This is a genomic window from Bacillus sp. LB7, assembly GCF_030449715.1.
Classification (GTDB): Bacteria; Bacillota; Bacilli; order Bacillales; family Bacillaceae; genus Bacillus; species Bacillus paralicheniformis.
In genome coordinates this window covers 57375-98262 of record NZ_JASGCA010000014.1, presented here as the reverse complement: position 1 = coordinate 98262, position 40888 = coordinate 57375, and the positions used below count along the sequence as shown (strand labels likewise).

Here is a 40888-nt window from a genome sequence, read left to right as displayed (position 1 = left end):
CCCTTTAGGGTTTGGTCAGTAACAAAGGCTTTCAGCCGCAGAGAAAACCACCCGTTAGCACGGGTGGTTATTATTTGGTCTTGATCCGTTTATGTCCCTCATTCCCCGCAAAATACCTTTTAACCGCGTGTATTTTTTCCTCAGCTGTCAATTCAGCCATAAAAAAACTGCACCATCCAATGCTAACAAAAGGGGGCAGTTCAAATTCCCGGCGGTCTTTTTCGTTAAAAAACAGGAACCGCAGCTATGACCGTTCAGACAACCTGCTTTACTATTTTTTAACAAAATCTTTATCTGAATAAAATAAAAAATAGTTCAAGATTAATATATAGCCTAAACAGATTGCCTTATTTTTAATGTAGGGGACAGTGTCACGACTTCCCGCTGTAAGCCGCTTTCCCCATTCAGAAGGTTTATCATTGCACATACGGCTTTTTGAGCCAGCTCTTCAACAGGAATATCGATTGTCGTGATTTCCGGATCGGTCACCTCACAGATCGATTGATTGTCATATCCAAGCACTGCAAGCTGCTTTGGCACTTCATATTGATAATAGCGGGCCCTTTTAATCAATCCTGCGGCCACTTGGTCATTTCCCGTAAAAATGGCGGTCGGCTTTTCGGACATGTTGTGGATCTGGTCCATAATGCGGAAGCCGTCATGAATGGTAAATGCGTGGCTGAACATCCACTTCTCCTGGAAACGTAAACCCGCATCAGACAATGCTTTCATAAACCCTTCTTTTCTCATAATCTGGGCCTTGCTGTGTATCGTGTCACAGCAAAAGGCCATTAAATGATGCCCTTTTTGAATAAAAAGCTCCGTTCCTTTATATCCGGCTTCGAATTCGTCATAGCAGATCACCGGCACGTCCGCTTCGGCGTGGAATTCATTTGCCAAGACCACGGGACCGTATTTGACGTATTTTTTGATGTCTTCCCACTCATTTTCAAGGCTGCATAACATAAGCCCGTCAACTTCTTTCCTCTTGAGCAGCTCCAGTACTTTCAGTTCATTCTGCTTTTGATAAAACGTCTGAAACACAATGACTTTGTATTGGTGTTTCAGTGCTTCAGCGGACATATGCTTCATGAGCTGCGCGAAGAATGGGTGGTCCGCGTGAGGGACAGACACTGCGAGAAACATCGTTTTGTTGGATCTGAGCTTTCGTGCAGACGTGTTCGGGATGTAATCCAATTTTTCGATGACTTCCAAAACCCGCTTCCTTTTTTCTTCAGATACATAGGGATGGTCGTTCAGTACTCTTGAAACAGTTGTTTTTGACACATTACTTAATTTTGCAATTTCGTCAATCGTAGGCATAAAGTCACTTCCTGAAAAAAAGAGTTGTTATGGTATCGATTCCATCATTTAAGATATGTCATGAAATATGACAATTTCCCAAAATAATAAAAATGGGGTGAAATTGATGAAAACCGCAAGCGAAAACATGACTTGCACAAGCAAACAGCTATTTGTTCTTCTGAATGATTTGAAGGAAGGGAAGCTCGCTGGTGAATGCCGTATAGACGACACACTGGCCAATCAAAAATTAAAAGAGACATTGCAGCAGGACCAATTCGACTTGACCGCCAATTTGTTAAACAGAATGGATTCTCCGCCCTCCAGAGTTGATTTTATGCCGCTTCATCGACTGATCACAGAAGAAGAAGTAGATGATGTGATTCATGCGGTGAAAGGCGTGCTGCCGACCGGGCAATTTACAAGCGGTTCTTATGTCGGTGTATTTGAAGCTGAAATAGCCGCTCTTTTGGGAAAAAAGCATGTCATGGCTTCCTCCAGCGGAACCGATGCCATGATTGTCGCACTGAAAGCTGCGGGTGTTGGACAAGGTGATGAAGTCATTATGCCTGCAAACAGCTTTGCTGCAACGGAAAACGCCGTGCTTGCAGCTGGAGCCACTCCGGTTTTCTGCGATATTGACCCTGTTACATTTTGCATGGATCCTTCTGAAATTGAAGCATGCCTCACTTTGAAAACAAAATGCATTTTGCCTGTACATCTTTATGGAAAGCTGCCTGACATGGAAGCCATTGCAAAAATCGCTGATAAATACGGCATCCCGATTATTGAAGACGCCTGCCAGTCGATCGGCGTCGATCTGGGAAAAAACAGCCTTTGCTCCATATTAAGCTTCAATCCGTATAAAAATCTCGGCACTTGCGGAAAAGCCGGCGCAATTGTGACGGATGATCCATCATTTGCATCCGCATGCATGGAATATATGTATCACGGCTTTGAACTGAACCAAAAAAATAAAAAGGCGGCTGATTACGGCTTTAACGCCAAGATTGATAATCTGCAAGCCGCTATTGGACTGGCAAGGATGAAACATCTTTCATTAAATAATCTGAAGCGTTTATATTTAGCTGATCGTTATATTGCGCATTTGCAACAGTATGAAGACAGAGGTCTGATCCAATTGCCTCAAATGACCGATGATCACGTGTGGCATTTGTTTACAATTAAAATAATAAGCGGAAATCGAGATCAAGTCAAAGATATGATGCTTAAATTTCATAATGTCCAAACAGATATATACTACCCGATTTTATCCCATCATCAAAACACACCACTTGTAAAAGCCGATTATCAGCACACATCGCTGCCGGTCACTGAATCAGTGCATAAACAAATGCTTCAGCTCCCTCTCTATCCGGGACTCACCGTAGAAGAACAAGACAAAGTAATGGAGGCCTTAATTGATGTCGTATCATGAAACACTTTCTTTTCACACCTTGCAGCAAGTAAACAAGCCAAAGTACGCCGTATTTTGTGATTTTGATGAGACATATTTCGCCCACAGCATCACCGATGAATCGAGGAAAGCGCTCATGGACCTTGAAACATTTATTCATTCGCACCATCTTGATCACAAGATTTTGCTCGGCTGGGTGACCGGGAGCGGCCTGTCATCCGTTCTTGCAAAAATGAAGCGGGGAGGCTTTCGATATCTTCCGCATTTTGTCGCCAGTGATCTTGGCACTGAGATCACTTATTTCTCTGAAGAAGGCCAAGTCTCTGATAAAGATTGGGAAGCCCGCTTGCAAGAATCAAATTTCTCCCATGATATGGTCGAAGAAATCAAGCAGACTCTCTCTGAAAAATATGAGATTGCGCTTGTGCCTCAGACTCAGCATGGTTTTTCCCGTTATAAAATCAACTATTACTATAGATCTTCGGATGAGAGCACAGATAAGAGGGCGCTTGAAGCCATCAGGCGGCTTGCAAGAGAGCATGAAATAGGAGTAAATATCAATCGCTGCAATCCTTTGGCAGGCGATCCGGAAAACAGCTATGATGTGGACTTTATCCCCTTGCGGACAGGCAAACCGTACATTGTGGATTTTATATTGGATAAATTCGCGATAGAGAGGGAGAATTCATTTGCTTTCGGCGACAGCGGAAACGATGTGGATATGCTTAAAAAAACCGGACATGGTTATCTGGTGGGGAATGCGACAGCAGAAGCCAAGTCGCTCCATTCCCGTATGACAGAAGGAAGCTATACGGCTGGAATTTTAGAAGTGCTAAAAGCCCATATCAAACGATAAGGAGTGTCCTTAGATGAAAATCGGAATTATTGGAGCCGGAGGAATTGCAAAAGCTCATGCGAAAGCTCTTTCAACAGTCAAAGGTGCCGAGCTTTCAGGGTTTTTTGATGTCAATTCGCTTGCCTCGCGTAAATGTGCGTTTGAATACGGGGGAACTGTATTTAACAGTATGCAGGAGCTGCTGAATCAGTCGACGGCAGTCATCGTTTCATCGCCGAACTTTTGCCATAAAGAACATGTACTTGAAGCGATGGCCGCAGGTAAGTATGTATTGTGTGAAAAACCGATGGCTGTCTCAATGGAAGAAGCGGAGGAGATGAAAAACAGGGCGTCTCAATCTGCTTATATTCCGATCATGGGCTTCAATTACCGCCATCTCACATTTGTTCAGCGCCTAAAAGATATGATATCCGGCAATGAACTTGGAGATATATTGTCCATCAATGTCCATTTTAAGAAAAACAGCGCCTTGAGAAGAAAAAAATATACTTGGCGCGATCATTCGAAAAGCAACAAAACGAGCGGTGCATTAGGAGATTTGGGTGTGCATTTAATCGATCTCATTCTTTATTTGTTCGACAGTCCGTTTAAACTGGACAGTTTAAAAGTCAAAATGATGACGGTCGTCAAAGAAAAAGAACAAAAACAGGTATATGTTGATGATCATTCTGAAGTATACGGCCAGCTTGAAAATCATGTGTTTGTCAATATGATTACGTCAAAATGCACAAAAGCGGATGAGTGCGGCTTTAGCATCGAGGTCAATGGCCAAAACGGCGTATTTTACTATCATTCACGGCAGAAAAATCAGTTTTTGCTGAGGACCGGATTGACGGAGCAGATGATAACAATGCCGGACACGTGGCTGACAGACCCTGAAAATGAATTTTACGGATGGGCCGATTCCTTCAGAGTTCAGCTGATTCAATGGATGAACGGAATTCGGGATCGCAATTTCGCATCGCTTGCCGCTTTTGAAGATGGATACAAGACACAATTCTACTTAAATGAATTTTTCAATAAAGGTCAGCAGCTGTCCCTTTCAAAACAAGCAAACTAGCATTGCGAAAAACCCTTGCCGGCCGTGCCAATAGCCGCAAGGGTTTTATGGTCTGCAACGAAGGAGTGAGTCTAATGAAAAAAATATTTCTATTCGGCTGTTCGTTTTATTTTCTTGTAGGGGTTATCCATATTCTGCTGGGGAGCCTGTCACCGTATATCATTCAAGAATATCACCGGGATGTTCACGATCTATCCTTCCTGATCTTTTTCCAATTCACCGGTTTTCTAATCGGCGTCCTGCTTGCGCCGATATTTGTCAGACGCACCTCTCATACGGCTGTATTGACGTTTGGCCTTCTACTTATTCTCGTAACGCTTTTAGGCGTTTTCCTTTTTGATATGTTCATCTTTTTTGTCATCATGGGGTTTTTGCTCGGCTTTGGCGCCGGTACTTTAGAAACGACGATGGGAGCGTATGTGATTGCACAAGATAAAAATGCGAAGGGGATGAATATTTTAGAGGTTTTTTTCGGATTAGGCGCTTTGCTGTTTCCTTTTCTTATTTATATCCTTACGGAACGATATGCCTGGCATTTCCCCTTGTATGCTTTATTTATCTTCGTTTTTGTGCTTGCGTGTATGTGGGTGGTTTATTTGTGCAGAAAAACCCCTGACACTGCTTCCGGTCAAATGGCTTATCAGGAAAAACCGACTGTGTCAGCCATATTTGAAACCGGAAAGAAAGAAAAAAGCATTTTCCTCTTTCTCATATTCGCTTTTGTATATGCGGGTATCGAGACCAATTTCGCAAACTTTTTGCCGGCGCTGATGCTGGAAAAAGGAGCGGAAGAAATCAGCGTGATCAGCGTTTCGTTTTTTTGGACGGGAATGGTGTGCGGGCGTTTATTGACAAGTATTTTTGGCGGACGCTTAACTTCCGTTGCCTTTCTGATCTTCAGTGCCGGAGCCTTGACTGTTTTGCTTTTGATTATGGCGTGGTTTCCGGTTCATCAAACACAGCTGCTCCTCGTATTTTTCATCGGGCTGTCGGCAGCCGGCATTTTTCCGTGCGCCGTCACTCTGGCCTCGTTGGCTGGAAAGCCTTTTACAGAGGAAATCACCAGTCTCTTCATTTCATCCGCAAGTCTGGGAGGAGCGCTTCTTTCATTCTTGATCGGCTGGGCGATTGATGCAAGCGCAGCGGCTGTCTTCCCGTTTCTGTTGTTCGGCGGATTGGGGGGCTTGCTGCTCGTCATCAGCGCGGTGATTTTTTTATCCGGCCTGCAAAAAAACAAGCAGAGCCATTTGGATATGTAGATTTTAGGAAGAGATTACAAGCTTAGTAGGATTTTTTTCAGCATCCGTTTAAACCGTTCCATCTTTGACCATAATATTGCTAGAAAAGGTTGAAGAACGGAGAGGAACGGTGGGGAAAATGAAGAAATCAAACATTGCCTGTATGTATATTTTTCTTTTATTAATAGGAGCGCTTGCAAATCTCACGACGGAAGAGACGGCCCAATCATCGGGCGGGAAGCCTGCTGTGATTCCAGATGAAGCGATTCGGCTGCGAATTTTGGCAAACAGCGACAGCGGGAGCGACCAAAGCGTCAAACGTAAAATCAGGGATGAGGTCAATAAACAAATTACGAATTGGGTGGAAAACCTGACCTCGGTTGAGGAAGCGAGACAAGTCATCAGGTCGAAGCTGCCTGAAATCAAAGAGGTTGCCAAGGATGTCATGAAGCGCGAAAATGTCCGGCAATCCGTGTCTGTCCGTTTTGATCGAGTTTCATTTCCGACAAAACTATACGGTAATATGGTGTATCCAGCCGGGGAATATGAGGCTGTTTTAATTACATTAGGCAAGGGAGAGGGAGCCAACTGGTGGTGCGTCCTGTTTCCGCCGCTTTGCTTTCTTGATTTTTCCAATGGGGAAGCCGTAAAGTCGCCTGAAGACGAACAAACCGCTGCCGGGGAAAACCGTCGGGAAGAAAAAACAGTCGCGGCGGATGAAGCGAAATCTGGCGAAGATAAAGAAGACAAAGAAGTGAAATTTTTTCTTGTCGAATGGATTACCGGGCTTTTTTCTTAAAGAGACCGCCTTGCTTTCGTGCAGGGCGGTTTTTTATTGTTTGTTTTTTCATGATGGTTATTCACGCTTTTGAATATGATATAATTTTCCAAAACGGTTCGGGGAAAATACTGCTTTTCGGATATACACCTTCTGCCCCTTCCTGATGTGCCAATTACATTGCCCGGCAGAAGAGAAACTGTCTTATCACCAGTACAGAGTTCATTTGCATACTCATTCAAAGCATGAGTTCCTGCTAATCAAAATTGAAAAATCAATAGCCGGCATTCTTCCAAATCAAAAGGTATATTTTACTGTCGCCCTCATAGATTGGATAGAGAAGTTAAAAAACGGGGTGAAAAGATGTTCTACCAATTGAGGTTAGCGGAAATGAAAGACATGAATGCGATTGAAGCGTTTTTAAAAAAGGCGGGGACAAGCCATAAAGGCCTTGAGGAAGCGAAGAGCCAGTTTATCATGATGGAAGACCCTCCCGATGAAATCGTCGCCTGCCTCGGAATGGAGGAATTTGAAAACAAAAAAGGGCTGCTGCGCTCGCTTGTCGTGTCTGACAAGCTCAGCCAGGGCCACATCGTTTCCCTGTTTCAAAGCATGCAGGTATTGTGTGAAAAGCGGGGAATCCAAACCCTGTATTTAGTTGCCAATAAACGAACATCGATGGATTTCCTTGAAGTGCTCGGTTTTAAACAAGCTGCGGCAATTCCGGTAGAGCTTGATGGATCAGAGCATGTTTCAGACTCACTGAGCGTAAACGGAGCCGTTTTGATGGAAAAAACGTCTCATTAGCCGTTAACTTATACACAGAGATATCCACGGATTCAAAAGCGTTATCCACAAAATGTGGACAACGCTTGTTTTCTTTTTCTTCATCTTTTATACTTTCAACAGGATTTACATGAATGATTAACGTTTTTAGTGTTTTGTTAAGGGAGTTTTGATGGTGATGAAAACAAAAGTATGGACTGTGGATGTAAAACGTGATTTGTCCACAAACTGTCCACAAATTGCACAAGCGGCAAGACTGCTCAAGCAAAATGAAACGGTTGCTTTTCCGACAGAGACGGTTTACGGTCTTGGTGCAAACGCCAAACACAGCGAAGCGGTAGCTAAAATATACGAAGCGAAAGGGCGTCCGAGCGACAATCCGCTCATTGTCCACATCGCTGAAATTGAACAGCTCGGAGAATTTGCAGAGGTTGATTCGCCTCAGGCCGAAATGCTGATGAAGCGTTTTTGGCCCGGACCGCTGACCCTTGTGCTGCCGTGCAGGCCCGGGGTGTTGTCCACAAAGGTGACGGCGGGGCTCGATACGGTCGCGGTCAGAATGCCTGATCATCCTGTTGCCCTTGAGCTGATTAGACAGGCCGGCGTTCCGGTGGCCGCCCCGAGCGCCAATCTGTCCGGAAAACCGAGTCCGACGAAGGCCGAGCATGTCGTCCACGATTTAAACGGACGGATTGCAGGTGTCGTTGACGGCGGTCCTACAGGAGTAGGGGTTGAATCAACAGTTGTTTCATGCACCGGTGAAATTCCGGTCATTTTGAGGCCGGGCAGCGTCACAAAAGAGCAGCTCGAAGAAGCGGCCGGCTCTGTCTTGATTGACCAGGGCCTCACCGACGAAAAAAAGGCGCCGATGTCTCCAGGGATGAAATATACGCATTATGCACCGGAAGCGCCGCTTGCCATTGTGAACGGAGGCGTTGAAGATATTCAACGGCTGATCGGCCAATATCAGAAAGACGGCATGAAAGTCGGCGTCCTTACGACAGAGGAACGGGCCGGTGCCTATCAGGCGGATGCCGTCCGCATCTGCGGCAGAAGAGACCGTCTTGAAACGGTTGCCGCCGGTTTGTATGACGTTCTCCGCAGCTTTGACGAAGAACAGCTCGATTTTATTTTTGCGGAGTCTTTCCCTGAGGAAGGGGTGGGCCGGGCGATTATGAACCGGCTCTTGAAAGCGGCAGGCCACCGCGTAATCGAAGCATAGCCTAAGCAGGGTTGTTCTATCCGCCTTTGGACGTGCATAAGCTAGAAAAGCTGGCGTGTCCAAGGGGGAATTGCATGAATGTTGATGTGTTGATAGGCGAAATCCTGACGCTCTCGATCATGGCTTTTGCACTCGGCATGGATGCCTTTTCAGTCGGTCTTGGAATGGGAATGGCCAAGCTGAAAAGGAACCAAATCTTTCAAATCGGCGTCATTATTGGATTGTTCCATGTCATCATGCCGCTGGGCGGAATGATTGCAGGACAGTTTCTTTCGGGCGCGCTTGGTGCGCTTGCAGGGTATCTTGGAGGAGCGCTTTTATTGGTGCTGGGCATTCAGATGATTGCCGCATCTTTTAATAAAAGCGGAGAGCAGATCATCTCTCCGCACGGCTTCGGCTTATTCATTTTTGCCGTCGGCGTCAGCCTCGACAGCTTTTCAGTCGGTCTCAGTCTCGGTCTCTACGGGACGAAACCGTTATTAACGATCTTTTTGTTCGGTTTGTTCAGCATGGTGTTAACCTGGGCGGGTCTGCTGCTTGGAAAAAAGGTTCAAACGTGGCTTGGCGCTTACAGCGAAGCGCTCGGAGGAGCCATCCTGCTGAGCTTCGGTCTGAAGCTTTTGCTGCCCATTTAATTGAAAGAGGAGAAAATCTTCTTCCCGCTTTGCATAACATAATAAAACATAGAAAAAGAGGGGGCGATAACCCCTCTTTTTTGATTTCTGGAGCGGATTTTATTATTTTCCGGCTGAATCCTTTATAATATGAACAAAGGAGTGAACAAGATTGAACATATTATTTGTCTGTACTGGAAATACGTGCCGCAGCCCGATGGCCGAAGCGCTTTTTAAATCTGCGGCCGCCGAAAAAAAACTGAATGTCTCCGTCAAATCTGCCGGGTTGTTTGCTCCTGAAAACGGAAAAGCTTCTTTATATGCAGTCGAAGCGCTTTTTGAAAAAAACATCGCTCTGAATCATACATCTTCACAACTTTCCGGGAAGAAGGTTGAATGGGCGGATCTCGTGTTGACGATGACGGAGCAGCACAAGCAGGTGGCAGTACATGAATTTCCAAAGAGCCGAGATAAAATCTATACGCTGAAAGAGTATGTCAAAGGAGAAAGCGGGGACATTATTGACCCGTTCGGCGGATCTCTCAGCGACTATCAAAAAACGAGAGATGAGCTGGAGCAGCTGCTGAAAAAATTGGCAGAAATGCTGGCGGGGAAATCTCGGGAATAGAAGCTAAGGAGCGTTTGCAAATCGAGCGGCAGTGGGTACAATAGACATGATCAATCAGAAATATATACCGGCTGTATACTGCTTAACGGTCTCCGCGAGACTTTTGGCGGCACATCAAACGAGGAGGAGTCATTCCAATGAAAGTAATCATTGCTTCAGATCACGGCGGAATCAATATCAGAAAAGAAATTATGGCATTGATGGATGAATTGAACATCGAATACGAAGATTACGGCTGCGAATGCGGTTCAGGATCTGTGGATTACCCGGATTATGCGTTTCCGGTCGCGCAAAAAGTGGCGGACGGGGAAGCCGACAGAGGCATTTTAATATGCGGAACAGGAATCGGCATGAGCATTTCCGCCAATAAAGTAAAAGGCATCCGCTGCGCCCTTGTCCACGACGTTTTCAGTGCGAAAATGACAAGAGAGCACAATGATACGAATGTTCTTGCGATGGGTGAACGGGTGATCGGCCCCGGTTTAGCGAGAGAGATTGCAAAGGTTTGGCTTACGACTGAGTTTTCAGCCGGGCGGCACGCCGTCCGTATCGGAAAAATCGCCGATTATGAAGACAAGCATGAATAAAGGGTGTCGTCAATCATGAAGAATCTCGAACAGACATGGCGTTCTATATTAGATGAATTTCATCAGCAGGCAAATTTGCGCGACGGCCAGATCGTCGTCATCGGCTGCAGCACAAGCGAGGTGGCCGGAAGGCGAATCGGCACTTCGGGAAGCGGACAAATCGCTGAAGCGGTCTACAAAGGCTTAGAAGAGCTCAGGGATCAAACAGGAGTCGCCCTTGCTTTTCAATGCTGCGAGCATTTAAACAGGGCGTTGGTCGTCGAGGAAGAAACGGCGAACACATACCGTCTTCCCGTTGTTTTCGCCGTTCCTGTTCCGAAAGCGGGGGGTTCCATGGCTTCATATGCCTATAAACATATGAAGGCTCCTGTCCTTGTTGAACAAATAGAGGCCGAAGCGGGGATCGACATCGGCGACACGTTTATAGGGATGCATTTAAAGCCTGTGGCCGTTCCTGTCCGCGTCTCTGAAAAACAGCTGGGCGAAGCGCATGTGACGCTTGCGCGGACAAGGCCGAAGCTGATTGGAGGCGTCCGCACCGTCTATGAAGCGGAGTAGCGGAAGAAGCGGGGGGAAGAGCCGGACAGGCTTTTTTTCTTTATTAAAATAATTTTTTGAACAAATGATATGTCGAACTATATGATTTGTCTATTCGTTTAATATTCGGTTTTTCCAATAATAAAAAACGATTTTTAAAAATAATCTCTTACATTTGCATGAAAAACCGTGTACAATGAGATGGTATAATTAACGAAATGGAAACAGATAGGAGAGGATCTCGCTGATGAAACATTTACCTGCGCAAGATGAACAAGTTTTTAGCGCCATTCAAGATGAGCGGAAACGTCAACAGTCGAAGATTGAGCTGATCGCTTCTGAAAACTTTGTAAGCGAAGCGGTTATGGAAGCTCAAGGCTCGGTTTTAACAAATAAATATGCGGAAGGATATCCTGGTAAACGCTACTACGGCGGATGTGAGCATGTAGATGTCGCAGAGGATATCGCGCGCGACCGCGCCAAGCAGATTTTCGGCGCCGAGCACGTCAACGTTCAGCCGCATTCCGGCGCACAAGCGAACATGGCGGTATACTTCACGATTTTGGAGCACGGTGACACCGTATTGGGAATGAACCTTGCTCACGGCGGACATTTAACGCACGGCAGCCCTGTCAACTTCAGCGGTGTTCAGTACAATTTCGTTGAATACGGCGTTGATAAAGAGACGCAGTATATTGACTACGAAGATGTACGTGAAAAAGCGCTCAAACATAAGCCTAAGCTGATCGTAGCCGGGGCAAGCGCGTATCCGCGCACCATCGATTTTAAAAAGTTCCGCGAAATCGCTGATGAAGTCGGAGCCTATGTGATGGTAGACATGGCGCATATCGCCGGACTTGTAGCAGCAGGTCTTCACCCGAATCCTGTTCCTTACTCTGACTTTGTGACGACGACAACTCATAAAACGCTTCGCGGACCGCGCGGCGGCATGATTCTTTGCCGTGAAGAGTTTGCAAAGCAAATCGACAAGTCGATCTTCCCTGGAATTCAAGGCGGACCGTTAATGCACGTGATCGCTGCAAAGGCTGTTTCCTTTGGCGAAGCTTTAAAAGACGAATTCAAAACATACGCCCAAAATGTCATCAACAATGCGAAGCACTTGGCTGAAACGTTGAAAAAAGAGGGTATCGAGCTCGTATCAGGCGGAACGGATAACCATCTTGTGCTGGTCGACCTGCGCTCTCTCGGCATGACCGGAAAAGTGGCTGAAAATGTGCTTGATGAAGTCGGCATCACCGTTAACAAAAACGCGATTCCTTATGATCCTGAAAAACCTTTCGTAACGAGCGGAATCCGCGTCGGTACAGCAGCCGTGACAAGCCGCGGCTTTGATCTGGAAGCGATCGAAGAAGTGGGAGCGATCATCGCGCTTGCCCTTAAAAACCATGAAGACGAAGCGAAGCTGGAAGAAGCAAAACAGCGCGTAGAAGCGCTGACAAGCAAATACCCGTTATATACCGGGCTTGATTACTAAGATATTTGTGCCGCTCCCAAAAGGGGCGGCTTTTTTCATAAAATTGTCTCCTGATTTTTGTTGAAACAAGCTGTTTTTTTATGTAGAATCAATAGAAGTGTGTGAAAAAAAGGAGCTGAAAACGGATATGGGAAAGGTATATGTGTTTGACCACCCTCTTATACAGCATAAGCTTACATACATCCGGGATGTAGAGACCGGAACAAAAGAATTCAGAGAGCTTGTTGATGAGGTTGCAACGCTGATGGCATTTGAGATTACGCGGGACCTGCCGCTGGAGGAAGTGAATGTAGAAACTCCTGTGCAAATGGCAAAGTCAAACGTCATCGCCGGAAAAAAACTCGGGGTTGTTCCGATTCTAAGAGCGGGACTGGGAATGGTAGACGGAATTTTGAAGCTGATTCCCGCTGCAAAAGTCGGACATGTCGGGCTTTACCGTGATCCTGAAACATTGAAGCCTGTTGAATATTATGTCAAGCTTCCATCCGATGTTGAAGAACGCGAATTCATCGTCGTCGATCCGATGCTGGCTACCGGAGGTTCGGCGGTAGAGGCACTGAACAGCTTGAAGAAACGCGGCGCAAAAAATATCCGTTTTATGTGTCTGATCGCTGCTCCGGAAGGTGTAGACGAAGTTCAGAAGCATCATCCTGATGTTGACATTTACATTGCCGCTTTGGATGAGAAACTAAATGAAAAAGGATATATCGTTCCCGGATTGGGCGACGCCGGAGACCGCATGTTCGGAACGAAATAATGTAAGAAAATCCTGAAAAAGGGTTTTCTTTTTTTGTGTTTTATACCATAATTAAACATGTGTGCGTCTTAAATGGGGCGAATTTGTGAACATTTTGTGAGAGGCGCTGTGATTATGAATAGTTTTTTAACTTTAAACAGATTGACACCTCAGGGGGGCTATTGTATGCTAAAATAGGCTATTATGATAAGGTTTTCATAGCGGTTATCATAATGACCAGTCCTCTGTTAAAATCCTTTGAAAACCCCATATTTGCAGGCGACAGACAGATCACCGGCCCGAGAATTTTCGGAGTGTGTGAAGTCTTGAACAGAACACTACGTTCTGTAAAATGGTCAGACCGCCTAGTTTACCGTAATCGTAAGATAGATTTAAAATTTTCACATCAGGAGCGTATTTGATGACCGATGCGAGTCTTTCATTCCGTAGGCAACAAAAATATGTCCTATATATTTTAGCAGTCTGCGTGTTAGGCTATGGATTTCTGCCATTTCAGGCGATTTTTTTAGGCCTGATTACCGGCACTGTTTTCAGCTATTTCAATCTCTGGCTGCTGACCAAAAGGATGCAGGCCTTCGATAAAGCAGTGGCAAAAGGCAAAATGATCCGTTCTCTCGGGACTGCTTCCAGATTGTGCAACGCCATTATCGCGGCGGCCATTGCTTATAAATACCCTGAATATATTCATTTGGCAGGCGTCATTGTGGGGTTGATGACAATTTATCCTGTCATTATGATAGATTCCTTTATCCAGCTAAAACGTTCATCAATGGAAGAGAGGTGAAGACCCTTTGCACGAATCAAGAGTTGTTAACTTTTTAGGCCTTAACTTTGATGTATCAAGTATCTTAATGATTACTGTGACAAGCATCATCGTCTTTCTGATAGCGGTGCTGACCACAAGAACACTCGCGATCCGGCCGACGAAAGCCCAGAACTTTATGGAGTGGATTGTCGACTTTGTTCGCAATATTATCGGCAGCACAATGGATCTTAAAGTCGGCAGAGACTTTCTCGCCCTTGGCATAACCCTGCTGATGTACATATTTGTTGCCAACATGCTCGGCCTTCCGTTTTCCATTACAGTAGGCCATGAATTATGGTGGAAATCCCCGACAGCCGATCCGGCGGTTACTTTAACCCTCGCCGTCATGGTAGTAGGCCTCACTCATTACTATGGAGTGAAAAGAAAAGGGTTGGGGGAGTATACCAAAGATTTTTTCAGACCAATTCCGTATTTAGTGCCGCTCAAAATCATTGAAGAATTTGCGAATACATTAACATTGGGATTGCGTCTTTACGGTAATATTTTCGCCGGCGAAATTCTGCTCGGCCTTCTTGCCGGACTGGCAACCAACTTCTATTCTCAAAGCATTTTCATGGGGCTGGTTGGAACCATTGGAGCGGTTGTGCCGATGATCTTATGGCAGGCGTTCAGCTTGTTTGTAGGTACAATCCAGGCATTCATCTTCACGATGTTAACAATGGTTTACATGTCTCACAAAGTAAGTCATGAACACTAAAAACAAGACATATCCGATAAGGATAACAATTTAAAGGAGGAACTTTTTCATGAATTTAATAGCAGCTGCAATCGCAATTGGATTAGGTGCACTTGGTGCAGGTATTGGTAACGGACTTATCGTATCACGTACAGTAGAAGGAATCGCACGTCAGCCTGAGGCTGGTAAAGAATTAAGAACGCTTATGTTCATCGGGGTAGCATTGGTTGAGGCCCTTCCGATTATCGCTGTTGTTATCGCGTTCTTAGCATTCTTCGGCTAAAAACTTATATAACTAGTAAAATGGCGAAGATCACTGCAAGAGGCCTTCGCCATTGCTTTATGGTTGCTTGAACTGTCATAATGGCCGGAAGAAACAACCTCTTGAAAAAAGAGGGAGAACATTTTTTCGATGGCCTCGGAGAGATAATCTGCAAGAAGGGAGTTGCCGTATTCGATGTCTTTTTTACCACAGGTTATGGGTGCAGGAGTAGGGTTTAACGCCGGAACGATGCTGTTCCAGCTTGTTGCCATGCTGATTTTGTTAGCGCTCTTGAAGAAATACGCTTTAGGGCCGCTATTAAATATAATGAAAGAGCGTGAAGACTACATTACCGGAGAGATTTCCTCTGCCGAGAAAAAGAATGAAGAAGCGAAGAAGCTCATTGAAGAGCAGCAGGCGCTTTTGAAAGAAGCGCGCGAAGAATCCCAGTCTCTGATTGAAAACGCGAAAAAACTGGGAGAACAGCAAAAGGATGAAATCATCAAGGCTGCGCGCCAGGAAGCAGAACGCATGAAAGAATCAGCCAGAAGCGAAATCGTCAAAGAAAGAGACCAGGCTGTCAGCGCGCTGCGCGAGCAGGTTGCATCATTGTCTGTAATGATCGCTTCGAAAGTGATCGAAAAAGAGCTTGACGAACAAGCCCAGGAAAAACTGATCCAAGACTATCTTAAAGAAGTAGGAGAAAGCCGATGAGCCAATCAGCTGTCTCCAAACGCTACGCAGCCGCTTTATTTGACATTGCCCTTGAATCCAAGAAGGTCAATGAAATAGAAGAAGAGCTGACCGTCGTTAAGAAGATATTTATTGATCATAAAGACCTCAATGCCGTTCTGAGTCATCCTAAAGTGCCCGCTGAAAAGAAAAAGCAGATTTTAAAAGACTCGTTCGGATCTGTTTCGACTGCAGTCTTACATACGCTTTATCTTCTCGTTGACCGCAGCCGCACGTCAATCGTCCCGGATCTCGCGGACGAATATGTCAAAATGGCGAACCGGTACCGCGGGACGGAAGATGCGATCGTATACTCTGTAAAACCGCTCAGCGAAGAGGAAATTTCCTCTTTTTCTCAAGTGTTTGCGAAAGAAGCAGGCGCCGCTTCACTGCGCGTCAGGAACGAAGTGAATCCGGATCTGATCGGCGGTGTGAAAATCCGCATCGGAAACCGTATTTATGACGGCAGTGTAAGAGGAAAGCTTGACCGGATAGAACGTCAATTAGCAGGCGAAAATCGAAAGAAGGGGTGAAACCTAAGTGAGCATCAAAGCTGAAGAAATTAGCACTCTTATTAAACAGCAAATTGAAAATTATCAGTCTGAAATAGAAGTTCACGACGTAGGTACGGTAATTCAGGTCGGTGACGGTATCGCACGCGTGCACGGCCTTGATAACTGTATGGCAGGTGAGCTTGTCGAATTTTCAAACGGTGTGCTGGGCTTAGCTCAGAACCTTGAAGAATCAAACGTAGGTATCGTTATTTTGGGACCTTACAAAGACATCCGTGAAGGTGACGAAGTCAAAAGAACCGGCCGGATCATGGAAGTTCCCGTCGGTGAAGAGCTGCTCGGCCGCGTTGTCAATCCGCTCGGTCAGCCTGTAGACGGAATGGGCCCGGTTCTCACAAGCAAAACCCGTCCGATCGAAAGCCCGGCACCTGGTGTTATGGATCGTAAATCCGTACATGAACCGCTTCAAACGGGAATTAAACCGATCGATGCGCTGATTCCTATCGGCCGCGGCCAGCGTGAGCTGATCATCGGTGACCGTCAGACGGGTAAAACATCGATTGCGATTGACACGATCTTGAACCAAAGAGATCAGGACATGATTTGTATCTATGTTGCGATCGGTCAGAAAGAATCGACTGTTCGCGGTGTCGTTGAAACGCTGCGCAAAAAAGGCGCGCTTGACTATACCATCGTTGTCACAGCTTCCGCTTCACAGCCTGCACCGCTCTTGTATCTTGCGCCGTATGCGGGTGTTACGATGGGTGAAGAATTCATGTACAACGGAAAACACGTGCTGGTTGTGTATGACGACCTTTCCAAACAGGCAACGGCTTATCGTGAACTTTCCTTGCTTCTGCGCCGTCCTCCAGGCCGTGAAGCATTCCCTGGGGATGTATTCTACCTGCACTCCCGCTTGCTTGAGCGCGCTGCAAAACTGAGCGACGCTAAAGGCGGAGGATCTTTAACAGCATTGCCGTTTGTTGAAACGCAGGCTGGCGACATTTCAGCATATATTCCGACAAACGTCATCTCAATCACAGACGGACAGATCTTCCTGCAGTCTGATTTGTTCTTCTCAGGCGTGCGCCCTGCCGTCAACCCTGGATTATCGGTATCCCGTGTCGGCGGATCTGCGCAAATCAAAGCGATGAAGAAAGTAGCCGGTACGCTTCGTCTTGACTTGGCATCTTACCGCGAGCTTGAGTCATTCGCACAGTTCGGATCTGACCTTGATAAAGCGACGCAGGCCAAGCTGAACCGCGGAGCCCGTACAGTAGAAGTTCTGAAGCAGGACCTGAACCAGCCGCTTCGCGTCGAAAAGCAGGTTGCCATTCTTTATGCCCTGACCCGCGGATTCCTCGATGATGTGCCTGTAGAAGACATCAGACGCTTTGAAGAAGAGTTCTTTATGTACCTTGATCAAAACCATAAAGATCTCCTTGATTCAATTGCTCAGACAGGAAACCTTCCGGCCGACGAGGACATGAGGGCTGCGATCGAAGGCTTTAAACGTACGTTTGCACCTAGCAACTAAACATTTGAAGTGAGAAAAAGATCTTCTTTTTCTCTCTTTTTCACGTAAATTCGAAGTGAATTTGAAAACAAAAAGGTGGTGAAACCTTTTGGCCTCATTACGGGATATTAAATCCAGAATTACTTCAAATAAAAAAACGAGTCAAATCACCAAAGCTCAGCAAATGGTTTCTGCCTCAAAGCTGAACCGCGCTGAGAGTAAAGCGAAGTCGTTCGTTCCATACATGGAGAAAATGCAGGAAGTCGTTGCTGATATTGCGCTTGGATACACCGGAACGCATCCGATGATGTCGAGCCGTCCCGTGAAGCGGACCGGCTATCTGGTCATCACATCTGATCGCGGACTTGCCGGCGCTTTTAACGCAAACGTTCTCCGCAAAGCGTACCAGAAAATCCAGGAGCGCCATCAGTCAAAAGACGAATATGCGGTCATCGCGATCGGAAAAATGGGACGGGAGTTTTTCAAAAAACGCGGCATCCCGGTCATTTCCGAAATGACCGGAATCAGGGACGAAGTGTCCTTTCCTGAAATCAAGGATTTGGCGAACAGTACGGTACAAATGTTTATCGATGAGACCTTTGATGAACTTTACTTGTTCTACAACCACTTTGTCAGCGCGATTTCTCAAGAGGTGACGGAGAAAAAGCTGCTGCCATTATCAGATATCGCGCCAAACAAAAAAAGAACTTCCTATGAATTTGAACCGGACGAAGAAGAAATTTTGGAAGTGCTTCTGCCTCAGTACGCTGAGAGCTTGATTTTCGGTGCGATTCTGGACAGTAAAGCGAGTGAACACGCTGCGCGGATGACAGCGATGAAAAACGCAACGGATAATGCGAAAGAGCTTATCGCTGACCTCGAGCTGTCTTACAACCGTGCCCGTCAGGCGGCGATTACGCAGGAGATTACGGAAATTGTCGGCGGTGCAGCTGCCTTAGAATAGAAAAAGCTTGTCAGGAGGGATAGAGATGAAAAAAGGACGCGTTAGCCAGGTATTGGGACCGGTCGTAGACGTTCGTTTTGAAGACGGTCACTTGCCTGAAATATATAATGCGATTAAAGTTACACATAAAGCGCAGAACGAGAATGAAGTGGATATCGATCTTACCCTTGAAGTAGCGCTTCACTTGGGTGATGATTCAGTTCGGACGATTGCAATGGCTTCAACTGACGGTGTTACACGCGGAATGGAAGCCATCGACCTGGGAGAGCCGATCTCCGTTCCGGTCGGAAACGTGACACTCGGCCGCGTATTTAATGTACTCGGGGAAAACATCGATTTGGATGAGCCGCTTCCGGCTGATGCTGCCAAAGATCCGATTCACAGAGAAGCTCCAACATTTGATCAGCTATCAACAGAGGTTGAAATTTTAGAGACGGGTATTAAAGTCGTCGATTTGCTCGCTCCATATATCAAAGGCGGAAAGATCGGTCTTTTCGGAGGAGCGGGAGTTGGAAAAACCGTATTGATCCAGGAGCTGATCAACAACATCGCTCAAGAGCACGGCGGTATCTCTGTATTCGCAGGTGTCGGCGAGCGTACGCGTGAAGGAAACGACCTGTACTATGAAATGAAAGATTCCGGCGTTATCGGCAAAACGGCAATGGTCTTCGGTCAGATGAACGAGCCGCCTGGTGCGCGGATGCGCGTTGCCTTGACAGGACTTACGATGGCCGAGCATTTCCGTGATAAAGAAGGCCAGGACGTATTGTTCTTTATCGATAACATCTTCCGCTTCACTCAAGCCGGATCTGAAGTATCTGCGCTTCTTGGACGCATGCCGTCAGCGGTTGGTTATCAGCCGACGCTTGCAACTGAAATGGGTCAGCTTCAGGAACGGATCACTTCTACAAATGTCGGTTCCGTTACATCGATTCAGGCGATCTACGTTCCTGCCGATGACTACACTGACCCGGCACCGGCAACAACGTTCGCTCACTTGGATGCGACAACAAACCTTGAACGTAAGCTGTCTGAAATGGGTATTTACCCTGCGGTTGATCCTCTGGCTTCAACTTCTCGTGCACTTGCGCCAGAAATCGTCGGGGAAGAGCATTATCAAGTGGCCCGCCAAGTACAGCAAATCCTGCAGCGCTATAAAGAGCTTCAGGACATCATTGCGATTCTCGGTATGGATGAGCTTTCTGACGATGATAAGCTTGTCGTCAGCCGTGCGCGCCGCGTACAGTTCTTCCTTTCACAAAACTTCCACGTAGCTGAACAGTTTACGGGACAGAAAGGTTCTTATGTTCCTGTTAAAGAAACGGTAAAAGGCTTTAAAGAAATCCTTGAAGGTAAGTATGATCACCTTCCAGAGGACGCTTTCCGTCTTGTCGGCCGAATCGAAGAAGTTGTCGAAAAAGCGAAAGAAATGGGTGTAGAAGTATAATCTGGTCCTAGGAGGGTAAAAGCATGAAGACCTTAAAAGTCAATATCGTTACTCCCGACGGCCCAGTATACGATGCGGATATAGAAATGGTAAGCGTTCGAGCAGAGAGCGGTGAGCTTGGTATTTTACCCGGCCATATTCCGACGGTTGCTCCGCTAAAAATTGCTGCAGTCCGTCTGAAAAAAGACGGTCAAACTGAGCTGGTTGCCGTCAGCGGGGGCATAGTTGAAGTCCGCCCTGACCATGTCACCATTCTGGCCCAGACGGCGGAAACATCTGAACAAATTGACAAAGAACGCGCCTTGGCCGCAAAACGGCGTGCCGAGGAACGTTTGCAAAAGCATACGCCAGATGTTGACATTATTCGGGCAGAGCTTGCTTTAAAACGCGCGATTAACCGGTTGGATGTTGCGAGATAAAGATGAGGATCCTTCCCATATTTAAGGATGGGAAGGGTTCTTTTATATTCATGATTAAACAGAATTAAAAATGTTGAAAAAAGTTCACAAATCGTTCGCCTTTTTAGTTTGAATCTATCTATAATACAAAATAGTAAGCTATGTTCTCTTCCGCCAGAAAGAGGATGTAAGACATTCAAGCAAACTCCTCAACATTGGCCTCAGGCAACAGAGGATCACTTCATCTATGGGAAAAAGTTCTATCCATGAACGTCTTAACATGAAACATCAAAACTGTTAAAATGACTTGAAATGACCGGCATCATTCCTTATCCCACAGCAGAAGAGACTAGGCAGGCCGGAGCCACCAAACCGGCTGGAACGTAAGGAGGCGTCATCAATAATGGAAGAGATCGGACAACAGGCTGCTGTCAGTATCATCGTTCATCTTTTTTTTATTGCATTGACTTGGTGGGCTCTTCTGGCGGTCAATATTGATCCGCTTATCAGGAAAGGAAAAGTCATTCAGGCGAGGGTGTTAATGATCATCATTACAATCGCCGTCGGCTCCACCGTCAGCAATTTTTTCCTGGACTATCTTTATTATTCCAGACAGCTTCAAAATTTATTTTCATGATTGAGTAAAAGAATTTTTGGGAATGGACAAATGTGGGTAACGCCGCATTCCGCAAAATCACCGGGGGACCTTGTTTTTCCACGTATGCTTTTCCTACGATCCGTCAACAATGGAGAGTAGGAGAGGATGATGCGGAATGAAGACAAAACAAACGGTTAATGCCCTCATTTTTATTGTGGTTTTATTTTTAATTGTTCATGTCTTTCAATCGCTTGAAGCAGCGGGCAATACGCCGCTGGAACAGCTGGCGGAAGGTTTGAGCCGCCATGATGTCGAGCTTGAAGAATGGACCCTGCACACAAAAAAGCAGCTTACCCTAAGTGAAAAGGATTTTTTTGCAAAACTGAAACATTTCAAGAAACAGCATCGACAATATCAATGGACTATAACGCGGGAAGACGATGATACAGTTAAAGCAACAGGTGTTTTTCAGGACAAAAAAAATCACATCAATTCCAAAATACATTTGGTATCCACCCACAAAAACCAGAGACTTGTTTCGTATTTATTGTATGAGCAAAAAGGCGCGGGACCACGGGAAAACTGGAATACTACATATAAGCAGTTTGAACGGGATGCATTCGACATAATGCGAGAAAAGACCGCAATTTTTACTTGTCTAAAGGGCCGTTTAAATGGTATGATGAGTGTTGTTTTGCAAAAAAAAGCAAATGAACTAGTACATGAATTTGATGCAAAGTCAGTTGAAGATTTAATCGAACCAAATTTCGTTTCTATTTCTGCTTACACTAACGAGTGGAAAGAATCCATCAAGACAGAAAAACACCGTATGAATCTGCAAGTCTCGCTTAGAAATGCGGGAATGGGCGAAAAACTTACCGTCACGGTTGGCACACCAATCGTCACGACTGAATATTAATATAGAGAAATTGGGACGCGGAGGGGAATACCTTGGAAAAAATCATCGTCCGCGGCGGTCGAAAGTTAAACGGCACAGTCAAAGTTGAAGGAGCAAAAAATGCCGTTTTACCAGTTATCGCTGCATCTTTATTAGCCAGTGAAGAAAAAAGCGTAATATGTGATGTGCCTACGCTCTCCGATGTATATACGATTAACGAAGTGTTACGTCATTTAGGCGCAAGTGTACATTTTGAAAATAATACAGTAACGGTTGATGCATCTCGCACTTTGTCTACGGAAGCTCCGTTTGAATATGTTCGTAAAATGCGCGCATCTGTATTGGTGATGGGTCCGCTTCTTGCTCGCACAGGTCACTCGAGAGTGGCTTTGCCTGGAGGATGTGCAATCGGTTCAAGACCGATTGATCAGCATCTGAAAGGCTTTGAAGCAATGGGCGCAAAAATTAAAGTCGGAAACGGCTTTATTGAAGCGACTGTAGAAGGCCGCCTTCAAGGCGCAAAAATTTATCTTGATTTTCCTAGTGTCGGAGCAACTGAAAACCTGATTATGGCTGCAGCTTTGGCTGAGGGCACGACAACGCTCGAAAATGCTGCTAAAGAGCCTGAAATCGTTGATCTGGCTAACTATATCAATGCAATGGGCGGTAAAATTCGGGGTGCCGGTACAGGCACCATTAAAATTGAAGGCGTTAAGGCGCTTCATGGTGCAAAACATACCATTATTCCTGACCGGATCGAGGCGGGTACGTTCATGGTTGCCGCTGCGATTACCGAAGGGAACGTACTGGTAAAGGGAGCGGTTCCTGAGCACTTAACATCTTTAATTGCGAAAATGGAAGAAATGGGCGTTCAAATCATGGAAGAAGGAGACGGTCTTCGGATCATCGGTCCTTCTGAATTGAAGCCTATTGATTTAAAAACAATGCCACATCCAGGTTTCCCGACTGATATGCAGTCTCAGATGATGGCTCTTTTGATGCGCGCAAATGGAACCAGCATGATCACAGAAACCGTCTTTGAGAACCGCTTCATGCATGCGGAAGAATTCCGCCGTATGAACGGAGATATTAAAATCGAAGGCCGTTCTGTCATTATTAATGGTCCTGTGCAACTTCAAGGTGCTGAGGTGGCTGCAACGGATCTTCGCGCCGGCGCAGCTCTTATCCTTGCTGGCCTTGTCGCTGACGGACATACGCGCGTAACCGAATTAAAACATTTAGACCGGGGATATGTCAACTTCCACCAAAAACTTGCCGGTATCGGTGCTGATATTGAGCGCGTTAACGATGAAGAAGCGGTTCATATTGAAAATAAAGAAGTTGTATCCGATTTAAACGCATAAATCAACGTGAAATCAGTATGTCATCCGGCATACTGATTTTTATGTTTCAAGTATTCTATATCAGTATGCCTCCCATATCTATCATTATGCACAAGAATGGCTTTTAAAATACGCAGCAGCAGTTGAAAAGTACAGTCATATTAGCTTGTCCCCGCCCATAAAATGAAAGAGACAAAACAGAAATGGGGGCACTGATTTGAAACAGCTATTAATTGTACTAGCAGGAATCTGCATGCTGATTTTACTCATACCAACACTGCTTGTCCTCCCTTTTCACGGGGGGCCGGGGGCAATCAAAACAGAAAAACACACTCAGCAACACGAGGAAAAAAAGAAAGTCACCTTAAAAGAGTCTCCCGTTTCAATTCCGGTCTACAGAACGGCTGACCGGAAAGTTGAAGACATTCCGCTTGAAGAGTATGTCATCGGTGTCGTTGCTTCGGAAATGCCGGCTGATTTCGATATCGAAGCTTTAAAAGCACAAGCGCTCGCGGCCCGCACATATATTGTGAGGCAAATGGTATCAGAGCAGGCTGTCCAATCACCGAAGGGCTCGCTCGTCGATGACACGCAGATGTTCCAGGTGTATAAAAACAAAGAGGAACTCCGCAGACTGTGGAAGAAAGATTACGATTGGAAAATCAAAAAAGTGACCGAAGCTGTAGCCAGTACGCAAGGCAAAATTTTAACCTATGATCATAAGCCGATTGACGCTTCGTTTTTCTCGACGAGCAACGGGTATACCGAGAATGCCGGGGCCTATTGGACAAGTGATATTCCGTATCTGCAAAGCGTGAAAAGCTCCTGGGATACAAAGTCGCCGAAATTCCTGAACCACAAAACGTTTACTGTCGCTGAATTTGAACAAAAGCTCGGCGTGAAGCTGCCCAGCTCAAACAGCATTGGGAAGATCACTGAAAGAACGCCGGGAAAACGCGTAGCGACTGCTGTCATCAATGGGAAGAAGCTTGAGGGAAGAGATATTCGGGAAAAGCTCGGCCTCAAATCGGCAGACTTTGATTGGAAACGCGACGGCAATCAGATTACCGTCACGACAAGGGGTTTTGGACATGGAGTAGGTATGAGCCAATACGGCGCGCATTATATGGCGAAAGACGGCAAGAAAGCTGAAGCCATCGTCAAGTATTATTACAAAGGAACAGCCGTATCCAACGCTGATGAATTTTTAAATAAATACATGGCGAAAAAATAAAAAAGAGACGTCTGCCTTATTGGCGGCGTCTTTTTAAATGTCATCAAAATTTGGCATTCTCATGAAGTTGATGCACGCCAAAAACATTATACAAATATTTCAAGAATCTGTGCCGGAGGGCTTGCTGAACAGCGTCAAAAGGCCGTGAATGTCTTGTCAATATAAGGGTTCACAGGATATAAAGTCTATTTAATCCGCTTGTTGTATGCTGAAATGAATAACGAGGAAAAGGAGACATGCCCTATTTATTTCTCCCTGGTGTTCTTCTACGATATTAATGTGTTAACGACTTTATTTCAGAAAGGGGAAAGGGAGAAATGAAGAAGAAGCTGACATTGGGTATTTTGACCGCTATGGTTCTTAGCCTTGGTTCGCCTGCTTTCGCAGCTGAGAAAAAACAGGAGGTAACAGTTGCCGAAGATTCGCCTAACGTTGCGATTATGCTTGATGCAAGCGGCAGCATGGCTAAAAAGATCGGCGGTGTCTCAAAATACGAGCTTGCCAAAAATGAGGCGTTCAGCTTTGGTTCTAAGCTTGAAAATGCAAACGTGCTCATGAGAGTTTTCGGTTCAGAGGGAAACAATAAAAATTCCGGAAAGGTACAATCCTGCAATGCAATCAGAGGAGTGTACGGGTTCCAAACGTATGACGAGCAAAGCTTCCGCAACTCATTAAACGGCATCGGACCGACTGGATGGACACCGATCGCCAACGCGCTCCAAGATGCCAAAAACGCGCTTGATCAGCTGAACAACAACGGGAAAAACGTCGTTTACCTGCTGACAGACGGTGAGGAAACATGCGGAGGCAATCCGGTAAAAGTTGCAACAGAACTGCGCAAAGCTAATGCGGTTGTCAACGTGATCGGCTTTGATTATGAAGGAGATTTTCACGGACAATTGACAAGCATCGCAGCAGCCGGCGGCGGTGAATATTTCCAAGCAAAAACCAAAAATGACATCAAAAGAATTTTCACTCAGGAAGCCATTGAGCTTTCTAAATAAACTGGAAAAAAGCTGTGGACATGTTTCCGCAGCTTTCCTTTTGTGATGAAAAGATTGTCAAAAAGTCAAGCAAAACACTTTACAAATATTAAGTTATTGTTTCAGAACGTTGAACCCTGCTGAATCCTTTGGAGGGGTAATTTGTCGTAACTGTGGTGGTATTGGGACGAAAACAGTCTTTTAGCGGACTTTTTTGATAGGACTTAAGTGAAAGTGTCGATCGATTATCGTAAGGATTATGAAGAATTTGTGAATTTGAAAAGGAGATCCGGCCTATTTATTTCTATCAAGCCTTCTTTTACGATGTTGGTGGACTAGATCTCATGCGGAAGATCGGTCCGAAAAACCAATGCGGAAAGGAAAGTGAGAAAGGTGAAAAAAAGGTTTACTCTGTTAACAACGTTCACCATGCTTTTGTCATTGGCTCCGGCTGCTGCTTTCGCGGCTGAAAACGGAAATGCGGACAACAGCAAAAAAGATGTCAATGTTGCAGTTGTGCTTGATGCAAGCGGCAGCATGGCACAAAAGGTTGAAGGAGAAAGAAAATTTGATATTGCCAAAGAATCCGTAACCGACTTTGCTGACCTGCTTTCAAGCGATGCGAATGTCATGCTGAATGTGTTCGGACATAAAGGCAACAATAAAAACTCCGGAAAAGAACTATCTTGCGGTACGACGGAAACCGTCTATGATCTGCAGCCGTTTTCTTCCAACTCGTTCGAAAACGCTTTAAGCGGAATCAAGCCTACAGGCTGGTCTCCAATTGCAAAATCTCTTTATGATGTAAAAGAAGATCTTGCCGATAAAGATGGTAAGAACTATGTTTACATCGTGACAGACGGTGAAGAAACATGCGGAGGAGACCCTGTTCAGGCAGCGAAAGATCTGCGCAAATCCAACATTAAAACGATCGTCAACATCGTTGGGCTTGACGTGAAAACCGTGAAAGAAAAAGCAAAGCTTAAAAAAGTAGCTGCTGCTGGCGGCGGAAAATTGATTGAAGCCGACTCAGCTTCTGATTTTAAAAAGGTATGGAAAGAAGAAGGCGTAAAACTGTCTCAGTAACTCCATACGAGAGCGGGACGGCAGCAGTGCCGTCCCGACCTTCTGTTAAGCTAATCTGTCGACATTTCGAGTTCTTCGATTCGTTTTTCTGCATAGCGCGGATCTTTTCTTGAATGGAAAATCTCCGCTTTTTCAATCATGACCGCCGTGTTGTATTCCGGAATACGGGCGTGGTTTTCGTATACGCCTTTAGGGATCAGGACATTTCCTTCCGGCCAGTAGACAGCCGTGTTTCCGCGTTGTACGCCGGCATATTTTGCCCGGCCTTGGAAAGTTCCGTAGCGGTTGAATAGAACGATCGCTTCTCCGTCTTGAATATAAAGGTCCTCGGCATCTTTTGGATGGATCATGACATCCTGGCGATCTGCCGCGTTGAAAGGATCTTTTTCACTATAAATCATCGAATTGAACTGTTTTCCCCGCCTTGTCGTCACGAGAAAGCGTCCTTCAGTTTGTCTGTTTTCAGGAAGATCGACGGGGATCAGGTTACCTCTGCTGTCTGCCGTCGGACAAATTCCGCCTTCACAAAGCCAGGCGCCGCCCCATTGAAAGACATCTCCGCGTTTTTTCAAATGCTGAATTCCTTCATAATTCCGGTTGGCAGCAGCAATTTCTTCACGGATTTCCGCAGCGCTGTCAAAATGGATCAGTTCTTTGTCTTCGGGCCGAACCCGTTTGGCAAGATCCATATAAATTTCCCATTCAGAACGGGCTTCTCCGATGCGCGGTCCTTTAATTTCAGGGCTGAAATAGACCATCCGTTCTGTACTGGTTGAGGTTCCTCCGCCAGGCTGTTCATACCTTGTCATCGCGGGAAGAATGATAACTTCCTCTTTGGCATCGACAAGGGTAGAAGTATTGAAGATGATGTCCTGATGGACCCTCACCTCTACTTCCTGTAACGCTTTTTTGATAAAATCGGGGTTCGGCATCGTCTCCAAAAAGTTGCCTCCGCTTGTATAAAACACTTTTACTTTTCTTTCGCTTTTGCTCGGCAGGAGCATGTTTTCGATCGTCTGGCCGATCGTATCGCCTTGCCAAGTCGGTATACGGAAGCCCCAAACCTTCTCGATCCGTGCTGCATTTTCTTCGTCAAAATCACCGCCTGGCAGGACGAAAGGATCGGCACCCATTTCTCCAGAACCCTGCACACCGCTGTGCCCTCTGATCGGCATGACGCCGCAATGCTTTCTGCCGATGAATCCTTGTAACAGGGCGAGATTTGCCACCTGTGAAATGTTGTCGGTCGCAAAACGGTGCTGTGTGAGTCCCATGCTCCAAATGAAAACGCCGGTTTTCGCCCGGGCCAGCAAGACGGCGAATTCTTTCATTCGATCTTTCGATATGCCGGATGACTCTTCAAGCGTCTTCCAATTTTGTTTTTCGATATGCTGTTTAAGCTCAGTGAACCCGTTTGTGTGTGCTTCGATAAAGGCGCGGTCAATGCTTGAACCGGGGGCCTCCCGTTCCATTTCAAACCAGTGCTTCATTACCCCGTTCATAAAGGCAATGTCGCCGCCGATATTGACTTGGTATACGTCATCAGTGATTTTGGTGCCGAAAAGGGCGCTCTCAGCTATCGATGGAATCCAGTATTTCTCCATCGAAGGTTCCAGGTAGGGGTTGATCATAATGATTTTTGTTCCCGCTTTTTTGGCGGCATACATGTATTTTGTTGACACCGGCTGGTTATTGGCGGCGACAGATCCCCAGAAGACGAGGACATCCGTCCCGATCCAGTCTCGGTAGCTGCAGCTTGAGGCGCCGATGCCGAGGGACCTTTTTAAAGCCGTTTTGCTTGGCGAGTGGCAGATCCGCGAGGCGTTGTCAATGTTGTTTGTGCCGATAAACCGAGCCGCTTTGGCGGCCGTATAGTATACCTCATTCGTAATCCCCCTGGCCGTTAAATAAAAGGCGAGCTGTCGTTTATCAATCGATTTGATTTTGTCCGCGATTCGGCTGAGCGCTTCATCCCATGAGATTCTCGAGAACGACCGTTCTCCTTTTTTTCTCGACAGCGGATAAGGGATGCGTCCGAGCTTTCTCAGTTCGGTGCTGTCCAGCTTTCTCAGCTGTTCGATGTCGGCGGACAGCCATTTGTCCTCGATCGCAGGCATCGTATTTAAGCGGAGGACGTTCAGCCGCGTCGTGCAGAGATGAGGCCCTGTGAGCGTCTGATCGCGGAGTCCGGACACACCAAGCGCACAGCCGTCGCACACGCCTTGCGTTAAAATTCTGTAGGCGTACGAAAGGTTGTCTTTATTGTCCCAAGCTGTTTTCATCGTATCTCTGATATGCTTTGGCTTTACCTTTCCGAGTCCCATCGGCGCCCAAGACGCCCACAGTTTTGGCGCGGGCTTTTTATTCAGCTTCATCGGACCTTGATGCTTTGTTTTTCCCATTTCATTCTCTCCTTTCCAGCGGATACTGCCGGATCATCCTTTTACCGAGTTTGAGACATGAACCGCCGCTTTTTTCCGCATCTGTTTAATGTCGGTTCTAATGAAGATCGAAATGAACAGGCCGATGCCGAACAGTGCTGCAAAAACCGTCAGGCTCTGGCTGTAGCTTCCTGTTGCATCACGCACCCAAGAAGAGAACATCGGGCCCGCAAGTCCTGCCGCCGCCCATGCCGTTAAAATGTAACCGTGGATTGCACCGAGCTGCTTTGTTCCGAACAAATCCCCGATATAAGCCGGAATTGCGGCAAACCCCCCTCCATAGCACGTATAGATCAATGCCATTAAAACAGAGAAGACGGCCTTGTCGGAAATAAACGGCAAAAGCGGAAAGGCGATCAGCTGTACAGCGAAAAAGACGGTATACGTATTCGGCCGGCCGATGTAATCAGATGCAGAGGCCCAGCCGATCCGCCCTAAACCGTTAAATGCGCCCAAAACGCCGACGAGAGCGGCAGCGGCGGCGGCGGACATGCCCGCACTTTCCTGCGCCAGCGGTGAAGCGATGGATATGATGGCGATTCCGCACGTAACATTAATAAAAAGCATCAGCCATAAATAATAAAAGCGTTTCGTTTTAATGGCTTCATTTGCCGTCAGCTGGGAAATATCGGCGCTTTGCGCCTTTCCGTTTTTTGCGGTTGAAAATCCTTCAGGCTTCCAGCCGTCTTCCGGCGGAGCGAGGTAAAGCGAAGACAGCATCATCACAAGAAAGTAGCAGATGCCGAGAATAAAAAAGGTATTGGCTATACCGATCGCTGAGATCAGCTTCTGTATGATCGGGCTGCTGATCAAGGCCGCAAATCCGAATCCCATAATGGCAAGCCCTGTAGCTAAGCCGCGGCGGTCAGGAAACCATTTAACAAGCGAAGATACGGGCGTAATATAGCCGACGCCGAGTCCGATTCCTCCGAAGACGCCGTAAAACAAATAAAGCAGGGGAAGGGAGCCGATCTGAACGGCGAAGCCGGAAAACGTCACGCCAGCTCCGAAGAAAAGAGCGGCGAGCATGCCTGCTTTTTTGGGGCCGTGCTTTTCGACGAAGTGTCCCAAAAATGCGGCTGAAAGACCGAGAAATAAAATAGCGATGCTGAACGTCAGGCTGATCTGGCTGAGGCTCCAGCCGAAGGTTTCAGCGAGCGGGTTTGTAAAGACGCTCCATGCGTATACAGACCCGATAGACAAATGAATGCCTACAGCACATAAAGCAATGAGCCACCTGTTTTTCACTTTTTTCATGCGAGAACCTCCTGTGGAAATGAAAGGCTTGTCATAAAGACAGAAGGCTGCCGGGGAGCGATTGTTTGAAAGCGGTTTCCGGGGTTGCTGCGAAGAAAGGCGGTCTGTTTGAAAAGTGTATATTTTTTGAACTTTTAAAAAATAATATCATGTTTTCAAGCTATCAACAAGATGAAGCTTCCAAATTTGACCTGACGGTTGTGAAACGGCATGATAGACGAGTATAGTAATAGATATGATAAGAAACAAAGGGGCGGGGTTTATTCATGGGGAAAAACATCACAACAAGCCGAAACATTTTCCGTTATGATAATGGAGAGATGACAGAGCAAGAAGATCAGATGGCAACGGAATTCCCCCTGACTGTCATGGTGAACGGTGAGGAATTTGTCACGCTTGTTTGTTCGCCGGACAGCCTGGAAGAACTGGTGATCGGATTTCTCGCATCTGAAGGTGTGATCCGTTTTAAAAATGAGATTAAAAGGTTTACAATAGATGAAAGTCTCGGATTCGCATATGTCGACCTTGTCAGCTCCAAAAAGCTGGTGCTGAAGGATTACACGAAGCGGGTGATCGGGTCCTGCTGCGGAAAAGGGCGGCATTTTTATTTCCAGCAGGACGTCAAAACTGCAAAAACGGCGATTGACGGCGTGACCATTACGCCTGAGAACTGTTTGGCGCTGATGCGCGACATGCAGAAAAGCAGCAAGCTTTTTCGCCATACGGGGGGCGTTCATAATGCCGCTTTGTGCAGCACTGACAAGCTGATTGCAGTCAGATCTGATATCGGAAGACATAATGCGCTTGATAAATTGTACGGATATTGTCTGCTTCACCAGGTTCCTGTGCGCGACAAACTGATCGTGTTCAGCGGCAGAATTTCTTCGGAAGTGCTGCTCAAAGCCGCAAAAATCGGGGTTTCCGCGGTCATTTCCAAGTCGGCGCCGACCGAGCTGGCCATTCAAATGGCGGAGGAGCTGAATATCATGACGATTGGTTTTGCGAGAAATCGGTCATTCAATGTATATACGCATCATGAGCGAATTCAGTTAACATAAAGGAGGCAACAGGCGTGAACACCAACAGTGAACAAGTTTTGGATCAGAAAAGCCGGCCGCTTCGGGATTTAAGAATTTCTGTCACCGACCGCTGCAACTTAAGATGTACGTATTGCATGCCTGCCGAAATCTTTGGACAGGATTATCCGTTTTTGCCAAAAGGCGAACTGTTGTCCTTTGAAGAGCTTGAACGATTGGCCAAGCTGTTTGTTCATCAGTTCGGGGTGGAAAAAATCCGCCTCACCGGCGGCGAGCCGCTGATGAGAAAAGATATGCCGGAATTAGTCGAGAAGCTTGCGGGGATCAAAGGGATTCGCGATATTGCGATGACGACGAACGGCGTTCTGCTGCCGGTTTACGCTGACAAGCTGAAAAAAGCGGGGCTGAAACGGGTCACGGTCAGCCTGGATTCCCTGGATGACGAGCGTTTCAAAGCGATCAACGGCAGAGGCGTCTCCGTCAGCAAGGTGCTGGCCGGAATTGAAGCGGCGAAAGAGGCCGGACTCGGCGTCAAGATCAACATGGTCGTCCAAAAAGGAGTCAATGAAAAGGATATTTTGCCGATGGCCCGCTATTTTAAAGAAAAAGGCCATATTTTGCGGTTTATTGAGTTTATGGATGTCGGGAACACAAATGAATGGAACCGTCAGTCAGTGGTGACAAAAGCGGATATCATCCGGATCATCAATGAAGACATGCCGGTTGAACCGATCGACCCGAACTACAAAGGAGAAGTCGCCAAACGGTACGGATACCTGGACGGTTCAGGAGAAATCGGTTTTATCTCTTCTGTATCCGATGCTTTTTGCAGCACGTGCAACAGAGCAAGACTATCGGCGAAAGGCGAGCTTTTCACATGTCTTTTCGCATCGAGCGGGTTTGATTTAAGAACCCTGATCAGAAGCGGGCAGACCGATCAGGAGCTGGCAAAGGCGATCGGCACCGTCTGGCGGAATCGCGATGACCAGTATTCGCTCGACCGCGCTCTTGCAAAAGCGGCTCCGCGGAAAAAGGTTGAAATGTCCTATATAGGAGGATAATTGACTGATTTGGAGAAAGCCGTCCATTGAAAAGATGGGCGGTTTTTTTATGCATTCGGAGACCGGCTTGACTTGCATATTGACAGGTTTGATACGGGGGAAAAGCGGAAATTTTTTTAAAAACATGGGCTGAAACAGAAAGGATGATTGAATGTTCGGAATGCAGGATATTGTCAAATTCTTCTGGTCGTTCTTGATCGTTTTTCCCGCCGTGTCGGTGCTTCATGTCTTGGGCCACAGCGTCATGGCGGTGTTGTTCGGCGGAAAATCTTCGCTTGAAATCGGGATGGGCAAAAAATTGCTGAAAATCGGCCCCGTGCAAATCAGAAGTGTTTACTTTATGGATTCCTTCTGCAAATACGGGGATCTGAAATACGATAACCGTTTTACGAATGCGATGATTTATGCCGGCGGATCGCTGTTTAATTTAGCGTCTATTTTTATTGTCAATCTGCTGATTATCAAAGACATCATACCCGAAAATATTTTTTTCTACCAGTTTGTTTATTTTTCAACCTATTATGTATGTTTTGCTTTGATTCCCGTGAGATATTCCGAAAATCATCTTTCTGATGGAATGGCAATTTATAAAGTGCTGAGATATGGGGAGAAGTACGAGATTAATAATTGAGTATGCCGGCTGCGGGCACATCCCGGAGCCGGCGTTTTTCAGACATGCATGATGTCTTCAGGCAGTTTCCTTAGCTTTCGAACGGATTCGATGAATGTTTCCAAAGGATCGCAGCCGCTAAAATATTGAAATGCTTCCCGATCCCCGTTGTTCATCACGACGAGGTGATCGCCTCCTGTTATCAGCCCTTTTTCGCGGCGGAACGAGGAGATGGTATCATAGCGGATGTCAAGGTGAAAAGGGGCGCCAAACAGAGAAGAATAAAACATGAGCCGCCTGTTGGTGGCCGCAAGCACGCCTCTGTAAGGAGTGTAACGTGCAGACAGTCTCGCGTTATACGCGCAAAGCATAATAGATCTGATTTCTTCATTCGGCTAAGCCGGACATCCAAAGCTGCTTTTCCTTCTGCTATCTCTTTCATTGAAAAACACTCCTTTCATCAACCAATACGAAAGACCCTTTGAAAAAGTTCCAAAGTGAGACATGAGGGTGGTTTGAAAAAATTTTATTTATTCTTACGATCATTAAGGATATGATAAGAGTTGACAAAAAACTTATCCTGTAACTATAATAATTACATCGGTGGTGAAAACTTATGGTGAACACCCGTCTTTCAGTGGCCATTCATATTTTATCTTTAATTGCCGCAAACCCGCGGGAATCTTCGGAAATGATCGCCGGGAGCGTCAATACGAACCCTGTTGTGATCAGGCGCATGATCAGCCAGCTCAAAAAAGGCGGTATTTTGACGTCGAGGCCGGGAGTGGCCGGGGCAACCCTGAAAAGAGATCCTGAAGATATATCTCTGCTGGATATTTACCGCGCGGTTCAGCCGCAAGAGGAATTGTTTGCGATTCATGACAAGCCGAATCCAAACTGTCCGGTTGGAAGACAAATTCAAACAACGCTTGACCAAACGTTTCACAGCGTTCAGCAGGCGATGGAGAACGAATTGGCCAGCAAGTCTCTTAAAGACGTCTTAACTCATCTCTTTTAAATAAGAGATGATGTTTCATCATCAACATGTAACTTATTTTGTTACAAATGTGGAAGTATTATCGGTGACACATGCACAATCATCACAACAAAGCCTTATGAGTTATGGGGGACATTCATGATCGTATGCCGGTTTTCCTTACTGATGTGAAGGAAAAGGGAAGGCTCACCCTTAAAACTGAATATCTACAAAGCTTGCTGCAGCCATATGATGCTAGCATATCGCTTGATATATCACCTTCGCTTAGCTGCTATGTTCTAAGCAGTTGGTGATATTTTGTTGTATCCCCAATTAAGGTATCGTACAATTCCACTCTTCCTTTAAAATGGCGTAATAATATTCATCCCACCATTCATTGCCTTTGGGAATACATTTTTTAAAGAAGCCTTCTCTTCTCATTCCAATCTTCTCCATAACTCGGTATGACGGAATATTCTCAGGTTGACACGTAGCTATAATCCTATGCAGGTTCATTTCTTTAAATCCATATTTCAAGATCGCTTGTGCTGCTTCAGAAGCATACCCTTTATTTTGATATTTAGGATGAAACACCCACCCGATCTCATATGTATGTTCACCAAAATACTTATGAAAAACAATATGGCCTATAAGTAAATCTTCATCCATTCGTATGACAGGGAATTTTTCAGCGTTATCACCTTTGTTTTTATTTACAAATGCTTTTGCATCTTCTTCAGTAAAAACGCCTTCCGGTATATACTTCATCACATTACTATTTGATGTATACTCATATACAGCTTGCCAATCTTTGAATTCAAATTCGCGTATCAATAACCTTTCTGTTGTGATATGCATGAAACGAACCTCCCATCAAAAAAACTTCTGCTTATCTTGATTTCGATATGAAGACAACAATAACCTCTTTAAAGACGATCCTTATTCAACAATCTGGCAGAAAACAAGTACCTCAGCTTGTATCTTCATGCAGACTTTTATATATGCTTTTAATTGGTCTCATTATAATCCTTGTTCTCATGTACTAATCGTTTAACTTTCCGCATCAGCCCGGCGGCATTTTTCAACCCGTAAGGAAAGAGAACAGGTTCATCTCAAAAAGGTCAGAAAAACTTGATCGTAACACCGCCGGAGAAAGCTGCATCAGTTATGCAGGCTATGTCATTGCAGTGGTGACGAAGCTGAAAAAGGCGAGCACATCAATGAGCGTTTCACCGTTGGTGGAGAAGCCGAATTATAAAAGCCTGTCTCAGTCAATTCCCGAGACAGGCTTTTGATCATCATTCGTAATAATAAGGATCGTATCCGCTGTGTAAATCGGTAAGAATACCTAAAAAGATCAGGAAGAAAAAGGCGACTATGCATAAAATGAAGATCACAATATTGGATAGTAAGAAGAAAAATTGCCATTTCATAAACTTCACATAGTTATCAAGCAAGGCTTCATGCGGTTCTTGCGGCATGTCATCACTCATTTTCTGAGCGGCGTTTGCCGATTTTATAAGGTAGATCCCCGAAAAAATCATTAGCACACCTGGAGCGGCTCCGATGATAAGCAAAGAAATTCCGAAAAAGGCATAGATGCCTCCGCCGATAATCATAAAAACGCCGGTTATTTTTCCCCATTTTGCAATCGCATCGAGCGATTTTTTCATGCTGGCTGTCATTTCCAAAATAAGAAGTCACGCCTTCCCTGTAAATATAGTAATTTCTCTATAGTTATACACTAGGCAAAAAGATATTGAAATGATAAGTATTGATTTTTTATTATATTTTAAAGTGCACATGGGCAGGTGGCCGCACTGACAACATGATTCCCCAATAAAAGCGGCTGTGTTATAGTAAATCGTAAGAAGCATATCAGCTATAAGTGATGTGAAATGCACCTTGCAAACTGGTATTTTGTGCCGGACCAGAACCCCGCAACCAATTTACCATATTGTTTTAGGGGCATTTTTATTTTTGTGATATGACTGGTGTTACGAAAGGCGGTTTTTCTATGAAATCTTCTTATTTCTATCGTCTCTTGCAAATCGATCATATAAGAAAGCCCGGCGATCTTCCGGATGAACAGCAGCTGGCAGACTCTTTCGTTTTGATCTTTCACTTGAAGGGTGAAGGGAGAATCGATATACAGGCATCAGGCAGGCCGCTCCAAAAAGAAACGCTGTATATTGTTCCGCCTTATGAAACATTCGGAATCACAGCTTCGTCAGCTGAAATCAGCGGGTATCTCATCAGGCTGCAGCCCTACAGCTATGACGACCGCCGCCTGACGCTTGAAGCAGACACCGACCCTGACGCTTTTTCCGACCTTCAGATGATGAATGTCCATTCTGTCGGAAATCTGGCCTCCCGCCTTCAGGAACTTTCCGCCTTATGGCCGGCTTCTTCAGCGCTCCAGGAGCTGAAATGCCAAGCAGACCTGCAGCAGCTTTTGTACGATATCTATTCGGCTAAACTGACTCATCCCGAAAACACCGCATCAGCCATAGGAAAAACAAAGGAGTATATTGAAGAGCATTCAGATGCACACCTGACGCTTGATCAACTCGCGCAAATGGCCGGAATCAGCGCGAAGCATTACAGCGAAACGTTCAAAAAGCTGTACGGTCGAAGCGTGACAGAGTTTATTACTGAGACGCGGATGACGAAAGCGAAGCAGCTGATGGCGAAAGCAAGCTACAAGCTGAGGGAAATCTCAAGCCAAATCGGGTATCAGGATGAATTTTATTTCAGCAGGACATTTAAGAAGCATACCGGTTTATCCCCGACCGTTTATATGAAAAAAAGGCGCAGGAAACTGGCGGCCTACGGCCAGAATACGATCGGACAGCTGATACCGCTTCACCTCATTCCTTACGCCGCTTCCCTGCATCCGAAGTGGACATCGTATTACTATAAGCATTATGCGGCAGATATTCCGGTCCATCTGAGCGCTTACCGCTTTCACGAGCCGTGGGAAGAAAACCTGCGGACATTGTCATCGGCTGCCCCTGAGCTCATTATCAGCATGGACAGCGTGTCTCACAAGGAACGGGAGCAACTCCAGTCGATCGCCGATGTCTTCTTTTTGCCTTCACAGGAACAATGGAGGAGGCATTTTATGCTGACCGCATCTCATTTGGATGAAGAAGCGGAGGCTCAGAAATGGCTGCTGTCTTACCAGCGTCTCACCGAGACCGCGAAAGAAACGCTTTATCCGATCTGCGGACGCCGAAGCTTTTTGTTTTTGCGCCTGCATAAACACGAGATTTATCTGGCGCATAACCGCTCTGTTCAAGATGTATTTTTCGGCGACCTTGGCTTTGAATCGGCTGTATCGCTTGAAGAACCGACTGACAGGGCCGTGTCGATCGAAACGATCGCGGCATATCAGCCGGATATCATTATGATTTTCATTTTTAAAGAGCCGGAGACGCTGGCATTCTACCGGGAGCTGCAGCAGTCGGCTGCATGGCAGGATTTAAAAGCGGTCCGGCATCACCGGATGTATCAGGTGAATTCTGATCCTTGGCGGGAATATTCCGCATGCAGCCATGAACGAATCATTCGCCAGGCGGTTCGGCTGCTGTCCGGAAAAAATCCATTTTAATTGCCGGATATTATCCATGGTGTTCTCGAAGAGGCAACCCTATAATTTTAATTGATAATAGTTATCAATTAAATCAGGGGGTCTCAATCAGATGAGAAAAATATCAATATTTCTATTTATTCTCCTTCTCGCGTTTGGCGCAGCGGGATGCGGGAACAGCAAAGAAAAGGCGGGCGGCGATGGCAAGAGCTCAGCGTCAGCTGAGAAAAGCATCGAGTACCTCGATCATACATACAAGGTGAAGACCCCGGCCGAACAAATCGTCATTACGGGAAGCGTGGAATCGATGGAAGATGCCAAGCTTCTGGATGTACACCCGGCCGGTGCCATTTCCTTCTCCGGAAAGTTCCCGGACCTGTTCAAGAGCATTACTGACAAAGCAGCTGCCGTCGGCGAAAAAACGGAACCGAACCTGGAGAAAATTCTTGAGCTTAAACCGGATGTCATCCTGGCTTCAACGAAATTTCCGGAAAAAGTGGTGAAAAAGCTGGATAACATCGCGACGACGATTCCTGTTTCCCACGTTTCTTCAAACTGGAAAGACAATTTAGAGCTGCTGGCTGAACTGACAGGCAAAGAAGATAAAGCGAAGCAGATTATTTCGGATTATGAAGCGGACCTTAAGGAAGCAAAAACAAAGCTTGAGAAAACGGCCAAAGATACAAAAGCGCTCGTTGTCAGAATCAGACAAGGCAATGTCTTTATCTATCCGGAAGACGTATTTTTCAATTCCACTTTATACGGCGAGCTGGGCTTCACAGCTCCAAAAGAAGTCAAAGCGGCAAAAGCCCAGGAGTTAGTTTCTTTAGAAAAACTGAGCGAAATGAATCCGGATTATATGTTTGTTCAATTCTCTGACGATGAGAATGCTGACAAGCCGAATGCGCTGAAAGATCTAGAGAATAATCCAATTTGGAAAAGCATTTCTGCAGTGAAAAACGACCATGTATTTGTCAATGCTGTAGATCCGCTTGCGCAGGGCGGCACGGCATGGAGCAAGGTAGAATTTTTAAAGGCTGCAGCTGAGAAATTGGCGCAGAACAAATAGAAAAGGTTTCTTGAACGATGCATTCAAAGCACATGACCCGCATCATTATGATCTCTGCTCCGTTTGCCATACTGCTGTCCGTTTTTCTGTCGGTATGTTACGGTGCAAAACAGCTTGAGCCCGAAGTGATTTTTTTGGCGCTGCTGCATTTTGATCCGGGCAACACAGATCATCAAATCATTTGGCATTCCCGTCTTCCGCGCGCTGCCGGCGCTCTTTTAATCGGAGCGGCGCTGGCGGTGTCCGGTGCGCTTATGCAGGGCATCACCCGAAATTATTTAGCTTCCCCGTCGATTATGGGCGTTTCCGACGGATCAGCATTCGTGATCACGCTGCTGATGGTGTTGATTCCGGGTTCGACTTCCCTGGAGATGATGGGCTATTCGTTTATCGGATCAGCCGTTGGCGCCGGCCTCGTCTTCGGCCTCGCCTCGGTGATTCCAAACGGTTTTATGCCGGTTCAGCTTGCCATCATCGGGACGGTCACAAGCATGCTGCTCAGCAGTCTGTCAGCGGCGATGTCGATTTACTTTCAAATTTCCCAGGACGTCAGCTTCTGGTACAGCGCCAGGCTGCATCAATTGAATCCCGAGCTGCTGAAGTATGCTGTGCCGTTTTTTGTGATCGGCATCATTCTGGCGCTCTCTCTCAGCAAAAAAGTGACAGCTCTATCATTGGGAGATGACATTTCCGAAAGCCTCGGCCAGAAAAAGCAGGCCGTCAAATGGACAGCGATGGCAGCGGTCGTCATTCTGACAGGCTGCTCCGTCGCTATGGCGGGTAAAATAGCTTTTGTCGGATTGATTGTACCGCATATTACGCGTTTTCTTGTCGGGGCGGATTATAGCCGGATGATCCCATGCTCCTGCGTTCTCGGCGGCATTTTTTTGACGCTGGCCGATCTTCTCAGCCGGCTGCTCAACTATCCGTTTGAGACACCGATTGAAGTCGTCACTTCGGTGATCGGCGTTCCTTTCTTCCTTTATTTGATCAAAAGAAAAGGAGGGGAGCAGCGTGCCTAAAAAGGTTGCAGTCATCTATGCTGTTTTTATTGTGCTGATTCTCACAATCTGTTATCTCAGCATAACAGTAGGATCGTTTGCCGCACATCCGGCTGAGCTGTTATCAACATTGTTTCACATCAACCCGAATGAGCAATACGCCATTCTCCTGTTTGAGCTGCGTCTTCCAAGGATTGTGACGGCAGCACTCGTGGGCCTTGGGCTCGGCATTGCCGGTTCCGTCATCCAGGCGATGACAAGGAACGGACTGGCTGACCCGGGAATCCTGGGGATTAATGCCGGTGCGGGTGCGGCGATCGTCGGCTACATGCTGATCTTTCAAGGCCAGACTGAAACGACAAGCCTGCTCGCTGCAATGGGGATGCCATTCTTCGGCTTGATCGGTGGCATTTTGGCGGCGGTATTCATTTTTATCTTTGCCTGGCATGGCGGCAACTTGGATTCGGGCAGGATTATTCTCGTTGGAATCGCGATTAATTCGGGTTTCAGCGCTATTTCGCTGTACCTGTCATTGAAGATGAATCCGAATGACCACGAAATGGCCATGGTTTGGAAAAACGGAAGCATCTGGTCGGCGAATTGGACGTATATTCAAGCGGCACTGCCGTGGCTGCTGCTTCTCATTCCATTCCTGGTGACAAAGTCCGGCCTGCTCGATACCATTCGCTTTCATGAAGATACGGTGAAGAGTCTCGGTGTATCCGCCAATGTTGAAAAAGTGCTGCTGCTGACGGCTTGTGTCGGCATCATCAGCGCCTGTGTGGCTATCTCCGGGAGCATGGCATTTGTCGGCCTGATTGCTCCGCACATCTCGCGGAGGCTCGTCGGCGTTCTGCACCGCCACTCATTGCTGTTAAGCGGTTTGATCGGGATGTTTCTCGTATTGTGCGCCGATTTTGCCGGAAAGCTGCTGTTCCAGCCGTCCGAAGTGCCGGCGGGTATCATCCTCGCCATTTTCGGTGTGCCTTACTTCTTATTTTTACTGTTTAAACAAAAAAAGACGGTTCATTAGACTGTTTTTAGCTCATCAAAGAGGGGAAGGGAGAATCACATGGCTCAAGAAAAACTTCA

General features: G+C 46.2%; 44 protein-coding genes and 1 pseudogene (1 of these 45 running past the window's edge). 39 read left to right on the top strand and 6 right to left on the bottom strand.

Annotated features, from left to right (window positions below):
* Positions 1–333: 333 nt before the first annotated feature.
* Positions 334–1323 carry a LacI family DNA-binding transcriptional regulator gene (locus QMZ64_RS17280; RefSeq protein WP_265625414.1) on the bottom strand — a complete coding sequence of 330 codons (990 nt, stop codon included), beginning with the start codon at positions 1321–1323 and terminating at the stop codon, positions 334–336.
* A gap of 106 nt (positions 1324–1429) precedes the next feature.
* Between QMZ64_RS17280 and QMZ64_RS17275 the strand changes: the two genes are divergently transcribed.
* The 28 genes from QMZ64_RS17275 (at position 1430) to QMZ64_RS17140 (ending at position 26752) form a co-directional block, all read left to right on the top strand.
* A complete protein-coding gene (locus tag QMZ64_RS17275; protein ID WP_301441493.1) occupies positions 1430–2740 on the top strand; it encodes a DegT/DnrJ/EryC1/StrS family aminotransferase in 1311 nt (436 codons plus the stop codon).
* The gene (locus tag QMZ64_RS17270) at positions 2727–3575 is read left to right on the top strand and encodes an HAD-IIB family hydrolase (RefSeq protein ID WP_265625416.1); all 849 of its coding nucleotides are present in this window, start codon (positions 2727–2729) and stop codon (positions 3573–3575) included. Before QMZ64_RS17275 ends, QMZ64_RS17270 begins: the two co-directional genes overlap by 14 nt.
* Before the next feature lie 13 nt (positions 3576–3588).
* Positions 3589–4635: a Gfo/Idh/MocA family protein gene (locus QMZ64_RS17265; RefSeq protein WP_265625417.1), complete on the top strand. Its 1047-nt coding sequence runs from the start codon at positions 3589–3591 to the stop codon at positions 4633–4635.
* Between the two features lie 74 nt (positions 4636–4709).
* Positions 4710–5894 carry an MFS transporter gene (locus QMZ64_RS17260; RefSeq protein WP_265625418.1) on the top strand — a complete coding sequence of 395 codons (1185 nt, stop codon included), beginning with the start codon at positions 4710–4712 and terminating at the stop codon, positions 5892–5894.
* A 118-nt stretch (positions 5895–6012) separates the two neighbouring features.
* Positions 6013–6672 (top strand): stage II sporulation protein R, encoded by a 660-nt coding sequence (spoIIR, locus tag QMZ64_RS17255; RefSeq protein ID WP_265625419.1) that lies wholly within the window; start codon positions 6013–6015, stop codon positions 6670–6672.
* 342 nt (positions 6673–7014) lie between these two features.
* Positions 7015–7458, top strand: a complete 444-nt coding sequence (locus QMZ64_RS17250; protein WP_265625420.1) for a GNAT family N-acetyltransferase — start codon at positions 7015–7017, stop codon at positions 7456–7458.
* A 157-nt stretch (positions 7459–7615) separates the two neighbouring features.
* Positions 7616–8659: an L-threonylcarbamoyladenylate synthase gene (locus QMZ64_RS17245; protein ID WP_265625421.1), complete on the top strand. Its 1044-nt coding sequence runs from the start codon at positions 7616–7618 to the stop codon at positions 8657–8659.
* A 74-nt stretch (positions 8660–8733) separates the two neighbouring features.
* On the top strand, positions 8734–9294 hold the full coding sequence (locus QMZ64_RS17240; RefSeq protein WP_023857078.1) for a manganese efflux pump MntP: 561 nt from the start codon (positions 8734–8736) through the stop codon (positions 9292–9294).
* A gap of 151 nt (positions 9295–9445) precedes the next feature.
* On the top strand, positions 9446–9901 hold the full coding sequence (locus QMZ64_RS17235; protein WP_243941739.1) for a low molecular weight protein arginine phosphatase: 456 nt from the start codon (positions 9446–9448) through the stop codon (positions 9899–9901).
* A gap of 137 nt (positions 9902–10038) precedes the next feature.
* On the top strand, positions 10039–10488 hold the full coding sequence (rpiB, locus tag QMZ64_RS17230) for a ribose 5-phosphate isomerase B (RefSeq protein WP_020453266.1): 450 nt from the start codon (positions 10039–10041) through the stop codon (positions 10486–10488).
* A 15-nt stretch (positions 10489–10503) separates the two neighbouring features.
* Entirely contained in the window at positions 10504–11046 is a 543-nt protein-coding gene (locus tag QMZ64_RS17225) for a TIGR01440 family protein (protein ID WP_265625422.1), read from the top strand.
* Between the two features lie 226 nt (positions 11047–11272).
* A complete protein-coding gene (gene glyA / locus QMZ64_RS17220) occupies positions 11273–12520 on the top strand; it encodes a serine hydroxymethyltransferase (RefSeq protein ID WP_025810647.1) in 1248 nt (415 codons plus the stop codon).
* Between the two features lie 127 nt (positions 12521–12647).
* The gene (gene upp, locus QMZ64_RS17215) at positions 12648–13277 is read left to right on the top strand and encodes a uracil phosphoribosyltransferase (protein WP_020453263.1); all 630 of its coding nucleotides are present in this window, start codon (positions 12648–12650) and stop codon (positions 13275–13277) included.
* Between the two features lie 400 nt (positions 13278–13677).
* Positions 13678–14061, top strand: coding sequence for an ATP synthase subunit I (locus QMZ64_RS17210; protein WP_020453262.1), 384 nt, complete (start codon positions 13678–13680; stop codon positions 14059–14061).
* A 7-nt stretch (positions 14062–14068) separates the two neighbouring features.
* Complete coding sequence (atpB, locus tag QMZ64_RS17205) at positions 14069–14800, top strand: F0F1 ATP synthase subunit A (protein WP_065644471.1); 732 nt, start codon at positions 14069–14071, stop codon at positions 14798–14800.
* A 49-nt stretch (positions 14801–14849) separates the two neighbouring features.
* Positions 14850–15062 carry a F0F1 ATP synthase subunit C gene (gene atpE, locus QMZ64_RS17200; protein WP_020453260.1) on the top strand — a complete coding sequence of 71 codons (213 nt, stop codon included), beginning with the start codon at positions 14850–14852 and terminating at the stop codon, positions 15060–15062.
* Positions 15063–15236: 174 nt separating this feature from the next.
* Entirely contained in the window at positions 15237–15755 is a 519-nt protein-coding gene (atpF, locus tag QMZ64_RS17195) for a F0F1 ATP synthase subunit B (protein WP_043925150.1), read from the top strand.
* Positions 15752–16306 carry a F0F1 ATP synthase subunit delta gene (locus tag QMZ64_RS17190; protein ID WP_243941747.1) on the top strand — a complete coding sequence of 185 codons (555 nt, stop codon included), beginning with the start codon at positions 15752–15754 and terminating at the stop codon, positions 16304–16306. The genes atpF and QMZ64_RS17190 overlap by 4 nt, the downstream gene beginning before the upstream one ends.
* A gap of 7 nt (positions 16307–16313) precedes the next feature.
* Positions 16314–17822: a F0F1 ATP synthase subunit alpha gene (gene atpA, locus QMZ64_RS17185; protein WP_265625423.1), complete on the top strand. Its 1509-nt coding sequence runs from the start codon at positions 16314–16316 to the stop codon at positions 17820–17822.
* Between the two features lie 88 nt (positions 17823–17910).
* Positions 17911–18765: an ATP synthase F1 subunit gamma gene (atpG, locus tag QMZ64_RS17180; protein ID WP_243941749.1), complete on the top strand. Its 855-nt coding sequence runs from the start codon at positions 17911–17913 to the stop codon at positions 18763–18765.
* A 25-nt stretch (positions 18766–18790) separates the two neighbouring features.
* The gene (atpD, locus tag QMZ64_RS17175; RefSeq protein WP_145651668.1) at positions 18791–20212 is read left to right on the top strand and encodes a F0F1 ATP synthase subunit beta; all 1422 of its coding nucleotides are present in this window, start codon (positions 18791–18793) and stop codon (positions 20210–20212) included.
* A 23-nt stretch (positions 20213–20235) separates the two neighbouring features.
* Positions 20236–20631, top strand: coding sequence for a F0F1 ATP synthase subunit epsilon (locus tag QMZ64_RS17170; protein WP_020453254.1), 396 nt, complete (start codon positions 20236–20238; stop codon positions 20629–20631).
* A 382-nt stretch (positions 20632–21013) separates the two neighbouring features.
* Entirely contained in the window at positions 21014–21247 is a 234-nt protein-coding gene (locus tag QMZ64_RS17165; protein ID WP_003186001.1) for a DUF1146 family protein, read from the top strand.
* Positions 21248–21383: 136 nt separating this feature from the next.
* On the top strand, positions 21384–22127 hold the full coding sequence (locus tag QMZ64_RS17160) for a YwmB family TATA-box binding protein (RefSeq protein ID WP_265625424.1): 744 nt from the start codon (positions 21384–21386) through the stop codon (positions 22125–22127).
* 32 nt (positions 22128–22159) lie between these two features.
* Positions 22160–23470 (top strand): UDP-N-acetylglucosamine 1-carboxyvinyltransferase, encoded by a 1311-nt coding sequence (gene murA, locus QMZ64_RS17155; protein ID WP_020453252.1) that lies wholly within the window; start codon positions 22160–22162, stop codon positions 23468–23470.
* Positions 23471–23666: 196 nt separating this feature from the next.
* Positions 23667–24683, top strand: coding sequence for a stage II sporulation protein D (gene spoIID / locus QMZ64_RS17150; RefSeq protein WP_265625425.1), 1017 nt, complete (start codon positions 23667–23669; stop codon positions 24681–24683).
* 317 nt (positions 24684–25000) lie between these two features.
* The gene (locus QMZ64_RS17145; RefSeq protein ID WP_043925142.1) at positions 25001–25687 is read left to right on the top strand and encodes a VWA domain-containing protein; all 687 of its coding nucleotides are present in this window, start codon (positions 25001–25003) and stop codon (positions 25685–25687) included.
* Between the two features lie 372 nt (positions 25688–26059).
* Positions 26060–26752 (top strand): VWA domain-containing protein, encoded by a 693-nt coding sequence (locus QMZ64_RS17140; RefSeq protein ID WP_165428300.1) that lies wholly within the window; start codon positions 26060–26062, stop codon positions 26750–26752.
* A gap of 50 nt (positions 26753–26802) precedes the next feature.
* On the opposite strand, the gene QMZ64_RS17135 is transcribed toward QMZ64_RS17140, so the two are convergent.
* The gene (locus QMZ64_RS17135) at positions 26803–29154 is read right to left on the bottom strand and encodes an FdhF/YdeP family oxidoreductase (protein ID WP_265625426.1); all 2352 of its coding nucleotides are present in this window, start codon (positions 29152–29154) and stop codon (positions 26803–26805) included.
* A 33-nt stretch (positions 29155–29187) separates the two neighbouring features.
* Positions 29188–30450: an L-lactate MFS transporter gene (locus QMZ64_RS17130; RefSeq protein WP_265625427.1), complete on the bottom strand. Its 1263-nt coding sequence runs from the start codon at positions 30448–30450 to the stop codon at positions 29188–29190.
* Positions 30451–30515: 65 nt separating this feature from the next.
* Between QMZ64_RS17130 and QMZ64_RS17125 the strand changes: the two genes are divergently transcribed.
* From QMZ64_RS17125 to QMZ64_RS17110, 4 genes are all read left to right on the top strand, one after another.
* Entirely contained in the window at positions 30516–30677 is a 162-nt protein-coding gene (locus tag QMZ64_RS17125) for a hypothetical protein (protein ID WP_301441492.1), read from the top strand.
* A gap of 39 nt (positions 30678–30716) precedes the next feature.
* The gene (gene fdhD, locus QMZ64_RS17120; RefSeq protein ID WP_243941758.1) at positions 30717–31508 is read left to right on the top strand and encodes a formate dehydrogenase accessory sulfurtransferase FdhD; all 792 of its coding nucleotides are present in this window, start codon (positions 30717–30719) and stop codon (positions 31506–31508) included.
* 14 nt (positions 31509–31522) lie between these two features.
* Positions 31523–32548 carry a GTP 3',8-cyclase MoaA gene (gene moaA / locus QMZ64_RS17115; RefSeq protein WP_265625428.1) on the top strand — a complete coding sequence of 342 codons (1026 nt, stop codon included), beginning with the start codon at positions 31523–31525 and terminating at the stop codon, positions 32546–32548.
* A gap of 151 nt (positions 32549–32699) precedes the next feature.
* Positions 32700–33179, top strand: a complete 480-nt coding sequence (locus QMZ64_RS17110; protein WP_243941761.1) for a hypothetical protein — start codon at positions 32700–32702, stop codon at positions 33177–33179.
* 38 nt (positions 33180–33217) lie between these two features.
* Here QMZ64_RS17110 and QMZ64_RS17105 read toward each other — a convergent pair whose 3' ends face one another.
* Positions 33218–33529 carry a PH domain-containing protein gene (locus QMZ64_RS17105; RefSeq protein WP_265625429.1) on the bottom strand — a complete coding sequence of 104 codons (312 nt, stop codon included), beginning with the start codon at positions 33527–33529 and terminating at the stop codon, positions 33218–33220.
* A gap of 245 nt (positions 33530–33774) precedes the next feature.
* On the opposite strand from QMZ64_RS17105, the gene QMZ64_RS17100 reads away from it, so the two are divergent.
* Both QMZ64_RS17100 and QMZ64_RS17095 read left to right on the top strand, forming a co-directional pair.
* The gene (locus QMZ64_RS17100) at positions 33775–34176 is read left to right on the top strand and encodes an Rrf2 family transcriptional regulator (protein WP_020453242.1); all 402 of its coding nucleotides are present in this window, start codon (positions 33775–33777) and stop codon (positions 34174–34176) included.
* A 69-nt stretch (positions 34177–34245) separates the two neighbouring features.
* Positions 34246–34391, top strand: a pseudogene (locus tag QMZ64_RS17095) (SOS response-associated peptidase family protein); the annotation flags it as partial.
* Between the two features lie 76 nt (positions 34392–34467).
* Here QMZ64_RS17095 and QMZ64_RS17090 read toward each other — a convergent pair.
* Both QMZ64_RS17090 and QMZ64_RS17085 read right to left on the bottom strand, forming a co-directional pair.
* Positions 34468–34992, bottom strand: coding sequence for a GNAT family N-acetyltransferase (locus QMZ64_RS17090; RefSeq protein WP_243941764.1), 525 nt, complete (start codon positions 34990–34992; stop codon positions 34468–34470).
* A gap of 440 nt (positions 34993–35432) precedes the next feature.
* Complete coding sequence (locus tag QMZ64_RS17085; protein ID WP_228119653.1) at positions 35433–35819, bottom strand: DUF5362 family protein; 387 nt, start codon at positions 35817–35819, stop codon at positions 35433–35435.
* 332 nt (positions 35820–36151) lie between these two features.
* On the opposite strand from QMZ64_RS17085, the gene btr reads away from it, so the two are divergent.
* From btr to QMZ64_RS17060, 5 genes are all read left to right on the top strand, one after another.
* Positions 36152–37747 carry a bacillibactin transport transcriptional regulator Btr gene (gene btr / locus QMZ64_RS17080; RefSeq protein WP_265625430.1) on the top strand — a complete coding sequence of 532 codons (1596 nt, stop codon included), beginning with the start codon at positions 36152–36154 and terminating at the stop codon, positions 37745–37747.
* A 91-nt stretch (positions 37748–37838) separates the two neighbouring features.
* Positions 37839–38795 carry an iron-hydroxamate ABC transporter substrate-binding protein gene (locus QMZ64_RS17075; RefSeq protein WP_243941768.1) on the top strand — a complete coding sequence of 319 codons (957 nt, stop codon included), beginning with the start codon at positions 37839–37841 and terminating at the stop codon, positions 38793–38795.
* 17 nt (positions 38796–38812) lie between these two features.
* Positions 38813–39817: a FecCD family ABC transporter permease gene (locus QMZ64_RS17070; protein ID WP_265625431.1), complete on the top strand. Its 1005-nt coding sequence runs from the start codon at positions 38813–38815 to the stop codon at positions 39815–39817.
* Positions 39810–40829, top strand: coding sequence for a FecCD family ABC transporter permease (locus QMZ64_RS17065; RefSeq protein ID WP_265625432.1), 1020 nt, complete (start codon positions 39810–39812; stop codon positions 40827–40829). Before QMZ64_RS17070 ends, QMZ64_RS17065 begins: the two co-directional genes overlap by 8 nt.
* 39 nt (positions 40830–40868) lie before the next feature.
* Positions 40869–40888: the start of an alpha/beta hydrolase gene (locus QMZ64_RS17060; RefSeq protein WP_265625433.1), read on the top strand. The gene runs 829 nt beyond the window's last position; the window shows 20 of its 849 coding nt (coding positions 1–20); its start codon is at positions 40869–40871; its stop codon lies beyond the right edge, outside the window.

Excerpts from the sequence above, each read along its gene's own strand:
- QMZ64_RS17130 (WP_265625427.1), bottom strand. The coding sequence starts at position 30,450 with ATGAAAAAAGTGAAAAACAGGTGGCTCATTGCTTTATGTGCTGTAGGC.
- QMZ64_RS17225 (WP_265625422.1), top strand. The coding sequence starts at position 10,504 with ATGAAGAATCTCGAACAGACATGGCGTTCTATATTAGATGAATTTCAT.
- QMZ64_RS17190 (WP_243941747.1), top strand. The coding sequence starts at position 15,752 with ATGAGCCAATCAGCTGTCTCCAAACGCTACGCAGCCGCTTTATTTGAC.
- QMZ64_RS17210 (WP_020453262.1), top strand. The coding sequence starts at position 13,678 with ATGACCGATGCGAGTCTTTCATTCCGTAGGCAACAAAAATATGTCCTA.
- btr (WP_265625430.1), top strand. The coding sequence starts at position 36,152 with ATGAAATCTTCTTATTTCTATCGTCTCTTGCAAATCGATCATATAAGA.
- QMZ64_RS17100 (WP_020453242.1), top strand. The coding sequence starts at position 33,775 with ATGGTGAACACCCGTCTTTCAGTGGCCATTCATATTTTATCTTTAATT.
- QMZ64_RS17090 (WP_243941764.1), bottom strand. The coding sequence starts at position 34,992 with ATGCATATCACAACAGAAAGGTTATTGATACGCGAATTTGAATTCAAA.
- QMZ64_RS17165 (WP_003186001.1), top strand. The coding sequence starts at position 21,014 with ATGGAAGAGATCGGACAACAGGCTGCTGTCAGTATCATCGTTCATCTT.
- QMZ64_RS17135 (WP_265625426.1), bottom strand. The coding sequence starts at position 29,154 with ATGGGAAAAACAAAGCATCAAGGTCCGATGAAGCTGAATAAAAAGCCC.
- QMZ64_RS17170 (WP_020453254.1), top strand. The coding sequence starts at position 20,236 with ATGAAGACCTTAAAAGTCAATATCGTTACTCCCGACGGCCCAGTATAC.
- QMZ64_RS17070 (WP_265625431.1), top strand. The coding sequence starts at position 38,813 with ATGCATTCAAAGCACATGACCCGCATCATTATGATCTCTGCTCCGTTT.
- atpD (WP_145651668.1), top strand. The coding sequence starts at position 18,791 with ATGAAAAAAGGACGCGTTAGCCAGGTATTGGGACCGGTCGTAGACGTT.
- QMZ64_RS17260 (WP_265625418.1), top strand. The coding sequence starts at position 4,710 with ATGAAAAAAATATTTCTATTCGGCTGTTCGTTTTATTTTCTTGTAGGG.
- QMZ64_RS17265 (WP_265625417.1), top strand. The coding sequence starts at position 3,589 with ATGAAAATCGGAATTATTGGAGCCGGAGGAATTGCAAAAGCTCATGCG.
- QMZ64_RS17275 (WP_301441493.1), top strand. The coding sequence starts at position 1,430 with ATGAAAACCGCAAGCGAAAACATGACTTGCACAAGCAAACAGCTATTT.
- QMZ64_RS17085 (WP_228119653.1), bottom strand. The coding sequence starts at position 35,819 with ATGACAGCCAGCATGAAAAAATCGCTCGATGCGATTGCAAAATGGGGA.
- QMZ64_RS17110 (WP_243941761.1), top strand. The coding sequence starts at position 32,700 with ATGTTCGGAATGCAGGATATTGTCAAATTCTTCTGGTCGTTCTTGATC.
- rpiB (WP_020453266.1), top strand. The coding sequence starts at position 10,039 with ATGAAAGTAATCATTGCTTCAGATCACGGCGGAATCAATATCAGAAAA.
- glyA (WP_025810647.1), top strand. The coding sequence starts at position 11,273 with ATGAAACATTTACCTGCGCAAGATGAACAAGTTTTTAGCGCCATTCAA.
- QMZ64_RS17280 (WP_265625414.1), bottom strand. The coding sequence starts at position 1,323 with ATGCCTACGATTGACGAAATTGCAAAATTAAGTAATGTGTCAAAAACA.
- atpE (WP_020453260.1), top strand. The coding sequence starts at position 14,850 with ATGAATTTAATAGCAGCTGCAATCGCAATTGGATTAGGTGCACTTGGT.
- spoIIR (WP_265625419.1), top strand. The coding sequence starts at position 6,013 with ATGAAGAAATCAAACATTGCCTGTATGTATATTTTTCTTTTATTAATA.
- QMZ64_RS17245 (WP_265625421.1), top strand. The coding sequence starts at position 7,616 with ATGAAAACAAAAGTATGGACTGTGGATGTAAAACGTGATTTGTCCACA.
- QMZ64_RS17105 (WP_265625429.1), bottom strand. The coding sequence starts at position 33,529 with ATGCTTTGCGCGTATAACGCGAGACTGTCTGCACGTTACACTCCTTAC.
- QMZ64_RS17270 (WP_265625416.1), top strand. The coding sequence starts at position 2,727 with ATGTCGTATCATGAAACACTTTCTTTTCACACCTTGCAGCAAGTAAAC.
- QMZ64_RS17075 (WP_243941768.1), top strand. The coding sequence starts at position 37,839 with ATGAGAAAAATATCAATATTTCTATTTATTCTCCTTCTCGCGTTTGGC.
- QMZ64_RS17160 (WP_265625424.1), top strand. The coding sequence starts at position 21,384 with ATGAAGACAAAACAAACGGTTAATGCCCTCATTTTTATTGTGGTTTTA.
- QMZ64_RS17250 (WP_265625420.1), top strand. The coding sequence starts at position 7,015 with ATGTTCTACCAATTGAGGTTAGCGGAAATGAAAGACATGAATGCGATT.
- QMZ64_RS17145 (WP_043925142.1), top strand. The coding sequence starts at position 25,001 with ATGAAGAAGAAGCTGACATTGGGTATTTTGACCGCTATGGTTCTTAGC.
- fdhD (WP_243941758.1), top strand. The coding sequence starts at position 30,717 with ATGGGGAAAAACATCACAACAAGCCGAAACATTTTCCGTTATGATAAT.
- atpF (WP_043925150.1), top strand. The coding sequence starts at position 15,237 with ATGTCTTTTTTACCACAGGTTATGGGTGCAGGAGTAGGGTTTAACGCC.
- QMZ64_RS17240 (WP_023857078.1), top strand. The coding sequence starts at position 8,734 with ATGAATGTTGATGTGTTGATAGGCGAAATCCTGACGCTCTCGATCATG.
- upp (WP_020453263.1), top strand. The coding sequence starts at position 12,648 with ATGGGAAAGGTATATGTGTTTGACCACCCTCTTATACAGCATAAGCTT.